At 61.9% G+C, this 55,768-nt stretch carries 51 protein-coding genes and 21 tRNA genes (1 of these 72 only partly in view); 35 read left to right on the top strand and 37 right to left on the bottom strand.

From position 1 onward, the window contains the following. The 13 genes from ACYCUK_RS01460 to ACYCUK_RS01400 form a co-directional block, all read right to left on the bottom strand. Positions 1-221, bottom strand: the 5' end (the start) of a protein-coding gene (locus ACYCUK_RS01460) for a hypothetical protein (protein WP_461593063.1). It extends 532 nt beyond the left edge of the window; only the first 221 of its 753 coding nucleotides appear in the window; its start codon is at positions 219-221; the stop codon falls past the left edge of the window. Continuing rightward, a complete protein-coding gene (locus ACYCUK_RS01455) occupies positions 218-1,528 on the bottom strand; it encodes a restriction endonuclease subunit S (RefSeq protein ID WP_461593062.1) in 1,311 nt (436 codons plus the stop codon). The genes ACYCUK_RS01460 and ACYCUK_RS01455 overlap by 4 nt, the downstream gene beginning before the upstream one ends. Next, entirely contained in the window at positions 1,525-2,580 is a 1,056-nt protein-coding gene (locus ACYCUK_RS01450) for a PDDEXK nuclease domain-containing protein (protein WP_461593178.1), read from the bottom strand. Before ACYCUK_RS01450 ends, ACYCUK_RS01455 begins: the two co-directional genes overlap by 4 nt. A gap of 172 nt (positions 2,581-2,752) precedes the next feature. Further along, positions 2,753-3,445 carry a hypothetical protein gene (locus ACYCUK_RS01445; RefSeq protein ID WP_461593061.1) on the bottom strand — a complete coding sequence of 231 codons (693 nt, stop codon included), beginning with the start codon at positions 3,443-3,445 and terminating at the stop codon, positions 2,753-2,755. 200 nt (positions 3,446-3,645) lie between these two features. Then, positions 3,646-4,641, bottom strand: coding sequence for a RhuM family protein (gene rhuM, locus ACYCUK_RS01440; RefSeq protein WP_461593060.1), 996 nt, complete (start codon positions 4,639-4,641; stop codon positions 3,646-3,648). Next, positions 4,638-6,686: a type I restriction-modification system subunit M gene (locus tag ACYCUK_RS01435; RefSeq protein ID WP_461593059.1), complete on the bottom strand. Its 2,049-nt coding sequence runs from the start codon at positions 6,684-6,686 to the stop codon at positions 4,638-4,640. Before ACYCUK_RS01435 ends, rhuM begins: the two co-directional genes overlap by 4 nt. Before the next feature lie 214 nt (positions 6,687-6,900). Then, positions 6,901-9,135, bottom strand: coding sequence for a DNA topoisomerase IV subunit A (gene parC / locus ACYCUK_RS01430; RefSeq protein WP_461593058.1), 2,235 nt, complete (start codon positions 9,133-9,135; stop codon positions 6,901-6,903). Between the two features lie 36 nt (positions 9,136-9,171). After that, positions 9,172-11,130, bottom strand: coding sequence for a DNA topoisomerase IV subunit B (locus tag ACYCUK_RS01425; protein WP_461593057.1), 1,959 nt, complete (start codon positions 11,128-11,130; stop codon positions 9,172-9,174). Position 11,131: 1 nt separating this feature from the next. Beyond that, positions 11,132-11,662, bottom strand: coding sequence for a disulfide bond formation protein B (locus ACYCUK_RS01420; protein WP_461593056.1), 531 nt, complete (start codon positions 11,660-11,662; stop codon positions 11,132-11,134). Beyond that, positions 11,640-14,024, bottom strand: coding sequence for a mechanosensitive ion channel family protein (locus tag ACYCUK_RS01415; RefSeq protein ID WP_461593055.1), 2,385 nt, complete (start codon positions 14,022-14,024; stop codon positions 11,640-11,642). The genes ACYCUK_RS01420 and ACYCUK_RS01415 overlap by 23 nt, the downstream gene beginning before the upstream one ends. Next, positions 13,955-14,713: an apurinic/apyrimidinic endonuclease family protein gene (locus tag ACYCUK_RS01410; protein WP_461593054.1), complete on the bottom strand. Its 759-nt coding sequence runs from the start codon at positions 14,711-14,713 to the stop codon at positions 13,955-13,957. Before ACYCUK_RS01410 ends, ACYCUK_RS01415 begins: the two co-directional genes overlap by 70 nt. Further along, complete coding sequence (locus tag ACYCUK_RS01405) at positions 14,710-15,225, bottom strand: hypothetical protein (protein WP_461593053.1); 516 nt, start codon at positions 15,223-15,225, stop codon at positions 14,710-14,712. Before ACYCUK_RS01405 ends, ACYCUK_RS01410 begins: the two co-directional genes overlap by 4 nt. After that, positions 15,222-15,758 (bottom strand): hypothetical protein, encoded by a 537-nt coding sequence (locus ACYCUK_RS01400; RefSeq protein WP_461593052.1) that lies wholly within the window; start codon positions 15,756-15,758, stop codon positions 15,222-15,224. The genes ACYCUK_RS01405 and ACYCUK_RS01400 overlap by 4 nt, the downstream gene beginning before the upstream one ends. Before the next feature lie 136 nt (positions 15,759-15,894). Here ACYCUK_RS01400 and ACYCUK_RS01395 point away from each other — a divergent pair, with 136 nt between their 5' ends. Together ACYCUK_RS01395 and ACYCUK_RS01390 are read left to right on the top strand one after the other, a co-directional pair. Then, the gene (locus tag ACYCUK_RS01395) at positions 15,895-16,173 is read left to right on the top strand and encodes a hypothetical protein (RefSeq protein WP_461593051.1); all 279 of its coding nucleotides are present in this window, start codon (positions 15,895-15,897) and stop codon (positions 16,171-16,173) included. Between the two features lie 233 nt (positions 16,174-16,406). Beyond that, complete coding sequence (locus ACYCUK_RS01390; RefSeq protein WP_461593050.1) at positions 16,407-16,544, top strand: hypothetical protein; 138 nt, start codon at positions 16,407-16,409, stop codon at positions 16,542-16,544. Between the two features lie 77 nt (positions 16,545-16,621). Here the strand turns inward: ACYCUK_RS01390 and ACYCUK_RS01385 are convergent, their stop codons facing one another. Together ACYCUK_RS01385 and ACYCUK_RS01380 are read right to left on the bottom strand one after the other, a co-directional pair. After that, complete coding sequence (locus ACYCUK_RS01385) at positions 16,622-17,443, bottom strand: hypothetical protein (protein ID WP_461593049.1); 822 nt, start codon at positions 17,441-17,443, stop codon at positions 16,622-16,624. Positions 17,444-17,521: 78 nt separating this feature from the next. Continuing rightward, positions 17,522-17,689 (bottom strand): hypothetical protein, encoded by a 168-nt coding sequence (locus ACYCUK_RS01380; RefSeq protein WP_461593048.1) that lies wholly within the window; start codon positions 17,687-17,689, stop codon positions 17,522-17,524. 312 nt (positions 17,690-18,001) lie between these two features. On the opposite strand from ACYCUK_RS01380, the gene ACYCUK_RS01375 reads away from it, so the two are divergent. Continuing rightward, positions 18,002-19,231, top strand: a complete 1,230-nt coding sequence (locus tag ACYCUK_RS01375) for an AAA family ATPase (protein WP_461593047.1) — start codon at positions 18,002-18,004, stop codon at positions 19,229-19,231. 110 nt (positions 19,232-19,341) lie between these two features. Here the strand turns inward: ACYCUK_RS01375 and ACYCUK_RS01370 are convergent, their stop codons facing one another. From ACYCUK_RS01370 to ACYCUK_RS01330, 9 genes are all read right to left on the bottom strand, one after another. Then, positions 19,342-20,484, bottom strand: a complete 1,143-nt coding sequence (locus ACYCUK_RS01370; RefSeq protein WP_461593046.1) for a GGDEF domain-containing protein — start codon at positions 20,482-20,484, stop codon at positions 19,342-19,344. 91 nt (positions 20,485-20,575) lie between these two features. Beyond that, positions 20,576-20,800: an RRXRR domain-containing protein gene (locus tag ACYCUK_RS01365; protein ID WP_461593045.1), complete on the bottom strand. Its 225-nt coding sequence runs from the start codon at positions 20,798-20,800 to the stop codon at positions 20,576-20,578. Positions 20,801-21,226: 426 nt separating this feature from the next. After that, positions 21,227-21,616, bottom strand: coding sequence for a hypothetical protein (locus ACYCUK_RS01360; protein ID WP_461593044.1), 390 nt, complete (start codon positions 21,614-21,616; stop codon positions 21,227-21,229). A gap of 161 nt (positions 21,617-21,777) precedes the next feature. Continuing rightward, positions 21,778-22,164 carry a hypothetical protein gene (locus ACYCUK_RS01355; RefSeq protein WP_461593043.1) on the bottom strand — a complete coding sequence of 129 codons (387 nt, stop codon included), beginning with the start codon at positions 22,162-22,164 and terminating at the stop codon, positions 21,778-21,780. Between the two features lie 71 nt (positions 22,165-22,235). Further along, a complete protein-coding gene (locus ACYCUK_RS01350; RefSeq protein ID WP_461593042.1) occupies positions 22,236-22,895 on the bottom strand; it encodes a DUF2939 domain-containing protein in 660 nt (219 codons plus the stop codon). A gap of 70 nt (positions 22,896-22,965) precedes the next feature. Further along, positions 22,966-23,685, bottom strand: a complete 720-nt coding sequence (locus tag ACYCUK_RS01345) for an EAL domain-containing protein (protein ID WP_461593041.1) — start codon at positions 23,683-23,685, stop codon at positions 22,966-22,968. A gap of 122 nt (positions 23,686-23,807) precedes the next feature. Further along, on the bottom strand, positions 23,808-23,993 hold the full coding sequence (locus ACYCUK_RS01340; RefSeq protein ID WP_461593040.1) for a hypothetical protein: 186 nt from the start codon (positions 23,991-23,993) through the stop codon (positions 23,808-23,810). Between the two features lie 10 nt (positions 23,994-24,003). Next, positions 24,004-25,938 (bottom strand): helicase C-terminal domain-containing protein, encoded by a 1,935-nt coding sequence (locus ACYCUK_RS01335; protein WP_461593039.1) that lies wholly within the window; start codon positions 25,936-25,938, stop codon positions 24,004-24,006. Between the two features lie 284 nt (positions 25,939-26,222). Then, positions 26,223-26,630 (bottom strand): hypothetical protein, encoded by a 408-nt coding sequence (locus tag ACYCUK_RS01330; protein WP_461593038.1) that lies wholly within the window; start codon positions 26,628-26,630, stop codon positions 26,223-26,225. 107 nt (positions 26,631-26,737) lie between these two features. Between ACYCUK_RS01330 and ACYCUK_RS01325 the strand changes: the two genes are divergently transcribed. From ACYCUK_RS01325 to ACYCUK_RS01305, 5 genes are all read left to right on the top strand, one after another. Beyond that, positions 26,738-27,295 (top strand): HNH endonuclease, encoded by a 558-nt coding sequence (locus ACYCUK_RS01325; RefSeq protein WP_461593037.1) that lies wholly within the window; start codon positions 26,738-26,740, stop codon positions 27,293-27,295. A 100-nt stretch (positions 27,296-27,395) separates the two neighbouring features. Further along, positions 27,396-27,773: an adenosylmethionine decarboxylase gene (gene speD / locus ACYCUK_RS01320; RefSeq protein ID WP_461593036.1), complete on the top strand. Its 378-nt coding sequence runs from the start codon at positions 27,396-27,398 to the stop codon at positions 27,771-27,773. Between the two features lie 48 nt (positions 27,774-27,821). Continuing rightward, positions 27,822-30,020 carry a hypothetical protein gene (locus tag ACYCUK_RS01315; protein WP_461593035.1) on the top strand — a complete coding sequence of 733 codons (2,199 nt, stop codon included), beginning with the start codon at positions 27,822-27,824 and terminating at the stop codon, positions 30,018-30,020. Positions 30,021-30,129: 109 nt separating this feature from the next. Continuing rightward, complete coding sequence (locus tag ACYCUK_RS01310; RefSeq protein WP_461593034.1) at positions 30,130-30,768, top strand: thioredoxin domain-containing protein; 639 nt, start codon at positions 30,130-30,132, stop codon at positions 30,766-30,768. Position 30,769: 1 nt separating this feature from the next. Further along, complete coding sequence (locus tag ACYCUK_RS01305; protein WP_461593033.1) at positions 30,770-31,147, top strand: hypothetical protein; 378 nt, start codon at positions 30,770-30,772, stop codon at positions 31,145-31,147. Positions 31,148-31,177: 30 nt separating this feature from the next. On the opposite strand, the gene ACYCUK_RS01300 is transcribed toward ACYCUK_RS01305, so the two are convergent. From ACYCUK_RS01300 to ACYCUK_RS01285, 4 genes are all read right to left on the bottom strand, one after another. After that, entirely contained in the window at positions 31,178-31,660 is a 483-nt protein-coding gene (locus tag ACYCUK_RS01300; RefSeq protein ID WP_461593032.1) for a hypothetical protein, read from the bottom strand. Further along, a complete protein-coding gene (locus ACYCUK_RS01295; RefSeq protein ID WP_461593031.1) occupies positions 31,657-32,283 on the bottom strand; it encodes a hypothetical protein in 627 nt (208 codons plus the stop codon). Before ACYCUK_RS01295 ends, ACYCUK_RS01300 begins: the two co-directional genes overlap by 4 nt. Before the next feature lie 139 nt (positions 32,284-32,422). Then, entirely contained in the window at positions 32,423-33,319 is an 897-nt protein-coding gene (locus tag ACYCUK_RS01290; RefSeq protein WP_461593030.1) for a DUF3150 domain-containing protein, read from the bottom strand. A 139-nt stretch (positions 33,320-33,458) separates the two neighbouring features. Continuing rightward, a complete protein-coding gene (locus tag ACYCUK_RS01285) occupies positions 33,459-34,406 on the bottom strand; it encodes an AAA family ATPase (protein WP_461593029.1) in 948 nt (315 codons plus the stop codon). 127 nt (positions 34,407-34,533) lie between these two features. Between ACYCUK_RS01285 and ACYCUK_RS01280 the strand changes: the two genes are divergently transcribed. Further along, positions 34,534-34,719, top strand: coding sequence for a hypothetical protein (locus tag ACYCUK_RS01280; RefSeq protein WP_461593028.1), 186 nt, complete (start codon positions 34,534-34,536; stop codon positions 34,717-34,719). A 45-nt stretch (positions 34,720-34,764) separates the two neighbouring features. Here the strand turns inward: ACYCUK_RS01280 and ACYCUK_RS01275 are convergent, their stop codons facing one another. Next, positions 34,765-35,778, bottom strand: coding sequence for an HDOD domain-containing protein (locus ACYCUK_RS01275; RefSeq protein ID WP_461593027.1), 1,014 nt, complete (start codon positions 35,776-35,778; stop codon positions 34,765-34,767). Between the two features lie 370 nt (positions 35,779-36,148). On the opposite strand from ACYCUK_RS01275, the gene ACYCUK_RS01270 reads away from it, so the two are divergent. Together ACYCUK_RS01270 and ACYCUK_RS01265 are read left to right on the top strand one after the other, a co-directional pair. Further along, positions 36,149-36,610: a hypothetical protein gene (locus ACYCUK_RS01270; RefSeq protein ID WP_461593026.1), complete on the top strand. Its 462-nt coding sequence runs from the start codon at positions 36,149-36,151 to the stop codon at positions 36,608-36,610. Between the two features lie 77 nt (positions 36,611-36,687). Further along, complete coding sequence (locus ACYCUK_RS01265) at positions 36,688-37,899, top strand: hypothetical protein (protein ID WP_461593025.1); 1,212 nt, start codon at positions 36,688-36,690, stop codon at positions 37,897-37,899. A 166-nt stretch (positions 37,900-38,065) separates the two neighbouring features. Here the strand turns inward: ACYCUK_RS01265 and ACYCUK_RS01260 are convergent, their stop codons facing one another. The 8 genes from ACYCUK_RS01260 to ACYCUK_RS01225 all read right to left on the bottom strand — a co-directional run bounded on the left by ACYCUK_RS01260 (position 38,066) and on the right by ACYCUK_RS01225 (position 49,700). After that, positions 38,066-38,401, bottom strand: a complete 336-nt coding sequence (locus ACYCUK_RS01260) for a hypothetical protein (RefSeq protein WP_461593024.1) — start codon at positions 38,399-38,401, stop codon at positions 38,066-38,068. Positions 38,402-38,469: 68 nt separating this feature from the next. Beyond that, the gene (recJ, locus tag ACYCUK_RS01255) at positions 38,470-40,161 is read right to left on the bottom strand and encodes a single-stranded-DNA-specific exonuclease RecJ (RefSeq protein ID WP_461593023.1); all 1,692 of its coding nucleotides are present in this window, start codon (positions 40,159-40,161) and stop codon (positions 38,470-38,472) included. Between the two features lie 61 nt (positions 40,162-40,222). Continuing rightward, positions 40,223-40,705: a hypothetical protein gene (locus ACYCUK_RS01250; protein WP_461593022.1), complete on the bottom strand. Its 483-nt coding sequence runs from the start codon at positions 40,703-40,705 to the stop codon at positions 40,223-40,225. Beyond that, entirely contained in the window at positions 40,671-40,979 is a 309-nt protein-coding gene (locus ACYCUK_RS01245; protein WP_461593021.1) for a hypothetical protein, read from the bottom strand. Before ACYCUK_RS01245 ends, ACYCUK_RS01250 begins: the two co-directional genes overlap by 35 nt. A gap of 312 nt (positions 40,980-41,291) precedes the next feature. Next, on the bottom strand, positions 41,292-42,467 hold the full coding sequence (locus tag ACYCUK_RS01240; protein ID WP_461593020.1) for a type II secretion system F family protein: 1,176 nt from the start codon (positions 42,465-42,467) through the stop codon (positions 41,292-41,294). Next, on the bottom strand, positions 42,467-45,043 hold the full coding sequence (locus ACYCUK_RS01235) for an ATPase, T2SS/T4P/T4SS family (RefSeq protein WP_461593019.1): 2,577 nt from the start codon (positions 45,041-45,043) through the stop codon (positions 42,467-42,469). The genes ACYCUK_RS01240 and ACYCUK_RS01235 overlap by 1 nt, the downstream gene beginning before the upstream one ends. 391 nt (positions 45,044-45,434) lie before the next feature. Further along, positions 45,435-47,678 (bottom strand): ATP-binding protein, encoded by a 2,244-nt coding sequence (locus ACYCUK_RS01230; protein ID WP_461593018.1) that lies wholly within the window; start codon positions 47,676-47,678, stop codon positions 45,435-45,437. Between the two features lie 108 nt (positions 47,679-47,786). Beyond that, the gene (locus tag ACYCUK_RS01225) at positions 47,787-49,700 is read right to left on the bottom strand and encodes a VWA domain-containing protein (RefSeq protein ID WP_461593017.1); all 1,914 of its coding nucleotides are present in this window, start codon (positions 49,698-49,700) and stop codon (positions 47,787-47,789) included. A 175-nt stretch (positions 49,701-49,875) separates the two neighbouring features. Here ACYCUK_RS01225 and ACYCUK_RS01220 point away from each other — a divergent pair, with 175 nt between their 5' ends. The 24 genes from ACYCUK_RS01220 to ACYCUK_RS01105 all read left to right on the top strand — a co-directional run bounded on the left by ACYCUK_RS01220 (position 49,876) and on the right by ACYCUK_RS01105 (position 55,760). Next, positions 49,876-50,823, top strand: a complete 948-nt coding sequence (locus ACYCUK_RS01220) for a glycine-rich domain-containing protein (protein ID WP_461593016.1) — start codon at positions 49,876-49,878, stop codon at positions 50,821-50,823. 106 nt (positions 50,824-50,929) lie between these two features. Then, positions 50,930-51,115 carry a hypothetical protein gene (locus tag ACYCUK_RS01215; RefSeq protein WP_461593015.1) on the top strand — a complete coding sequence of 62 codons (186 nt, stop codon included), beginning with the start codon at positions 50,930-50,932 and terminating at the stop codon, positions 51,113-51,115. Between the two features lie 243 nt (positions 51,116-51,358). Beyond that, a tRNA-Gly gene (locus ACYCUK_RS01210) sits at positions 51,359-51,432 on the top strand. Positions 51,433-51,504: 72 nt separating this feature from the next. After that, positions 51,505-51,580 (top strand) — tRNA-Asn (locus tag ACYCUK_RS01205). A gap of 65 nt (positions 51,581-51,645) precedes the next feature. Next, positions 51,646-51,721 (top strand) — tRNA-Ala (locus tag ACYCUK_RS01200). 156 nt (positions 51,722-51,877) lie between these two features. Continuing rightward, positions 51,878-51,962, top strand: a tRNA-Tyr gene (locus ACYCUK_RS01195). 191 nt (positions 51,963-52,153) lie between these two features. Beyond that, positions 52,154-52,228, top strand: a tRNA-Ala gene (locus tag ACYCUK_RS01190). Between the two features lie 90 nt (positions 52,229-52,318). Next, a tRNA-Tyr gene (locus ACYCUK_RS01185) sits at positions 52,319-52,404 on the top strand. A 57-nt stretch (positions 52,405-52,461) separates the two neighbouring features. Then, positions 52,462-52,537: transfer RNA gene (locus ACYCUK_RS01180), tRNA-Thr, on the top strand. Positions 52,538-52,553: 16 nt separating this feature from the next. Further along, a tRNA-Thr gene (locus ACYCUK_RS01175) sits at positions 52,554-52,629 on the top strand. A 127-nt stretch (positions 52,630-52,756) separates the two neighbouring features. Next, positions 52,757-52,827: transfer RNA gene (locus tag ACYCUK_RS01170), tRNA-His, on the top strand. A gap of 18 nt (positions 52,828-52,845) precedes the next feature. Then, positions 52,846-52,940: transfer RNA gene (locus ACYCUK_RS01165), tRNA-Ser, on the top strand. Positions 52,941-52,945: 5 nt separating this feature from the next. Next, positions 52,946-53,021 (top strand) — tRNA-Lys (locus ACYCUK_RS01160). 192 nt (positions 53,022-53,213) lie between these two features. Then, positions 53,214-53,287 (top strand) — tRNA-Gln (locus tag ACYCUK_RS01155). Positions 53,288-53,292: 5 nt separating this feature from the next. Beyond that, positions 53,293-53,388, top strand: a tRNA-Ser gene (locus ACYCUK_RS01150). 418 nt (positions 53,389-53,806) lie between these two features. Next, positions 53,807-53,896: transfer RNA gene (locus ACYCUK_RS01145), tRNA-Ser, on the top strand. Positions 53,897-54,029: 133 nt separating this feature from the next. Beyond that, a complete protein-coding gene (locus tag ACYCUK_RS01140; RefSeq protein ID WP_461593014.1) occupies positions 54,030-54,494 on the top strand; it encodes a hypothetical protein in 465 nt (154 codons plus the stop codon). A gap of 80 nt (positions 54,495-54,574) precedes the next feature. Beyond that, positions 54,575-54,649: transfer RNA gene (locus ACYCUK_RS01135), tRNA-Gly, on the top strand. 5 nt (positions 54,650-54,654) lie between these two features. Further along, positions 54,655-54,728 (top strand) — tRNA-OTHER (locus ACYCUK_RS01130). 181 nt (positions 54,729-54,909) lie between these two features. Further along, positions 54,910-54,984 (top strand) — tRNA-Cys (locus tag ACYCUK_RS01125). Between the two features lie 134 nt (positions 54,985-55,118). Continuing rightward, positions 55,119-55,195 (top strand) — tRNA-Met (locus ACYCUK_RS01120). Positions 55,196-55,203: 8 nt separating this feature from the next. Beyond that, positions 55,204-55,279, top strand: a tRNA-Ile gene (locus tag ACYCUK_RS01115). Positions 55,280-55,602: 323 nt separating this feature from the next. Beyond that, positions 55,603-55,678 (top strand) — tRNA-Gln (locus tag ACYCUK_RS01110). 5 nt (positions 55,679-55,683) lie between these two features. Beyond that, positions 55,684-55,760 (top strand) — tRNA-Asp (locus ACYCUK_RS01105). Positions 55,761-55,768: the final 8 nt, after the last annotated feature.

The following is a 55,768-nucleotide window of genomic DNA, read 5'->3' as shown; positions in this document are numbered from 1 at the left end:
GGACAAGTTCCAAAAAGCACTTTTTCGGAATTTTCAGAAAGCGGAGAGATAGTGCAGTAAGGTTTTATCTTAGACTTTTCTATCTTCCTTGTTAGATCAATGCTTTCCTTGGCGGCGGCAGCCATATGTTTTGACTGATCAACGCTTTTATACGTAAAGAATGCCAATGCTAATGTTCCAACTCCGGTGAGCGCATCGAAAAACACGGCAAAGCAATTCACGCTATCTCTCCCCGTAAGTCGATCTGTCCTGTGACGGCAGCAGTGATTAGGGAAGACCGACGCTCTTTGAGAAGGTCAATGCTGCGCTGGGTTTTCGTGGAGAGAAGGTCGATACGGGCGGTTTCGCGGTCGAGGAAGGTGGCGATGGTTTGTTGTTCAGAGAATGGCGCCAACGGACATGCTATATCTCCCAATAACTCAAGATTCAGACCGTCACGCAAGTCACCACCAGCCATGTTCCTGATGTTCTGATAGTTGGAAGTCAGCCACCAAAAGAGAAATCTTGCAGCCAGTTCTTGGTTTGGAATGATGGCAGCCATTGACTGGTTGCATGTTGTGGGGATAGCCAATTGGGCGACCATACCTTTGGTTTTGCCTTGTCCGGCGAGCGCCATCACAAGCGCCCCCGCAGGTATCCACTTGGCACTGCTATTTTCGAATGCCGCCTCAGTAATATAGGCGGATGGTTCGCTAATAAATAATTGATTGACTGCCCCTGAATTAATCCAAGGAATATTCCCTTCCGTCCAGTAATCAAGATTTAGCTTGTCCGGTGTTCCACCTGAATACCGCGTTGTAAGCCACCGAAGGTGAGCATTCCCCCAATGCTCCGGCACCTCCCCAATCCACTCCACGCCGGAATCCTTCATCTTCACCGTGGGATCCAGCCCCTTGGTAACCGCACGAGTGATCAGCGCTTGGCGCTTCTCGCGCAGGAGTTCGATGAACCGGGTCTTCTTGGCGACCAGGGCGTCGATGCGGGAGGTCTCGTGGTCGAGGAATGCGGCGATGGCGGATTGCTCCCCCATCTTAGGAATAGTAATCGCTGCTGATTTGATTGAATCCTGGTTTAGAAGAAGCGCGCCATAGATATTAGTCGAAGCGTTCTTAACGATGTATATGGGGAAAGCATAGTAGGCGAATGCTAGGTCCACATCAGGAGACGGAAGAAATGTGACGATCGCTTCATTGGTGTACATGTTCTTTCCGGCGAACGATACCTGTCCCACTGACAGCTTGAAGCTAAACAACAATGATCCTGTTGGCGATACTTTTATACGGTGCTCACTGATAGCGTTATCACTCAACCGTTTTGCTGTGTCTTCTAATGACTTTGGGCCAAGATCAGAAATGTTTGCCCACAAATTTTTTCCGATAAATGCAGTTGTTTCTCCAGTGGGAGGTGTCCACCCTGTATAAAACCGGACTAGGTGCTTTATCCCACAGTCACGCCAATGCTCCGGCACCTCCCCTAACCACTCCACCCCGGAGTCCTTGTAGACAGAATAACCCTTGTATTTGCTCATACTTTACTTCCCGCATTGCCACGCCTGCGCGCTTCCAACTCCCGTTGCGTCTTTTCCAGTTCATCGGCCAGCAACTGCTCATTGGGCAGCACGGTCTGGTATTCGGCGGCCAAGACCTTGTTGGATAACCCTTCCAGCACGTAATGAGCCTCGGCTGCGCCCTTGTCGGTACAGAGAATCAGGCCGATCGGCGGGTTTTCCCCAGGTTTCATCCAATGCTCACGCGCGTAGTTCAGATACATGTGCATCTGGCCAGCGTCGGCGTAGCTGAATTTGCCGACTTTCAGATCGATGACGATCAGGCATTTGAGTTGGCGATGGAAGAACAGCAGGTCGACGCGAAACCAGTTATCGTCCAGACGCAAGCGACGTTGACGGCCAACAAAGGCGAAGTCGTCACCAAGTTCCATCAGGAAGTCTGCAAGGTGCTGGATCAGCGCTTCGTCCAGTTCCGACTCCGAGTATTCGTCTTTGAGGTTGAGGAACTCCAGCACGAATGGGTCTTTCAGCGCCTGCTCTGCCGTCACGCTATCGCCGGATTCGGCTTGCTCTGCTTTTTGCAACATGGCCGCTTTGTTGTGTGACAAGGCGAGACGCTCGTAGAACTGGCTATGGACCTGACGATCCAACTGGCGCACCGACCAGCCGCAGCGCAGTGCCTCGGTTTCGTAGAATTGACGGGCCTTCTCGTTTTTAACGGATAGTAGGCGAACGTAGGCCGACCAGGGCAGCGGGAACCGGGCAGCAATCGTGGCGAAGTCAGAAGATTTGCCAGACGGTGTCTGGCAAATTGCCTCGGCGGGCCATGTCAAATAGAACGACCGCATCTGCTGAAGATTTTGCCGACTAAAACCGCGGCCAAAGCGCGTCGTCAGATCGCCTGCCAATCGCTCGATGAGTACCTCCCCATAGCCTGCGCGATTCTTGCCGCCCTGCTCAAACTCGACGATACGCCGACCGATTTCCCAATAGGTGGTGGTCATCAGAGCATTGACACTACGTGCCGCTGCACGGCGGGCAGACTCCAGCATCTGCACGATCTCAGAATGCATGCCGTTATAGTCGGCCACCCTTGGCTGCAGTGGATCGCTAATACCGTGATCGGCGCCATCCCCTGAGCTGCGGACCTGGTACCCGTCGCGCATCCCGTCACCGATCACTTCTTCACCTCCCCAAGCCACTCCACGCCGGAGTCCTTGTACACAGAATACTGCTTATACCTGCTCATGCCTCAGCCCATCCGAAGTCCTGAAGCAGGAAGCCGATTGCTTGAACGGCAAATTCTGAGTCCTCGACAGAAACTTCTCTGGTATGATGCTGGTTCCTTGCTGAAGACTTTCCTCGTGAATGGAGCGCATTGATAATCGTCGCCGCCGACTGGACACAGTTAATCCGGCCTTCCTCATAAGGGCCGATAAGCTTTGCCAAGTCTTTCGTATCGCTGCCAGGGTGAGGATACTTGCATCTCCAGAGTTCTACGGCAGCCTCTCGGCAAACATCAACCACGGAGGCCCCGGTGTGCCGATGAGCGATGTCTACGACGCTCTCCACCGCTTTGGCGACGGTGGCCTGGCATTCATCTGGCACATTTTCCATTACTATGTTCGGTAGAACCCCAAATGAGCTTTGCGCCTTCAAGGTGAAAAGGAGTTCGGCATCCACCATCGGTTCGGCCTGAATAATTCGCCACTTAGTTGAGATCGTGCCTTCCCCAAGGTGGACAAAAGACCCAACAAGATGTAAGGGCGATTCATTCAATTGCAGGGGTCTGTATGCTTCCGCCCTAAACATTACGCCAGGCTGTGATGCAGTGGGTCCTTGCCGCAAAGCCTGCTGGATATAAAGGGGTGCGGGATAGGGGTAGAAACTTACGTTACCTGGAAACCAGCTGCGACTGCTTTCGTCGCTGGCGGTCAAGTAAAACCTTCCGCGTCTGATCCGTACAGCGGGGTCAAACGCATCTTCTCGAAAGAGAGTTTTTACATACGGCGGTCGAGAGCTTTCCGGCATCAAAGACGTTTTCTCAAACCTGGACCCAATTATGAATGGTCGCGGATAGATCGCATGGACCTGACGTTCGTCTCCTTCAAAATAGAGGTTGTCTTGGATAGCCAGTATCACCCTGTCACCTCTGTAGCATCTATCACCAGCATATTCATAATCAAACGGATCAGTACATCCTTGTCCCTGGGGTTGGACTCCGCCACCAGCAGGGCCAGCGCAGCCAGGCCCACGTCGTTGACGACCGGACTTCCATCCGGGCGAATCAGGCGGCCATTACGCTGGAGAAATTCGAGAAACAGCAATGCCGCACTGCGCTTGTTGCCGTCCGATAGAGGATGGTTTTTGATGACGAAGTACAGCAGGTGCGCGGCCTTGGCTTCGACGGTGGGGTAAGCGGCTTCCCCGAAGGCACTCTGGTCCAGGTTTCCGAGGATGGCAACCAGGCCATCGTCCCGTTCCTGGCCGAAAAGGCCTCCCGCCTCGCCGCGAGCCAGGAGGTCGGTCTTTAGGGCGGCGATGCTCTGCCGGGCTTCCTCCGCCGTGGGAAGGATGCCTCCTGGTTGACCGGTGGGTTCGGCCAGCAAACCTTCGTCATACCGCTGCAGCCATAGAAAGGTGCGGGTGTAGCGGGTTACCACTTCCACCAGGCCCCGCCCGGAATCCGTGGATAAGGCCGCGCTGTCGGCCGTCTTGCCGATCAGCCGCAAAGCCGCCTTCAACTCACGGGCGTTGGCCTCGAACCGCTGCTGATTCAAGGTGTAACCTTGCAGGAGGTGTTGCTTGAGGAGTCGGGTTGCCCATTGGCGGAACTGGACGCCTTTCTTGGAGTTGACGCGATAGCCGACGGATATGACGGCGTCGAGGTTATAGTGTCTGACCCTGCGGGTGATACGACGATCACCTTCCTGCTGAACTACCGAGGATTCCTCGGTAGTTGCTATTTCATCCAGTTCGCTTTCAGCGAAGATTCGCTTGAGGTGCAGGCCGATGTTGTCGGTGGAGGTGTCGAACAGCTCGCCCATCTGGCGCTGGGTAAGCCAGATGCTCTCCTTTTCCAACTTGACTTCGATAGCGCCCTGGTCTGTCTGGTAGATGGCGACCTCCGTCATTCCGTCACCTCCGCCAGCAGCGCTGCGATCTCAGCCTCCACCTGTTTCAGCTCGGCGTCGATCTCCTCCAGCGGCCGGGGCGGCTGGTAGACGTAAAAATACCGGTTGAAGTTGATCTCGGTGCCGACAATCCCTACCTTGCCGTCCTTTTCATCCCGGACGCTTTCGTTGATCCATGCCTCCGGCCAATGGGGCTTCACCTCCCGCTCGAAGTAGGCCCGCACGTCCTCCCCGTACGGCACCTTCTCGGTGTCCCGGAGTTCCGAATCGGACATGGGCTTACCGTCGGCATCCCTGGCGATTGCGGCCCCTTCATCCCGTTCGCCCATATGCTTGTGGACGAGCTTGATGACGGCATCTGTAGGCTTGATGGCCTTCGCAGGAGCAGAGGATGCAGCCTGAGTGCTGCATCCCTGAACACGCTCCGACCCCTTGGTGAACGCCAGGCGCAGGTCCACATTGAAGCTGACCGCGTTCATCCACGGCTGATGGCCAACCAGATTTTCCAGCGCGGAAACCAGAGCCTCAGCCATCTCCGGCTTGAGTCGTCCGAATCCCGGGTCCTCCCGCAAGGCATCAACCTTTTCGGCCGAAACATCGAAGCGCAGGCGCAGGGGCCGCTCGATGGTCACCTTGCGGAAGAAAAAGTCAGTGTTGTCGAAAATCTTGGAGCGCAGCCCAGTCTGGAAGTGATCATAAATCTGGGTCACTTCCTCAATCTGCTCCTGGGAGAGCTCATTACGCTTCTTGCCTAAGCTCTTCTGCAGCCGGGTGAACAGATCGACGGCGTTGATGAGCTGGACTTTGCCCTTGCGGTGCGGCTCCTTACGGTTGGTCAGAAACCACAGGTAGGTGTTGATGCCAGTGTTGTAGAACATATCCGGCGGCAGGGCGACGATGGCCTCCAAGTAGTCGTTCTCCAGGATCCAGCGGCGGATCTCGGACTCTCCGCTCCCGGCGTCCCCCGTGAACAGCGGCGAGCCGTTGTGGACCACGCCGATGCGACTGCCTCCCGTGATAGTCCCATCCGTAGTCTTGGTAAGAGGCTGCATCTTCGACAGCAAATGCAGGGTGAACAGCATCTGGCCATCGGAGATGCGCGGCAGTCCCGGCCCGAAGCGTCCACCGTAGCCCTTCTTGCGGTGCTCGGCCTCCACCGCGTCCTTGGCGGGCTTCCACTCGATGCCATAGGGTGGATTGGAGAGCAGATAGTCGAAGCGTTTTCCGGCATGGAGATCGGTCTTGAGACTGTCCCCCAAGGCGATGTTGGCCGGGTCCTGGCCGCGGATGAGCATGTCGGCCTTGCAGATGGCGTAGGTTTCGTCTTCCAGCTCCTGGCCAAAGAGACTGAGCTTGGCCCGGGGGTTCATGCCCGTGATGTGTTCTTCGGCCACCGACAACATGCCGCCGGTGCCGGCCGCTGGATCGTAGATGGACCGGACGACACCGGGGCGGGACAGGATTTCGTCGTCGGGGTCCAGGAGGATGTTGACCATCAACTGGATGGCGTCGCGCGGGGTGTACTGCTCGCCGGCCGGGGACAGATCGTTGAAGCGGCGCAGCAGTTCCTCGAAGGCCTGGCCCATGTCGATGTTGGAGACGACATCCGGGTGCAGATCGGTTTCGGCAAAGCGCTGCAGCACTAGGAACAAACGCTCCTTCTCCTGGAGCTTGTCGATCACCTGCCGAAAGGTAAATTTCTCGAAGATCTCCCGGACGTTGGGCGAGAAGCCGTTGACGTAGTGTTCCAGATTGTCGCGCAGGCGGTCCGGGTCGGCCTGGAGGCCCGTCAAGGTGAAGCGGGAGAGGTTGTAGAAGCCCGTGGCGGATGCGCGGGTGAGGAAGGTCTCCTGCATCTCCTGGGTGTAGCCTTTGTCCTGGATGGCGGCCCACTGGTCAAGGACCGCCTGCTTGGTGGGCTCCAGGACGCAATCGAGGCGCCGGAGCACGGTGAAGGGCAGGATCACCTTGCGGTACTCGTTTTCCTTGTAGGCTCCGCGGAGGAGTTCGGCGTTTTTCCAGATGAGGTCGGCGAGCTTGGCCATCGGTGATGGATTGTCCCTGTCAAAAAATGAACTGGATCGCCGGCCAAAGTCATCAACCAGACATTCCAGTCACAATATAAACACAGGGCCCACTCGGGGCAATCGCCACATTGGGATCTTTTTTAATACGAGTACGATTGCGCTTCGCGGGAGTACGCCTTGGGCTGGCCGCGAACAGCCCGGTGTATGCCCATTGGCGGAAAATTGGGGCCGGCTACCTACCGGAGGCCTTGCGCCCTGCCCCGCCCCGCTTACCACGGCAGGCCTCCAGCCGCCCCTTGGCGAATCCCGGCACCGGCGCCTCCAGCACGCGGACCAGGCTCTTCAGCGTGGCCTTGTCCTCCAGGTGCATGAGCTTGACGCCCTTCCCTTTCGGCAGACTCTTGATTTCTTCCACGGAAAACACCAGGCCCTTGCCATCGCTGGAGAGAGCGGCGACTTCTCCGAGCGGTTCGGTGTCCGGTAGCCGTACCGGGGCCAGCGGAGATTCTCCCGCCTCGAGCGACAGGAAGGCCTTGCCCGCTTTGTTGCGGCCGAGCCTCTGCCGGAGATCGGTCCGGAAGCCGTAGCCTCCGGTGCCGGCGATCAGCCATTGGGAGGCGTCGGGGCCGGCCAGTACCTGGGCGAGATGACCGCCGGGCTGGAAGTCCACCTGACTGGTGATGGGGATCCCGTCTCCCTTTCCTCCGGGAATCAGGCGTACCGGAACGCTGTAAGCCCGGCCCATCTGATCGAGCGCCACCAGATGGTCCGGGGTGCGGAGTTCGAAGCAGGCCAGCAGGGCGTCACCGTCCTTGAAGACCAGGGCGCCGGTGTCGATCCCGTGACCGGAGCGAGTGCGGAGCCACCCCTTGCGCGAGACGATGACGGTGACCGGTTCGTCGAGAACGGGTTTGGCCTCGGCGGGGGCAACCCGGACTTCGGTCTGGAGCAAGGTGCGCCGGTCATCGCCAAACGCCTCGGTATCCGTTGTGATTTCGGCGGCCACTGCTTTGCGCAGGGCTTTCTCCTGGGTCAGCAGCACCCGCAGTTTCTGGGCCTCGCGTTGGCGCTGGGCCAGTTCCTTCTCAATCTCGATGCCGGCCAGCCGGGCCAGCTGCCGCAGGCGGATTTCGAGGATGTCCTCGGCCTGGATCTCGCTGAGGTCGAACTGAGCCATCAGGTCTGCCTTGGGATCGTCGGCGTTGCGGATGACGTGAATGACGGCGTCGATGTCCAGCAGCACCCGCATCCGGCCTTCGAGAATGTGGATGCGGGCCTCGGCCTTGTCCAGACGGAACTGGCTACGGCGGCGAACGGTCTGGATCCGGAAATCGACCCATTGCCGCAGCAGATCGGTCAATGGCAGGCAGGGTGCCCGGCCCGACGGGTCGATGACGGTCAGGTTGATGGCCGCGTTGGTTTCCAGCGACGTATGGCCCAGCAACAGACGCATGAGGTCCTCGACCGACTGGTTTTTGGACCGCGGCTCGATCACCAGCCGGACCTTGTGCGATTTTCCGGATTCGTCCCGCACCCGATCGATCTGGCCAACGAAAGCCGCCTTCAGGGTGGCCTGTTCCGGGGTCAAGGCCTTTTTTCCGGTTTTGATCTGGGGATTCGAGGCGGTCTCGATCTCGGCCAGCACCTGGGCGGTAGACACGCCGGGCGGCAATTCCTGGATGAGGACCCGCCATTCGCCCCGGGAGAGCTTCTCCACTTCCCAGCGGGCGCGGACGCGCAAACTGCCGCGCCCCGTTCGATACGCCTGGCGGATGGTTTCCGCCTCGGAAATGATCTGTCCGCCGCCCGGGTAGTCAGGCCCTGGAATTCCACCCAGGATGTCGTCGTCGGACAGGCGGGCGTCCAGGGCCAGGCGGGCCGCAGTCTGGCCTACCTCCCGCAGATTGTGGGATGGAATTTCGGTGGCCAGTCCCACGGCGATGCCGGAGGCCCCATTGAGGAGCAGGAAGGGCAACCGGGCGGGCAATAGTTCCGGTTCGCGCAAGGTGCCGTCATAGTTCGGCTTGTAGCCTACGGTGCCTTCCTCCACTTCATCGAGCAGCAGTGCCGCGATAGGTGTTAGTTTCGCTTCGGTATAGCGCATGGCGGCGGCCCCGTCCCCGTCCCGCGATCCGAAGTTCCCCTGGCCGTCGATCAGGGGGTAACGCAGGGAGAAGTCCTGTGCCATCCGGACCATGGCTTCGTAGCTGGAGGAGTCCCCGTGGGGGTGAAACTTGCCGAGGACTTCGCCCACGACACGGGCGGACTTCACATGCTTCTGGGCTTTTTGCAAGCCCATCTCGCGCATGGCATAGAGGATGCGCCTCTGTACCGGTTTCTGGCCGTCGGTCAGGGCCGGGATGGCCCGTCCGGTGACCACGCTCATGGCGTATGCCAGGTAGGCGGAAGAAGCGTACGTGCCGAAAATCGGCTCCTTCTCGCGGGTATCCTGCGCGGTATCCGTCATTAGAAAGGTCTCCCCAGGAAAGTAAGATGGGCGGTATCAGACATCCAGATCGGCCATCCAGCCGTCCTGTTCCAGCCACGCCCGGCGACCGCCGGCCTCGCCCTTTCCCATCAGCAGGGTAAAGCGGTCGCGCAACCCGGGCAATTCGGCGGGTTGCACCCGCATGGGCAGCAGCGTTCGGGTGTCCGGACACATGCCCGTCTCCCAGAGCTGTTCCGGGTTCATCTCCCCGAGGCCCTTGAAGCGCTGGACGGTGACCCCGGAATCCCTGGCGCCTTCCTTCCTGAGGCGGACGATGGCGGCATCCCGTTCGGCTTCGGCCTCGCAGTACACCTTGCGCGCCTTGCCCTTGACGGTGGCGTCCACCCGGTACAGGGGCGGCTTGGCGACGTACACATGGCCGTGCAGCAGCAAGGCGGGGAAGTGCCGGAGGAACAGTGTCATCAGGAGCACCTGAATGTGGCTGCCGTCGACGTCGGCATCGGAGAAGATGATGATCTTGCCATAGCGCAATCCGGCCAGAACCCGATCGGCAGCGGCTTCCGGATCGTGGGCGTCGATACCCAGGGCCACGGCCATGTTGTGTACCTCGGTATTCTTGAAAATCTGGTCCCGGTCCACTTCCCAGGTATTGAGCACTTTGCCGCGCAACGGCAGGATCGCCTGAAATTCCTTATCCCGCGCTTCCTTCGCCGAGCCCCCGGCGGAATCCCCTTCCACCAGAAACAGCTCGTTGCGCGAGAGATCCTCGCTTTCACAATCCGTCAGTTTCCCGGGCAGCGTCGCCAAGCCCGAGCCCTTTTTCCGCTCGATCTTCTGGGCCGACCGCAACCGTTTTTGCGCGGACTGCACGGCCAGATCGGCGATGGCCTTGCCGGCCTCCACATGGCTGTTGAGCCATAGTTCCAGGGGGTCCCGGATGGTTTGCAGCAGCAGGCGATGGGCTTCGCGGCTGGTCAGCCGGTCCTTGGTCTGCCCCTGGAACTGGGGGTCCAGGATCCGGGCCGACAGCACCAGGGCCAGTTTTCCGGTGATGTCCTCCTGCACCAGCTTGAGCTTGGCGGGCATCAGGCCATGATGTTCCATGAAGGCGCGGACGGCTTCGAATACACCGGCCCGAAATCCGGATTCGTGCGTGCCTCCATCCGGCGTTGGGATCAGGTTGACAAAGGTCTCGGGCTTGGGCGCGTTGTCCGGAACCCAGGCCAGCGCCCAGGCGGCCCCTTCCCCCGGCTCGAAGGCGCCGCCGGTCTCCGTGACATGGTTTTCGGCGGAGAAAATCGGCGTGACCGGCGCATTTTCGGCCAGCAGTTCCTCCAGGTACTCCGCGAGCCCCCGCTCATACGTCCAGTTCTCCTCCCGGTCCGGCGTTCGCAGGGTGGAGGTCAACCCCGGCAGCAGCAGCGCCTTGGACCGGAGGATCTGGACCAGTTCCCGGACGGGGACCGTCGGACTGTCGAAATACTTTGGGTTGGGCCGCACGCGCACCTGGGTGCTGTGCGTCCGGGGGCCGCAATCCCCGACGCGCTGCAGGGGGCGGACGACCTCCCCTTCCGCGAACGCGATCTGCCAGACGCCGCCGTCCCGCCTGACTTCGACTTCCACCTGATGGGAGAGCGCATTGGTGACCGCGACGCCGACGCCATGGAGCCCGCCGGAAAACCGGTACGCCGAGCGCAGGTCGGTCTTGTCGAATTTGCCGCCCGCGTGCAGGGTGGTGAACGCCAGCTCCACCGCCGGCCGGGTCTCTCCGGGCGGGATGCCGACCGGAATGCCGCGACCGTCGTCCTTGACCTCGATCCAGCCGTCGGCGGAGAGCGTCACCCGGATGCGCTGGGCATGCCCGGCCAGGGCTTCGTCCGCCGCATTGTCGATGACCTCCTGGATGATATGCGTCGGGCAGGTCGTGCGGGTATACATCCCGGGTCGCACCCGGACGGGCTCCAGGCCCTTGAGTACGGAAAAATTCTCGGCGGTATATTCCTGAGCAGCCAAATCAGTCTTCTCCAATGACCGGGGGTTCGTCCGTTCGTTCGGGTGAAAGGGCCGCCAACAGCAGTCCATAGCCGGCGGCCAGCATAGCAAAGTACACGGCGGACCATAAAGACAGGGGTTGCCCCAGCAAGGTCCAGGGAATCAGCGCGCAGTCCCCCTGCGGGGTGAACAGGGAGGCCACGCAATGCGGCAGGCGGGCCAGCCAGGCGTGGTTCTGCGGGGAAACGCTGCAAACATCGGTCAGCACCGGATGCAGCTGCAGCCGCCACTGGGACCAGGCGATCCCGGCCCCGTAGACGGCCGCCGACAGCCCGCTCAGCAGGAGCAGTCGTTGGAGCCACGGCGCGGCCCGAACGGCCGGCAGCGTGAGGCCGACCACCAGCAACGCCAATCGCTGTTCCACGCAAAGTTTGCAGGGCTCGATTCCCTGGGAGAATTGGAGCCACAGCAGAAACCCCCATACCGGGATCGTGGTCAGGGCCGGGATACCCGCCCGCCAGCCGGAGGTTTTACGGTTGTTCCAAGCGTGCATGGGCGAGCGTCTCCAAGGGGCCGGGGGAGGCCGTCAGCGTCAGGTCCACGGTCTGCCGCGGATAGGGGAAATCGATGCCGGCTTCGCGGAATTCTTGCAGGATCCGACGGTGTATGCGGCTGGATACCGTATAGCGACGAGTCACATCGTGCAGATGTACCCGCAATACGAAATCCAGGGTGTACGCCCCGAACCGCAGCAACAGGACCTGGGGCGCGAAACCTTCGGCATGGAGCAGGTCCGGGTCCTCCGCCGTAATGGCCAGCAGCAGTTCCTCGACCTGGCCCGGGTCGGCTTGATACGAAACCCCCAGGAACAGCTCCAGCCGGGCCTGGGTATCGCTATGCATCCAGTTGGTGACGGGCGTGGCCAGCATTTCCGAATTGGGCACGAAAATCTCCGATCCGTCCTGGGCGCGCAGAACGGTGGCCCGGAAGCTGACGCGGTGGACATAGCCTTCGCGGCCGTTGACCGCGATCCAGTCTCCCGGTTTTACCGGCCGTTCGAAGAGCAGGACCAATCCGGCGATGAAGTTGGCCACGACATTCTGGAGCCCGAATCCGATGCCGACCGACAGGGCGCCGGCCACCAGGGCGACGTTATGGAAGCCGAGGCCGGCCACGGCGATGGCCAGCAACAGAGCGAGCGCCACGCCGAGGTAGCGAAGCAACGCCAGCAACGTATGCCGGGAACCGGCGGCCAGGAAGCGGGCGAATCCAGGAGATCGGTCCAACGCCTGGTTGGCCACCCGGTTCAGCCCGATGAGGAGCATGGCGCTCAATAAGGCTGCGCCCCAGCGCAAAGGGGCGATGGAGATGGAACCAATCGTGAATCCGTGGACGAGCGCGGATTGCAAGGCCTGCTTGGCGGCGGCGGGCAACGGCACCAGGAAAACGATGGCCGTGAGGCTCGCCAGCCAGGTGAGCACCCAGGTGGGCGCCATGACCCAGCCGGCCACCGACGGGCTGGGCCGCTGTTCCAGCCAGGAAAGCTCGGCCCGCGTCAGCAGGTCGCCCAGGAGCAGGCCACCGGCCGTCACCAGCAGAATGGGCCAGATCAGCAGGGCCAGCCGGGGATACGCCAGCCAGGGGAGCCCCGCCAGCCCGCCCAGGGCGACCGTGGCCAAGGCGCTTGCCCCCCGGTGCCAACCGGTTTTAGGCCGGCGAAGGATAACCGACCAGATGCTGATCAGCAGGCCGACTGCGGCCAAGGTTTCGCTCAGGCTGACCAACCCCAGCGTGATCGGCGCCAAAAACGCCAGTCGCGGCAGCAGATACCATCCGACGATCCCGGCCAGCCCCAGACCGATTCCTGCCCGGAAAAGCCAGGATTCCTCCGGAAAGCGGAGCTGGACGACGGCGTAGGCCAGGGCGGCCAGGAATAGTGACAGGCTCAAGGGGCCCCACTCCGTATGGGCCAGACTTTGGGCCTGTATCGTGACGGCCCAGGCGGCGAGACTGGACAGCCCCCAGAGATTCCGGCGCAGCACCCGGATCATCCGGCTGCCCCATTGGTGGGCGGGGCGGGGCGGCAGCTCCCGGCGGAGCGCCCAGGCGAGCAGGATCCCTACCAGCAGGGCGCCGAGCCATCCGCGCAGGCGCGGTGGCGTCAACTGGAGGACGTCCTGCGCGATGCGATTCCAGCCCGTCCGCCAGCCGCCGGCCGGGGCCTGCCACAAGGCTCGCAGCCAATGGGGATCGGGAGTCGTCCAGGTCGGCGGCGAAACCGGTTTGGGCAAGGGGTGGGCCATGATCCAGCGTTGCGCCCGATGTTCGGTTTGCCGGGCCTGGAGCAAGGCGACCTCGCAGACGCCTTTCTCGGTAGCCAGCGCCCGCGCCCGTGCTTCCAGGTGCCCCCGTTCCGTTTGCAACAGCGCCGGTTCGTGCGGCGCCACCGGTCCCAGCAGTTTCGTATCGGCGGCCAGTTCCTGCTGTTGCGCCGCCTTTTTCCGGAGGCAGCCTTGCGCCCGGTGGGCCACCATGCGCGCTTGCTGCAGCACGCCCGACAACCGCGAATCCGACCAGTGGGCCATTTCCGCGGCGCGGGGCAGTCCGGATACCGCCTGAGTCAGGGACTCCACGGGTTGCGCCCAGGCGATCCCGCAATCCAGCCCTTCCACGGCGAGGATTCCCAGCAGGATCAGGATGCGCAAAAGGGGCGGCAGCGTACGGAACGGCATCGAACGGGAAACTCCGAAGAAGTTGAAATTATAGCATAGCGGTGGAAATGGTTCCACTCTGACGCGAAAAAAGCGACCGGAACCGGTCGCTTGAAAGTACGGAACAGGCCCGGTTACCGAAGTTGGTTTCCTTCGGTGAACCATACCGCGGTGCCGTTGGCCGAGGTCAGGAACGGCGCCCACTCGGGCGGGTCCCGCAATGCCTGATGGTGGTCCTGCCGGCCATCGTTGCCGGACAGGTGGATCTCGATGCACTTGGGATGGGCCAGCAGTTCCCGCACCAGGGCGGGTTCCCAGCCTCCGGATTGATGCGCCACGATGTTCAGATGGCTGAGGTCTACGACGAAAGAAACACCGGCCTCCAGCAACAGGGCGTATTCCGCCCAGGTCGAGAGCAGGAAGGCATCCTCCGGCGTGGTGTAGTGGCCTTCCACGCCGACTGGGCAACCAAACCACTGCTCCAGCCGACGAATATTGTCCCATAGCCGCGGTAGCGATGCCTGGTCCCGGCGACCCGCATGCAGGGTGTACGCGGGGGCGTTCAACCATCGGCTTAACGCCGCCCAGCGCTGGAAATCGCCTTGGGCTTCCGGTTTATGGGCCTGCGCCGCGTTCCAGGTGATCCGCCTGGAACCAATCCGGACGTTGGCATGCAACCGGAATTGGGTTCCCGGCGACTCTTGCTGCAATTGGGCCAAAGTCGCCTCATCCAGCGCCCCGCTGTTCTGGGGGCACAACTGGACATGCTCCGCCTGGATCGGCCCCCAGGCCGGCTCCTGCGCGGTCCGCAGCCGGGCCAGGGCTTCGGAAAACGAAAGTCCCGGCCAGCAGGCGGTACTGCCCTGGACCCGTGCTACGGCGCGCCCGTTCATTGATGGATCCGGGCGAACAGATCGGCAAGGCTTTCCCGGGTGGGCGGGAACGGCAAGGCCACGATGTCGGCCCTTGCGACGCACCAGGAAATCCGCGCGGGATCGCCTTTCAGGTAGAGGCTGGACATCAAGGCCCCAAGATCATTATCCTGCCAGATTTCGCGCAACTGATCAGCGAGGTCGACCGCGTCGAGGTTTGCGCCCGCCAGCGGACACTCGGGAACCGGCATGTCCCCGTCCCAGCCTAAGTCCATGTCGCCATAGTAGACATCCTGTGGATCGGCCGTCACCGCCACCGCCACGTTCCAGCCAAGGCCGTCCCGGACGGCGGTGATGCAAAGTATCTGGAATCCGGGGTTTGCGATCATCAGGCCAGAGAGCCAGAGCGCCGTGGTCATCCGAAGAAGGGTTTTCCGTTGGCCGGCAAGCTCGCTGATCCTGGCGGAAATCTCCTTTTTCTGTGCGCACAAATCCTGATCCAGGTCCTGGGTGGATCCGATGGAGCTTGTCATACGTCCTCCTGACGAGAAGCGATCCGAGAGAACAACTGTTCCAGCCATTCGAGCGTGATCGATTCCGGAGCGTCCAGAACGTCCGCTCGCCTGATCTCCCAGACGATGTCGTGGCAGCCCGGATGCAGTTCCGCCATGGAGTAGGCGACGCTGGAGTCCTCGAGACGCTGGTGAAGCGCGTCGGCGATCTCCTCTTCGGATCCGGGATCGTCCAGCGTCAGAGCGGCTTCTGGTATGGGGGTGTTTCCGTCCCAGCGCAGGGTGTCATGGTGCACGTCCTGTGGACTTTCCAGTTTCACGCGGTAGCTGGCGTCCCAGCAGGTGAAGTAACCCCCTTCGTCGTCATACTCGGAGCGGGAGTCTGCGGATATCCGCAAGGATTTCCACCCCGGGTTGACGGCCATCAAGCCGAACAGCCAAAAGGCGCTCAACTGCCGGTCGATGCGCCGTTGCTCGTCCGTCAGGGTTTCTACGGTCTGCACGATCTCTGCGCGGCGAGCCTCCCTTTGGGCATACAGCATCTCGATATTCATGCAAAACTCCTCTGGTTGGGGGATGGGCCTGCCAGAGTATAGCCAGGGGCTACCTGATCGGCCTTCGTCGCTATACCTGAGATCCGGAGTGGTTTCGGAAGTCGGAAACAGGCCTAGATAATGGAAGGAGCGTGTCATGACGGAAAAGAAAATGAGTCCGCCTTGGGTGCGGCGTTTGGTAGTGGCGGCCGGCCCGCCGGTCCAGTTCCTGGGCAAGGGGCTGCTGGGATTGGCGTTAACCAGCCTGGGTGTGGATGCCAGCAAGAGAACGTGGCTGGTTCCCTTCGCCACGCTGTTCGAGATGGTGACGGTCGGTGTGTTGCTGTGGACGGTAGCGGAGCTGGTCAAGGACATCGGGCCAAAGCCACCAGTCCGTCGCCTGGCGGGTGGCAAGACGAAAAGGAGAAAGAGATGAGACGGAGGTGGTTACCATGCTAGCCCTGCTGGCACAAGGCATTAACCTTGTGGCCAAATGGCTGATCCCCGGGGGTGTATTCGTGGCGCTCCTGCTGTTATGGGGCGTCCGGTATTCGAAACACCACAGATAACCTGCGTGTTCAGGGGAGGCCGCAAGGCCTCCCTTCTTGTTGGTGTTTGCCGGGTCTCCTGCTATACTGGAAACAGGTTGCGACCGAAGGAGAGTTCACAATGCAAACCTTGATTCTGATGTGGCCTGAACTCATGCAGTGGGCCCTGATCGCTGGGAGCGCCGTCGGCATCGTCTATGGAGCGGCGGTACTGTACGCCAGGCGTGCTTCCAAGAAAACCCCCTTCCCTGAGATCTGAACCGATCTGGCGCGATCCGATCCAAAGCGAAACCGCCGATATCGGCGGTTTCCGCGTTGCCGGCAGGAACTCGCGGCTTAGAACTGGTAGGCGATTCCGACGTCGGCGCTGATCTGGGTGGTTCGGCTGGTCGGCTCCTGATACCCCATCGGATTCACTTCCGAGGCCGCAAATCCGAAGCGCTCGACGGCGAGCTTGGTGTACACATGCAACGGCCCGTCTATCCGATAGTCCGCGCCGACGGAAGCACCCAGGACGGGACGGTTGCCCAGACTGAAGTTCATGCCGGGGATTCCGCCTTCCGCGTGGAAGCGCATGCTGCTATCCAGGGTTTCCGAAGCATTGACGTCGGCGGTGAGTACCAGTCGGGGCATCACCTGGACATCCCCTTTCACGCCGAATCCGGCCGCATCGAAGCGGTAGTCCTCGTGGGCGCCCATGACCGCTCCAACCCCCGCCACTTCCCGATCCCAGTTATGATGCTCAAATTGCAGGTAGGGGGTAACCAGGAAATTGTCGTTCAGCAAAAAGCCCTTTCCGACGCGAACCTTGATGTTCTGGATATGGTAGTAGCTGGAGCTGTTGAGCGGCACCTGATTTCCGGAGCCGTTCTGGTATCCCCCGTGATAGCTGGCCGAGCCGAGGTCGTAGCGGTAGCTGACGGCGGCATACACATGAGATATCCCGAATACGTCGTGCATGACCGATACCTTGATGCCCGCCCCGGGGATCACTCCGGATTCCGAGTCCGGGACCGTTCCGTTCGATATCTCCTGGTATTTCTGAAGGAGTCCGTTGATGGAGATCCCCACTTCGTTGTTGACGCCGATGACGTCCGCCTGGGCCGTCATGGGAAATAGGCTCGCCGTGACCAGCAACGCCAGAAAAGATTTGCGCATGGGTTGTTCCTCGTCTGTAAGTCGTGAAAGTGAATTACAGTATAGCGAAAGACCATGTTGCTGCCAATTCGCCGGGGATCAGCCCTTCGGGGTGCGCCGGTCGGCTGCCCAGGCTCCGATCAGGACCCCATTGCCGAGCGACAGCCACAAGACCCATGGCAGGTGCCGTTCGCCAACCAGGGGCAAAAGCAGTGCCGGCCACAGCAACAGCAGCACGGCGATCAAGGTTTTGGTCCAAAAGCGCATTCAGTCTGCTCCTATAGACCTGTACAAACCTGCCGGTGAGCGGGCTGCGAGTCTATCTCGGCATCCGGCGGGATGCCGTTCGAATTCACATTTTAGCATGATCGCTCGCCGGTGGGAACGCGTGTGCCCGGCCAGGCACCGCGTCCAGCCTGTTCTCCACGTTCTTAGACATGTATAGTATATCAAAAGACAAATCCACTTTCGATGTGAATCGATTAGTGCCAGTGAAGTTACCCACAAAATCTGTGGATAACTTCCCGGCAACGGGTGGCCCTATATTCTCATACAAGGACCTATGACAAGGAGCCAAAAATGAGCAAGAGGACCGCAAATCAGCGTACCCTGTGGTTGACGCGGGGACTTCCCGGTTCCGGGAAAACCACCTGGCTGGAACGGCAAGGGCTTACCGGGCACACCCTGTCCATGGACGGGCTTCGCCTGATGCTGGGCGGCCTGGTCCTGGACGAGGATGGGCAGGCGCAGGCCAATGCCGGTCTCTCCTCCGAGGCCCAGACGGTTCTGGCCACCCTGCTGGAGGCCCGGATGAAACGCGGGGACTTCACGGTCGTGGACCGTTGTCACGCGGCGATCAACGAGCTGCAGCCGTATGTGGACCTGGCACGGCGATACCGGTACCAGGTGGCCGTGGTGGACTTCACGGACGTGACTCCGGAGCTGGCCTTGGCGAGGAATCAGGCCCGCTCCGCGCCCTACCGGGTACCGGGAGCGGCCATCGACCGGATGCGCGTTCAAATGGAGGCGCACGCCCGGCACTGGCCCAAGCCGATACGGCGTCTGATGCCGGAGCAGGCGGAGCGTTACCTGGATGCAGGCCCGGAGGACTGGTCGTACTGGAAGCGCGTGCATCACATCGGAGATTTGCAGGGGTGTTACCAGGTTCTGCTGGACTACCTGAGCGATGAAGGATTTCACGATGACGAGATGTACCTGTTCACGGGGGATTACGTCGATCGTGGACGGGAGCACGAACGGCTCTTGCCGTTCCTGTTTTCCTTGGCGGGCCGGCCCAATGTCCGTTTCCTGGAAGGAAACCACGAGCGGCAGCTCTGGTACTGGGCGACGGGACAAGTGGACCGGTGCTCGGAGATTTTCCGGGAGAAGACCCTGCCGCACCTGAGCGACGTATCGCTGCCCGATGCCGAGTCGTTTTGCCGACAGCTGGAACTATGGGCGCACTACCGGTATCAGGGGACGGAGGTGTTTGTCAGCCATGGGGGCGTCACGGCGGTACCGGATCGTCCGGCCCTGGTCGCCACTCGCGAATATACCAATGGGAGCGGTCCCTACGGCTGCCCTGTCGACGAGGTGTTTACCAGGAATGGCCGACCGCACCAGTATCAGGTTCACGGACACCGGAATCCGGATGATCGGCCCATTCGGGCAGGAGCCCGCGGATTCTGTCTCGAAGGCAAGGTGGAGCACGGCGGGGCGTTGCGCGCCGTGATCCTGGAACCGGCAGGCTTCCGCTGCGTGGAGCAGGATAATCACACCTACCGGGAATTCCGGCAACGGTGCGCGTAAGCGAACAGCCCAGCGAAAAGAACGCCAGGCGCGCTTTTTGGACAGGCTGGGGTCTCGTGTGCGCCAGGACGCGCGTTTTTCGGACGGCAAGGATTCGCTCCTTGCCGTTTTTATGCGGATGGACCCAGTTCCCAGCGGGTGATCACGCGATTGCGTCCCGCCTGCTTGGCGGCGTACAGCGCCTGATCGGCCTGCTGGTAGGCCGTGTCGAAGGCCATCTTCGGAGGAGTCCACAGGGCGACTCCCAGGCTGGCGGTCACTCGCTCGGTGATGCCGTTGGGGAGGTGAAACGGATGTCGGGCGAGGTGCGTGCGAAGGCGTTCGGCAATCCGATAGCCTGCATCCGCCGAGGTCGTGTTCAAGACCAGCATGAATTCCTCTCCCCCGAACCGGGCCACCAGGTCGCCTTCCCGCCCCTGGCCTTGCAGCACGCGGGCGACCTCCCCCAAGACGGCATCGCCGGCGGGGTGGCCGTAGGTGTCGTTGAGGCGCTTGAAGTGATCCAGGTCCAGTGCCAGCACGATGGCCGGCGTGGTCCGGGTCCGCAGCTTTCGTTCCAGGCCCCGCCGGTTCAGCACCTGCGTCAGCGAATCCGTGTCGGCTTCTTGCTGATGGCCATGCGCCGCCTGTTCCAGGGCATCGATTCGCTCCAGCAACGTCTGCGTGCTTTGCAGAGCGTGGGCCAGCGCACGGCTCAGGATCCGGCCGCTCTGGGCCACCTGTTGGTTCTTGCTGATGGCGATCGCCATCACCTGCCGCAGCTCCTGGGGGGTCAGGTCGGTCCCGGCGTCCTGGATACCGCTCAGCATCCCGTGCAGCTCCCGGGCGTGCTCCAGCTGCTCGAATAGCCGGCCTTGCGCCAGATTCCCGTCCCGCTGAAATTCGGCCACCCCGGTCCGCAGCGCATGGCGAAGCTGGAAGATCTCAGTCAGCCACTGCAGTTTCTTGGACTGGATGGTCTCCAGGTGGATTTCCGCGTGTTCCGGGGCGCAGGCTGGATCCGCAAGGCGGTTGGTAAGCTCCCCTAGTTCGACCTGCAGCTGGGGATGTTCCATGAGCAGGCCGTTGAAGGCGGCGCAAGCCTGGGCCAGCAAGCGGGTTGGGGTCAGACTCCCATCCCCGTAGTGGAGCGAAAAGTTGAACGGAGTGGGATCCAGGCCCTTGCCGAGCAGGGTGTTGAGCGCATGGCGCGCCAATTGATGGGGGGTTTCGGCCTGGGGAACGGCGCTTGCCGGCAAGGTTTCGGGGGACATGGGAAGACTCCAGCCAGGATTTTTCTGATTATCCGGGATGGCTCCCGGGGCCGACAGGAGTATAGCGTATTCCTCCGTAAGCCCCGCCGCATCATTCAGGGCCGCGGCGTCCTTTGCCGCCGCTGGACGCTCCGCTCGGTTTTCTGGGTAGGCGACGGTGTGTTGACGATCCATCCGAATTCAGCGCTTCCGCTCGAGCGTTTAGCTGGAGCGGAAGCGCTGCCTTCCCATCCCGCAACAGTTCCCGCGTCCGTGCCGGATGGCAGGGCATGAGCGGTTGCCGGTTCCTGTCCAATACCAATACTCTGTTTTGCATGGTCGCTACCTTTTCAGTCTCCGCTCTCGCGGGTTAAGTGCGCCTCGGCAAGGTTATCGGGGCTTGTCATGGCAAGGACACCGGTCATACTCCCGAATCCCTGTTTAATCCTTGCCGACAGGGCCTGGAACTGGCTTTCAGCCCGAAAGGGCGTGCGCGGTAGAGATGCCGCTCGCATTCCAGGGTGTCATGACCCCAATAACGTAGTCCCGTACTCCTTATAGGGACTGAGCCTGGTCAACCAGGAACCTGCTTTCACAAGCTCTGCCTATAGCCTTAATGGCTTAGGGGGTGTGGTTGACTCCCTGGATGGATGGGACGCTTGGTTCCACAATGGCCTCGGCAAGTCCTAAAGCGTTAGTATATCAACAGAAACCGGATAACTCAACCAGTATCAGTTCGCTCATTCCTGTTTCCGACCGTCTATTAAGGATTTCGTGTTCTGTGGTCATTTCCTTTTCCTGGCAGTGATTCTTTCGGAACCGTAATGGACAATACATTAGCACTGGTCGCAGGCGCGGCGGCGCTGACCGGAGGCGCGGTGGGCGTCGAGATGATCATGGGGGGATTTACTCCCAGCCGTTCACTGTACTGCAGGGTCAGATTGGTACCATCCTGGGCCAGCAGGGTACCCGTCATGGCGTACTTGCCGCCCGGGAGGACCCACAACAGGGCGCTGGGCGTGGTGGGCGTCACTACCTTGGTCCCAGGGGGCGCCACCAGTACCGCAGTCAGGCCGTCCGGGCCCGCCATCTGCTTGACGGCCGCCAACGAGCCCTTCCCGAACCGCTGGAGAAAGGTCTGGACGGGGTTCACCGGGGGTTTGGCGGCACGGATCGCCGGGGCCGTCGGGGCCGGAGGCGCTTTCGGCGGCGCGGAGTGCGAAGTACAGCCCGCCAGGGCGGCGAGCCCGGCCAGAACCAGGGCCGGACGAACTAGCCGGCGGTTACGAACCATGGGCATAGGGGGAACTCCTGTCATTGGGTGCAGCAAGGGGTGGTGGGCGTGGCCGCCGAGCAGGCGGGAACGGCGCTGATGCCGACCGCCGTATCGGCGGCCTGGCAGCTCGCCTGACTGACGCCGTCCTGGGTGACATAATCGCCGTTCACCGCCCAGCCTCCGGGCGGAACGACGGTAAGGTACCCTTCCTGGGTCAAGGTGGACAAGCTTGGAGGCAGCGCCCCCGCGTTGGCGTTCTCGTAAAGCAGAATAGCGCCCGCGAGCTGGTTGCCCTGGGCCTGGTAGGCCGCGGCCTGGGCGGTGGCCTCGTTGTCGGAGAAGATCGGACCCCCGTAGTAAATACCGGCGATCACCAGACCAACGACCAGTATCGTCGCGATTAAGGCGATAATCAGAGCGAACACGGGGCACTCCCATCAGGCAATAAGGGACCGGATGCCCGGTCATCGAGTGGAGTATAGCGACGCTCTTCTTCTCAGGATTTCGCGGGGGCCTGCGGCCTTTGTGGCGTCTGCGGGGCCAGCGGCTTTCGTGGCGCCAAGGGTGGCTGCGCCTTTGAATCCGCCAGGAGCGCCGTCGCTTTCGCGATCGCCCGTTCGGTGGCCGGGGCCGGATAGGCCGAAACCGGCATGCCCGGCGGCAACATCTCCACATCGCCGACCTTCCAGGTCAGCCAGCCCTGGCGGTAGAGCACGACGCGGACCTGACCTCCGGACGGCCCTTTCAGCGCCACCAGGAACCGGTCGGGAGCCAGGAATCGATAGGTGTAGCCCGCGATCGGGATGTGTTGTCCCAGCTGAGGAAGCGTCTGCCGCAACAGGGCGCTCACCCCCGCCGGCGTGGCCATCTGGCGCGACCCGTTTTCCGCCGCGGACACCATGGCCGCGGGAGGCAGGTTCAGGTGATGGGCCGCGTTGTTCTGGGCGATGATCCGATAGAGGTTGGCGCGCAGGTTGACCCGCAAGGCAGGGTAATCCATCTGGGTGGCCAGGTACGGAATGTTCTGGTGGCTCACGGCCATTCCAAGCCGCTCCGCTTCCCTGGTCGGGGCCAGGTAATAGATCATCCCGATGCAGACGGCGCCGGTGACCAATGCCGCTCCGGATAGCCAGCCAATGCGCGCACGGGTGAACATCGTGGGCGCGGTGGACGCTGGCGATGGCCGGTCCGGTGTGCGTTTTCTTGCCATGAATCCCCCTGAAGAATTATAGTATACCTAAAGCAGATGATCGGTGGAAGCCCTGGCCGCCCAGGGAATCCGGCCTGTGCCTGCGCGGAATGCCCAGGGCATACCCCTGCCCGTACTGGATGCCAAGTTCCCGGGCCCGGGCGCCGCTTTCCCGCTCGTCTTCCAGGCCTTCCAGAATGATCTGGTGGCCGAGGTCCCGGAGTCCGGCCAGCAGTCCCAGGCAGAAGCGTTGCCGTTGTTCCGCGGCCCGGGACCGCTGCGGGCGGAACCAGGGAATCCAGCGCTTGTCCAGCTTGACGAATTCGAAGGGGGTATCCAGCAGATACAGGACGTTGGCGTGCCCGGTCCCGAAGTCGTCCAGCACCAGTCGTATGCCGAGCTGGATCAAGGTGTCCAGCCGCTTGCGCATCAAGGCCCGGTCCGTCGCCGTGTGCTGTTCGGTGATCTCCAGGAAAAAAGGCTGGATCCGTGCGAGTTGCCGAAGTGCCCGCCAGCTGCCGGCATCCTCGACCAAGGCCTTTTGCGAGAGGTTCACGCCGATCGGAGTAGTCCCCAGATGGCCCGCCCGAACGTCCGCCAGGATCAGTTGCAGCGCGGAACGCTCCAGGCGATTGCTGTTTCCGCGGTCGGCTGCTTGCCGAAACATGGCTTCCGTATCCTGGCTTGGCGACCGAAGCAAGGCTTCCGAATAGAGTACGCGGCCGCTGGGCAGGTGACGAATCGGCTGGTAATGCATTTCCAGGGGTACGGCGTTCGGCATTCGGCATCCCGTCAGATCTCGATGATTTGGGTGTATAGCACCCGACCGGAACCGGCGCGATAAAAAGCAGGGCGGCCAGCGCCCCGCGAATCATGATGCTATTTCTTCCGAGCCAACCTTCCCTTTTGGCCGGCGAACAGCTGGCTCAAGGGGAGGACGATCATCGCCCAGAGCCAAATTCCGGATATGGCTCCGATCACCAGCGAAAAAAGGATGCCGTTTCCGGCCATCACGGCGACTAGCCAGCAGCCGCCGATCAATCCTGCGAGTGCCATTTTCTTCAATTTGGTTCTCCTATAGCAGACCTGAACCTAATATAGGCATCGGCTTGAGTTTTTCTGGATCCTCCCTGATCATCTCGAACGGCGGCAGGTCTTTCAGCATGGCGCGTCCATAGTCGGTATCCCGAAGCCGTAGGTCGAGGCAGGTGATTCTCCCCCGGTCGGTATCCCGCCGTACCAGTCTCCCCGCCGCCTGCACCAGGCGGCGGGCGGCGCCCGGTAGCGCCACCTTCCGGAAGTAGCTGGCGCCGATGGCTTCCTGGCGGGCCTCCTCCAGGGGGGTGGCCGGGAACGCAAAAGGCAACCGGGTCAGGATGACGTGGGTGCAAAGGTTTCCGGGCAGGTCCAGTCCTTCCGAGAAGGTCTGCAGCCCGAACAGCACACTCCCCTGCCCGGCTTCGATTCGCTCCTTATGCCGCTGCAGGAGCGCCGGGGCCGCGCCTCGTCCCTGCACCAGGCATCGCTTGCGCAACGGTTCCGGCAACTGTTCGGCCACCCAGCGCATGAGCCGGTCGTTGGTGAACAGAACCAGGGAACCTTCGGCGGGGTCCAGTCTCCGGCTGAGTTCGCTGACCAGCATGTCCGGGTACCCGGAATCTCCCGGGCTGGCCGGCAGCGGTGGCAAATGGAATTGGCTACGATGATAAGGCAACACGGGTGGAACCACCTCGAAGCGGGTATCGCCGGGGAGCCCCGCGCTCTCGGCAAAGGCCTCGAAACCACCCAGCGCCCGCAAGGTGGCGCTCATGAGCACGACGCGCACACCCCCGGCCCAGGCCAGGGCCTGCAGAACTCCGGCCCCTTCCAGGGGGGTGGCGCAGAACCGATAGCCGTCTTCCGGATGCCGTTCCACCCATCGCGCGCAGGCCGGCAGCGCGGGATCGAGGCCGGCAAAGCGGACGAGGCCTTGATGCAGCCGCTGCACCTCGCCGGTCAGGACGCGGCCGCGATTGAGCAGCGTCAGGGTCGCTGGGTCCTTCCGGTTCTTCATCTTTCCCTGGATCTCGCCCAGCGCGGTGAGGAACGCGCCGCACGCCACGGCCGCATCGGTGGCCAAGGGCTTCCAGGGGGCGGGAACCGTTCCCTGCCGGAACCGTAACCAGTTCTCCGGGGTGATGCTGGATTGTTCGGCCAGGGATTCCAGGCGCAGGCAATATTTGGCCGTATCCCTGCGGGGGGTTACCGCCTCGGTAATCCGGTGCCCGGCCTCCTGAGCCTGATGCAGCCAGGTATTGACTTGGCCCAGCGTGCTTTCCGCTGCGGAAACCGCCGCGATCCCGGCGCCACTGTCCCGGGCGATATCCGGCAGGTGGTGGGCTTCGTCAAAGACCAGCAGATATTCGACGAACGGAAACAGGGGTTCCACCCCTTCGGCGCGCATTTTCAGGTCGGCGAGCACCAGCGAATGGTTGGCCACCACAATCCGGGCTTTTTCCAGGCGCATCCGGTCCCGGTAAAAGGGGCAGTCGCCGAACTCGGGGCAGCGTTTGCCGCTGCAGGTTTCCCGGCTGGCCTGCACCAGAGGCCAGGTCTTGCGGGGGAACCGGCCTTTCCAGCTATCCCGGTCCCCATCCCACTGGCCTTGGTCCCAGGCTTCCAGCATGGTCTCGGCCTCCCGCATGGCGTCGGCCTCGGCATCCTCGAACCCGTCCATCAGGCCCAGCTGGACCGGGGCGGCGCTTCCGGTCAGGCCGTGGCGGGTCATTTGCGGGCAGAAATACCGGCCCCGCCCCTTGGACAAGACAAAACTCCCGGCGGATACCAGACCAGCATCCACCAGCGCGGGCACATCCTTCCGGTAGATCTGCTCCTGAAGCGCCACCGTGGCGGTGGAGATGACGATGGGCAGCCCGTTTTCCGCCTGGGCCTCCAGGGCCCCGATCAGATAGGCGAACGTCTTGCCGGTGCCGGTGGCGGCCTCCGCGCACAGCACCCGGCCGCTGCGCAAGGCATCCCGAATCCGGCGGGACAAGTCCTCCTGCCCGGATCGGCGCTGGAAGCCCACGCGCTCCAGGGCGGCATAAGCCAGGGATACCCCGTCGGTACGAAAAGGGATTACCTGGGCGGTGGCAAGGCTGGGCATGAGACGCTCCCAAAATGAACGATCGGATCATTTTAGTATATCCTTAGAATATGCACCAGCCACCGAATTCCGCCAGGGAAATCGGTTCACGGGCAAAGAAAAAGGAACCGATGTTTCGGTTCCTCGTAAAACAAATGGGGGTGGCGGGCCTAGAAGCTCCAGGGGCGGGCCACCGTGGGGTCTGGCTTGAGCTGGCCTTTAGGCAGGGGGTTGGCGGTGATCGGAGGCTTGACTGGATTCGAGGCCCCAAGCACCTCCAGGGCCAGCTGGAGATCCCCGGCCAGGAGCGCTTGCAACTTGTCCACCATCCCCTGTCCAAGCTGGTGCACCGGCCCGACTCCGACTGAGTTGTATCCTTTCCGCCGCTTCTCGTTCTCCTTGGCGGTAACCGAACCCTGGACCCGCTGGATCTGGCCGCCGCGGACGGTCATCCCGATACCGCTCTTTGCCCCCCAGAACGCCAGGTATTCCTGGGAGGACAAGCGCAGGCTGGCCCAGATCTTGGTGGAGTGGCTGAAAATGTTGACTTGGACCGTTCTTACATCCGGGTCGCTCATGGAAACGCTCCTTCTCAACTGTCTACTGTTCCGAATATAGTTCCTACTGATCTTGTTTATTATACCATAAGACGCTATACTTGCCTATCAACAGCCGGGAGGCGGCCATGACGGCACAAGTGTTGCAACTGGATATTCGCGGGGAGCCCCGGGCCTGGATCGGCCTGGAGGACGCGGCCGCCTATTACGCGACCGACCGGGTCGCCTGGTCCTGGGGGGACCCGATGACCCTGCTGCATGGGGGCATCAATCGCCGGCGGGGGCAGCAAAGCCTGCTGGAGATCCATCCGGTGATCGCGGTCAAGGGCCAGCGGTTCTTTCACGACCATCCGCCGCACCTGACGAACGAGACCCTGTTCGCCCGGGACGAGCACCTGTGCCTGTATTGCGGCCAGGAGTTCCCCAAGAGCCGGTTGACGCGGGACCACATCCAACCGGTCTCCCGCGGCGGCCGCAACGCCTGGATGAACGTGGTCTCCGCCTGTACCGCCTGCAACGCCAGGAAGGATAACCGGACTCCGGAAGAGGCGAACATGCCGCTGCTGGCGGTGCCCTTCGCGCCCAATCATGCGGAGTACCTGTACTTGCGCGCGTCCGGACGAATCCTGGCCGATCAGATGGACTTCCTGAAGGCGCGTTTCAAGCATCCGCGGATGTTGACGTAGCTTCAGGCCGGACGCGCTTGCCGTCCCGAAGCCTGAACTCGCGCAGTCCCGTGTGTTCAGGCTTTTTCTTTACTCTTTGGGCCACTGCGGGAGCCGTCTCATGCGCTTTCTGGGAAAACAACTGATCGCCGAGCTGTACGGATGCGACGAACGGCTCCTGTCGGATGCCGATGCCGTTCGCGTCGCCATGCTGGAAGCGGCCAGTCGGGCGCGGTGCACGATCGTCACCCAGGCGTTCCACCACTTCTCGCCCTACGGCGTCAGCGGGGCGGTCATTGTGGCCGAATCCCACCTAACCATCCACACCTGGCCGGAATACGGCTATGCCGCAGTGGATGTCTTCACCTGCGGGGACAGCGCCGATCCTGAGTTGGCCCTGGCCTTCCTGAAAGAGGCGCTGGGAGCCGCTACGATTTCCGCCACGGAATTGCGGCGCGGGGCAGTGGCCGCGTCTCCGGGATCGACGGTTACCGGCTGAGCCTATATTGCCATAGGACCTTTTCTGATCAGGCCAAAAGGAGTGACGATGAAGATATACCAAACCGCTTTACTGGCGGAAGCGCGCAGCGACAGCCCGGCGCGGGAATGCAGCCTTCGGGCGAGCGCCCAGGCATTCCGCATTCTGTCGGACACCTTGTATTCCGACAAGATCGGAGCCGTTATCCGGGAGATCGGCTGTAACGCCAAGGATAGTCATGCAGCCGCCGGTTGTCCGGAACGCCCCATCCTCGTCAAGCTTCCGAACGTCGTCAGCCCGGAATTCTATATCCAGGACTACGGGACGGGCCTCAGCCACGAGCAATTACTCGAGTTGTACACGACTTATTTTGCTTCGACGAAAACGGACTCCAACAGTTTGGTGGGCGCGTTCGGCCTGGGGTCCAAGTCGCCCTTCGCGTATACCGACCAATTCTCGGTGGTATCCGTGCACGGGGGCGTGCAGCGCACGTATGCGGAGTACATCGGGACCAACGGCGTGCCCCGGATCCAGTTGATGGGGGAAACCCCGGCTACCGACGACTGGCCTTCGGGCCTGCGCGTGGGTTTTCCGGTTCCGGAGAAGGATTTCGCGGAATTCGAGCGTAAAGCGTTAGAGCAGCTGCGCTGGTTTTCGCCCATCCCGGAACTACAGGGAACCGCTACCCGCATGGCATCACCGGGACCGCTGCTCCGGCTCGGATCGGGTCTGTCCCTATCTGCCCGGACAGGCGGCTCACACTATCTCACGGTGCTGATGGGCGGCGTGGCCTACCCATACGAGAAGGACGACCATGCGTTCCTGGATCGACCTTTGCTGGCCCGAATCCTTGGCGCTAACGGGGGTCTCCTGGTGGAGGCGCCGATCGGTCGTTTTTCGGTTTCGGCTTCACGGGAAAGCTTGTCCCTGGATGCCCGGACGTCCCGTAATCTGCAGCGGTACCTGCGGTTGGCGGAACAGCGTATCGCCCGGTTTTATGACGATCTGTTTCAGGCCGAAGCCTGGACGGAGGACGAGTCCACCCGTCCACTGCTCCTGACGAAGTGGTTAGCCTTTGGCGAGCAACCCCAGTCGCTTCGGTCCATGTTGGGCCAGGGGGCCTTGGCCTGGTTGCGGACGGCCGGCGCCCGATACGGATGGCTTACCGACACCTGTCCACCGTTTGCGCCAGCACTGTACGCACACGGTGCCCGGGCGGTGTATCGGATGATCGCATTCGGTCGCCGCTGGGGGGCACATCTGGTGGATCGTGAGAGTTCCGAGTCGGTCGGCTGGTTTAGCTCCCCGCATCTGGTCTATCTGTCGCCGGAAGACAAGATGCCCACTCAGCGGCAGTTACGAGACTATGCCAAAAATGGGGGTTTTTCGGTGCTGGCCCTGTTCCCGGACCGAGAAACTGCCGAGCAGGCCGCCATCCTGACGGGTCAACCGGTGGCAGCGTATTCCAGCCTGGCTTGTTTTCAACCGAAGCCTCGAGCGGCGCGCGCCCCCCGGGCGGCTTCCGGCACGTCGTCACCGGCCAAGGGCAAACGGATCCTGACGTATTGGGGGCGGATGGGGTGCGGCAACGGGGAAGTCGATCTGGACGGGCAAAGCCTCTATCTCCGGCTGCGGAAAGGGGAGTCGGTGACCAAGCTCAGGAATACGGAGAAGCGGCAACATTTCGAATCAGGTCCTGGTTTTCGGATTTACGCCAACGGTGCCGATCTGAACCTGATGCAGGCTGCCGTAGGTCGCCTTTCCGGGAATCCGGACATCCGGATCCATCTGCTGCAGGGGGACACTAAGGCTCCGGCCGGTTGGCTGCCGCTGGAAGCCTGGTTCTCGAGCCGACTTCCCGCCGAACCGATACCGCTGCCGGTAGGGAGCGAACGGGACGAGAGCTATCACCTGCTGATGGCCTATCGAGGCCAAACGACGTTCCGGCAGGCCGTCCAGGGCACACAACTGGGGGTGCTACTGGCCGAAGCCAGTGCCGTCTATGACGAGGCCCAAGTCCGAATGATTGTGTCCCGTGCCGAGGATCTGCAGACACTAGCCTATTATTTGACGGGGACCTACCGGCTCCCTTCGGGGGAGGAGATCGCCGATTCGGGCGATCGGCGGAGGTTCCGCGAAAAACTCCGATCGGTCATCCCCTTGGGAAAATTCCTGGAGACCTACCACCTGAAGGATCCGGAGATCCTCCGGCAAATCGCGTTGGTAGCCTCGTTGTACCCGGCTCCCGCCTTGGCCGCGGAAGTCTAGTTTCCCGTAACTTTCATCGCCGCCCCTGCCGGGCGGCGATCTTTCGTTTCGCGCCCCGCCTTGCTATACTTTCACTATATCATAAGTCAACGCATTGCAAGGAAGGCGAATGTCCCCACATCACGAGCGCCCCGCGAGTTTGCGCCATTCCTGGTTTTCCGGAGCGGTCTTCGGACTGGCCTTGGCGGCGGCGCCCGCAGCCTGGGCGGCGGATCCACCTGCGTCCGTAGCCATGGAACCGGGCAGCTTGTTCCAGTTCCTGACGCCCCAGCTGAACACGTCCCAGCGCCAAATCCTGGCGGCATTCCCGGGGTATACCGTGGGTCCGGAGAACGGCAGACGAGTCTACATCCTGTTCCGACCGGATTGTTCCCATTGCCACGCGCTGTGGCGGCAGTTGCAAGTTCTCCGTAACACCAACCCGGAAGTGGCCGCGCTGCAGTTTCGCTGGATCCCCGTGCTGGTCACGGTTGCGGATGCGCAGCGGCTGCGGCCGTACTGGCACACGCCGCGAAACGCCCGGTCTCTGGCCGGGCTGATGTCAGGTGCGCCCGCTGCGGAGACCGTAGATGCTCCGCCTTCGATGCTCCAGCTGGAACAGCGTATGGCTCCCGCCTTGGGCTGGCTACGCCAAACCGGGGCACAGGACGTGCCGGCGGTGGTCGCCCCCCTGCCCCGTCGGACCGTCCGATTGCGCCTGGGCGATCCGGTGGATTCCGTCCTGCTGGCCTGGCTGGGGGTTTCCTGACATGACCAAGCTGAACCGATGGCTGGGTGCCGCCGGGCTTCTCATCCTGGCGGGTTGCTCCCATCCCCCGGCCACCCCGATTTCCGGAAGCCGCTCGGTCGCGGCCACCGAATCGACCGGCGCACTGCGAATGCCGCTCGTCGTGTTCCCCAGCGTGCTGGAAACCCAGCGGGCCATGGGCCAGACGGTTTCCGCCACGGAAGCCATCGCGAAAACCACGCGGCGGACGGTCCGCAAGCTGCAGTCTCCGGTAGCGGCTGCGGTATCCCCAACGCTCGCGGCGGCGCCAGGCAAGGCGGTCGGCCCCCCGGTGATCGTGACCGCCCCGGTGGTGGCCCCGCTGCCCACGGTGGTCTCCCCTGCGACCGACTCCGGATAGCGAAAGCCCTGGCGCCTTGTCCTGCGTCGGTCAGTTGGCGTACACCCAGAAGGTAACGGCCACCGTGGCGGGCCAAGTGGTGGGGGTGGCCGCGTCGCTGGTGGCGCCGCAGGCGCTCCCGTAGAAAAAAGCCTGGGGGGAGAACTGCCGGGCCGCATTGATCATGCCGGTGTACTGGGCCTGGTTCATGGTGCCGCTCAGGCAGAAGTAATTCCCGGTCGCGCTACCGCTGTAGGGGGCGCCTGCCGTGTAAGCCCAACTCGTGTTCAGCGGCGCGGCCGGCAGGAATACGTATTGGGGGGTCAAGACGCTGGACCAATTGGCGGTTGTTGGCACGGAGCCCGTGGCGGCCACGTAGGCGTTGTAACCGTTCTGTAGCGAGATGAAGCCTGCGGACACCTGGGATTGCGCCGTCGAAATGGAATCGGTATCCGCCGGCAGATAGCTGACGGTGGCCAGGGCCATGGCCGCCAGCAGGGCGATGCTCATGATCGTCAGTACCAGCGAAGTCACCAGCCGCCTCCCAAAATGTTTCCCCCGAATCCACCCCTGGATCCTCCCCGCAGGCCGCGCCAGAAGCCTTTCCCGGAGCGCCTTCCGGTCGGTCGGGGCGGGCCTGCCGGTGCGGACGCAACCCCCTGGGCAGAGGTCACCGGGGGAGAGGCCGTGGCCAAGGGCGGTTTCGCCGCCGATTTCGCCCAGTAGGTAACGGCCATGGCAGCCGGATAACCGGCCGGGGCCGCGTCGGAGGTCGCTCCGCATCCGGCGTTGTAGAAAACGGTTCCGTTCGGGAAATAGCGGTTGGCGTACTCCGCCGCCTCTGCCTCGGCGCACGAAAACGTGCCGCTCAGGCAAAACCATCCGGAAGCAGCGCCGTTCCAGATCCCCGTGCCGTACGCCCAGGACTGCCCCTGGGGCGCGGCCGGTAGAAATCCATACCGGGGGGTCAATAGCGCGGCCCAGCCGGAGGTGGCGGGCAAAACCGAGTTGGTGGCCGCGGTGTAGCCGCTGAACGCGATCTGCCATTGCTGGAACCCGCGCACCAGCATTTGTTCCGCGCGCACGACGGAGTTCGGCTGAGGCGCATTCAGCACAGGGGAGACGGGCGGTCCCCGGAGCGCCGACATCAGGATCATGGCGGGTAGCAACACGGTATCGTTCCTGGATAGGTGGATGCTCCAGTATAGGGCCGGCCTTGTACTCGGGGTTCCGGCTTACAGTCCCTACTCCGGCAAAAAATGACCTGGGAAGGACCCAGGTCAGGAAATCACTGCGTCAGAACGCCCATACGCGGGTGGCTGGTTGTATCGGAAGGGGCTCCGGGACGGCCTTGGGCCGTGCCTCCTGGGCTGATGCTTTCGGCACCAGGGGGGGTATTTCCGGTTCTGCCGGCAATCCCAGTTTGGCGACCTGACGCAGCACCCGCAGAATATCCGGCAACTCCCGCTCATACGGTCCGGAACTCGGCAACGCGTCGAGCACCTTCCGGATTTCGACCGCCGCCTTCCCTGCCCGGGCGTCCAGGAACGCCAGCGACTTGGCTTTTTGGGCCATGGTCACCAGGGGCGAGATCTGGTTTTTCCCGATTTTCGGACGGGTCATGAACTCCTGCCACATTTCCGTGGCGGCCGTCGTCAGTTCCCGGACCAGCTTGTCGCCGAGGCCTTCCATCTCCTGGACCAGCTGATTCCCGGCCAGGCCCATGTCCTGCAAGGCGTCCAGGGCCAACGGATAGGCGTGAATGCCGAATTCGAACCGGCTTCGCACCCAGGCCCGATCGGGCGCCCCCTTGCGGATCAGCGTCTCCCACTGGGGATTCGCCATCGCCCAGGCATCAACCAGGGCATCCCAATCGGACACCAGGAACGCGGCCTGTTTCCGGGCGTCGGCCAGAACTGCCTGGATCTCGGTGACGGTTTCCGAAACCTCCGCCGGATTGTGGCCAAAACCGTCCATGATCCGGATGCCTCGCTTGGCGGCGATCGCCCAAACCTGCTTCCGCCATTTGTCGAAGGGCTTCAGATGATCGGGATCAATGACTTTCTTCACACCCAGCGAGGCGATCCGGCTATCCGGAAGCTGCTCGGCACCCTTGCCCAGATCTTCGCGACGAAGCACATGCTCGCCGCCGTAGACATGGAATACTGGGGCCAATACTGTCACTTGCGTCATTGCATTGTCCTCTTGGTAAACTGCTGCATGTTAGTATAGCAAAAGAGAAAGGCGCCCGGATGGGCGCCTTCTGAAGCGCTTTGGCTAGACGTTGCGGCCGTTTGTTTCAATCCACGCCCTGCTATAAGGCCGGGCGATACTAGACGTTGCGGCCGAACACCCGGGAACAAATCCCTTCGACCGCCCTTGCCTGGTCGGGGTCCAGCCGATTCAGGAAGGCCGGTTTCAGCGCGTCCATGACCGGTTGGGCCGTACTGTCGGCAAAGGCCACCGACATTTGGGCCCAGCGGACCAGCGTGCGGGTGGAGATCGTGTGGTTCATTCCCGTTTCCTGGACCCCTTTGAAGAGGTCCCGAACCTCGTTGGCCACCCGGATCATGGCCTCCGAATAGCAGGCATCCATCGTGGGCACCGCGGCCCTGATGACCGCGACTTCCTCTTCCGGGGACATATAGTCGATGATCACCGACATGGACCGGTCCAGCCAGGCCGGATTCTGGGCCGTCACCCCTTTGTAGATCCGGGCGCGATCTCCACTTCCGGCCGAATTTCCGGTGATGGCGATCCGGAAATTCGGATGTGGTTCGATGACCTCCCCTGTTTCCACCACCAGGATGGACTTGCCATCCAGGGCGGCATTGGTGCCCATGGCCGCCGAAGGATTCAGTTGGTCCCCTTCGTCCATCAGGAAGATGCCTCCCGCCTTCATGGCCTTGGTCAGCGGCCCTTCACAGAATTCGTGGCCGCCCTTGATGTAGAGGCCGGTGAATTCCGGGTATTCGGTCCGGGCATGACAGGAGACCTTGAATACCGGGAGGCCCAGCCGCGCCGCGCCCTGCTCCACCAGGGACGATTTTCCCGCCCCGGTGGGGCCGTGCAGGAAGAGGTTTTGCTGCTCTCGGCCGAACAGCCAGTACAAGAGGATCTGCACCAGTTCCTTGCGGAACTTGTAATGCGGGTCCACCCGTGGAACGTAGGACGCGAGACCTTGTTCCTCCGCGCCGTAGGTTCGGATGGGTATCATCACCTCCGAATCCAAGCCGAAAACTTCTGCCAACGTCTTTGTCTGGGTGTTGGTGTCGTCCATGCTGTTTCCTTTTGCGTGGCCTGTGAGTTGCTGCATTTTAGTATAGCAAATGCAATTCTACAAGGCGGGAGCGGAATGGGCGCCGCCGTCGCTATACCGTACAGGTCCCTAATTGGAGTACTCAGTCATGCGCAAGGAAGAAGCCGTCATGTCCCCCAAGGAATTTTTGGCCCGGATGGACAGCATGTCCCCGGAGGAAGTGGATGAGGTTCTCGACGACCTGATCGCCCGGTATGCCATTAACCGGCCGACGGGCCTGAACGCTCGCGCGGAAGCGGAAGCGGAGAAGCCGTTGCGGATTGCCTACGGCTAACGAATTCTTTGATCCTTCGAATCGCCCGGAGATCTCCGGGCCTTTTTATGCCTGTGGATCCTTGTCCGGCGCCGTCTGCCGCAACTGGAGCAACGGGCCGCTCACCATCTGCATCTGCTGCGGAGACAAAGTCTCCAGCACGGCGTCGGCCCCGCTCAGCAGCGCCTTCTGGCCGTACCGAAGCCAGGTGGAGAAACGCCCAGGCTGCGCCTGTGCCTGCTGGTCCAGTACCGCCAAGGCGGGCAAGGCATGATCCACGCGATCCAAAAACCGGTCACCATCCTGGTCGGCAAGGCACTCGATCGTGTCCCGCGGCATCTGCCAATGCCGAGCCACCGATGCGCCCATTTCCTGCCCGGAAACCCCATACAGGAAGATTTGCGCCTCGCGGCGGGGAGCTCCGTGCCGGATCAGCCGATCCAGCAGCCCCGCCTTGTCCGCAGAGCCGAAATGCGCCAGCAGGGCATCGCCCATCACCCGGAAGTTGGCGGCCAGACTCACCCGCTCGGGATCCGCTCCCTGGTCCGCGGACCACATCCGGACCCAACGCAGCATCTGGGCGGCCCGCTCCCAGGCGGCCTGCAGCCGCGAAGCATCGTTCACCGCATCCAGCAGCAGCACGGCCTGCAGGACTCCCACGGCGCCCTTGATCCCCATCCGGAGCAGGGCTTCTTCCAACGTCCGCACCGGCCGGGCGGCATACCCGTACCGCAGGGTGTTGACTTCCCGGATCAGGGGAAGGGCCAACCCGGGCTTCTGGGCCAGGAGGCTGTTCAGCAGAGGCGCCGGGTCCTTGTCCGCCAGCCCGCTGCGCAGTACCTGCTGCTCGATGCCGGTCAGGACCGGGATCTGCTCGGCCCAGCCGGGCGCCTGCGCCAACCGCAAGAGCCGCGTGCTCTGCGTAGCGCCGGCTTCCAGCCAAATGGGGTCGGTCCAGCGGACCCGGAAAGCCCCATCCGTCCGTTGCATCAACACCCAGTTGGCTTCCAGCCAGGCGTGGGGAGTCTTGACTGCGAAAGGCCCGGCAAAGGCATAGTGGGTCGTCTTCGCGGTTGTCACCAACTGCTGCAGGCGACCTTTGGTCGCCGGGCTCGTCACTTCCCGCAGGGAAACCGTGTCCCGGCCCCAGATGGCAGTCACCCCCGCCCCGGATAGACAGGGGTCCTCCCCTTTCAGCAACAGATCGTCTGGACCATCTTTTGACACTTCGCCTCCCGGCAGGCCGAACGTGCTTGCGAATGAATGATCAGCATTGGGCATCCTAGCACGGACGGCAGCAACTCTCCAGCCCCAGGACTTCCGCCGTCTCATCCTACCACTCCCTGAAGGGCTACGCGGTTACAGGCGAAGGTTGGTTCTGGGCACCCGGCCTTGTTTGCACACTTGTGCTATAGTATACTTATAACCTTGATTCCAAGGAGGCTTCACCGTGCAACGCACCCCGCTCAGTGATGAGAAGATCGAGCATTTGCTTCAGGAGTTCCGGGTCCTGGCGGAACAGTTTGCCCAGGCCAAAGCGACTCGGGTGAAGTTCGAGGAGGCCCGTAAAATCCGCAAAGCCCGCCTGATGGTTCAGGCGGAAGCCGATGCCGGCATCGTTTCCGCGCAGAAGCAGGAACGATACGCCTACGCCCACGCGGATTATGCGGAAACCGTACGGAACCTGGTGGCCGCAGTGGAACAGGAAACCAGCCTATACTGGAAGATGGAGAGCCTGCGCCTGGAATTTGATGCCTGGCGGTCCCTGGCGGCATCGGAACGCTATGAAAAAAGCGCCTATGGCGTGCCGCCGACGGGAGCCGCCCCCCGGAAAGGGGGGGATTCCGATCGGCGCCTGCCGGCGGTATCGGTGCCCGGGTCCCGGCCTGCCGCCGGAGACGGTTTGCTGTAGCCCCACCTGATATTCATTCACCATCGCTATACTGGGTACCATGCAGCCGCATGGCCCAGGACAATGAGGAGAGTTCCATGGTACCGAGCATCAAAACCCAGGCCGGCGTGACGTTGTTCATCGGCGGCAAGCCCTATTCGGTGGCCAGCGGCGACCGATCCTACGGGGAGATCATCGACTTGATGAAACAACCCGACGCATCGGAAGAGGCATTCCTCGAGGTAATCGAACGAGCCGCTCGCGAGTTGGCCGAGAGTCTGGCAGTGATCGGTGACTCCGGTGTGGCGATCCGAGCCGATGGCTTGGTGACTCTGCACGACAAGGTCATCGACAACAGCCTCACCCGGCGCATGATCCAGATGCGCGCCGAAGGCTTCGATCTGGTCCCCATGGCCCGGTTCCTGGCCAATCTGGATCAGAATCCGTCCTATCGCGCCCGGAAGGAGCTGTATACCTTCCTGGAAGTCGGACAGCTTCCGCTGACCCCCGATGGCCATTTTCTGGCCTACAAGATCGTCAAGGCCGACTACCGGGATTATCATTCCGGGACGTATGACAACAGTATCGGGCAAGTCTGCCGGATGCCTCGCTCGGACGTGGACGATGACTGCAACCGGACCTGTTCGGCCGGGCTGCATTTCTGCAGCCTGGATTACCTCCAGCATTTCGGGGGTGCCGACGGCCATGTCATGATCCTGAAGATCAATCCCCGGGACGTGGTCAGCATTCCGGCCGACTACAACAACACCAAGGGCCGTTGCTGCGAGTATGAAGTCATCGCGGAGTACTCCGACTATCGTCGCGACCATCCCCTGCCCGCGTTCACGGGTTGCGTGGCCGATTTCGAGGATTTCGAGGATGACGATGCGGAGGAATTCCCCGTATTCACCGTATTCAGTTTTGGCAGTGATGCCCAGATCGAAGCGGATCTCGAGTCTCGAGGCGAGTCCTATGCAGATGCCGTCCGCATGGGTGAACGCCTGCTGGCGGCGGGATCGGCCATCCGGGTCCTGATTCAGGCGGAGGAATCCGATGAGGTCGTCCGGGTATTGACCGCTGCCGACCGCAATGGAGAGACCGACGCGGCGCCCGCCAGCTATTCGGTGTTCTACTTCAGCGAGGATTTCCAGCTCGAAGCCAAGCTGTACTCCTCGGGCCGCAGCTTCGACGATGCACAGAAGGATGCACAGATGCTTCTGGCCGTCGGCAAGGGCGCCATTCGCGTCCTGATCCAGGAGGACCAGACCAACAAGGTCGTTCGAGTGATGACCCCGACTGACCTCTGTTAGGCGGATTACCGATTGCGGGCTCTTTGAGCCCGCCTTTTTGTGGGTGCGCCCAAGAAAAACCGCGAGGCCAGCTCGCGGTGAAGGGGAATGGCGGTCGAGTTCTAGCCGCTGTCCGGTGAAACACTGATGCCAGGTCCTGCCCAATATAGGGCCGGTAACGCCAAACTCAAGCGGGGGCCCGCTCCGCCTTTTTGGCGCGCAACCGTTCCAGCAGCGGGGGTTTCCTGGCGGGCTTGGCTGCATCTCCGATGAGGTTATGCCGTTCCTGGAGACAGGTCTGGATGAAGAACTCCCGGTCAAGGCCGGCGCGAATCCGGCTGGAGAATTGTTGCCAGACGTACAGGAAAACCTGGGCCATCACCGCTTCATTGGCGGCGACCTCCTCCAGCGTTTCCCCCCGTTCCCGGCAGACCGTGTTCAGACGGGCCTTCAATGGTTTACGGATGGCGGCGATGGCCGGAGCGGCGGTAGCCGAGGCGCGCAAGGTACGGAATACGGGCATGAGAACTCCTGGTCGGGACGAAAAAGCGCACCCAAACCGGGTGCGCTAAAGTATAGCAAAAGTGGATGTCAACTATCCGCTGGCACCTCGGCCCAGAGCAATCGTAGTTGCAGGCGACGGCCACGGAAATCATTGATTCCCAGCGCATAGGCCACCTGCAGCCGTTGGCCTTGCCGAGCATCGACACCGCCTCCGAAGAGCACCGCCTCGACTTCCTCGCCATTGTCCAGGCCCAGCAGGAACTTGAGATGGCCGCCCTTCATTTCCGACCGGTCCAGGACATCGAAGCTGCCCATGAAGACAGGCTCCGGAAACTGCTGGCCCCAGATTCCGGCCTGTTCGACGGCTTCCGCCAGGGAAAGCGTGATCTCTCCGGGACCGAGGATTCCGTCGGTTTCCAGCCGCTCCAGCAAGGCCTCGGCCGGGATCCGTTCTTGCGCGAGCTGATCGAAACGCTGCGCGAAGGCCTCGTAATATTCATCCGGGATCGCCATCCCGGCGGCCATGGCATGGCCACCGAAACTCCGGAACCACTCTGGATGCTCCGTGGCCATGTCGGCCAAGGCGTCGCGCAGGTGGAATCCGGGGATGCTTCGACCGGACCCCTTGAGCAGATCCCCGTCTTTGGCGAATACGATCACCGGGCGGTTGAACTGCTCGCGCAGCCGGCCGGCGACGATTCCGATCACCCCCACATGGCCGTCCGGTAGCCGGGCCGTCAAGCCGCTGGCTCCGGTAGGCACCGAACCCAGGATGGCGAGCGCATCCAGGCATTGCTCCTTCTCCACGACGCGTCGTTGCTTGTTGAAGGCATCGAGCTCCTCGGCGAGCCGCAAGGCCTCGTCCGGGTCATCGGACAACAGACAGCGGATTCCGATGGTCATGCCGTCCATGCGGCCGGCCGCGTTCAGCCGGGGTCCCAGTTGAAACCCGATGTGCTGGGCCGACAAGGTCTCCAGTTCGCAGCGCGAAACCTTGGCCAGGGCCAGGAGTCCCGCTGGGGCGTGACCTTCCCGCCACCGTGACAGGCCCTGGGAAACCAGAAGCCGGTTGTTGTACTCCAGGGGAACGACATCGGCTACCGTGCCGAGCGCCACCAGGGGGGTCAGCCAGGCGGGATTCCGCAAATCCGGAATGCCGTCCTCCTGCAGTTGCCGGTATAAGGCCAGGATCAGGTAGAACGCTACCCCGACCCCCGCTGTACTTTTCCAGGGGAAAGGACAATCCGGCTGATTCGGGTTCAGGATGGCGTCGGCTTCCGGAAGTTCCGGTCCGGCCAAATGGTGATCGGTGACGATCACCCGCAATCCGGCGGCCTTGGCCGCGGCTACGCCGGCGATGCTGGAAATCCCGTTGTCCACCGTAATCAGGATATCGGCGCCTCGCTCCACCACTTTTCGGGTGATGGGCGGGGTCAGGCCGTAGCCGTCCGTGAACCGGTTGGGAACCAGGAAATCCACCTGCCGGGCGCCCAGCGAACGCAAGCCGCGTACCATCACGGCACAGGCCGTGGCCCCGTCGCAATCGTAATCGGCCACCACCAGGATCCGGGCATCGTCCCGGATCGCCTGGAGCAGCAGTCGCACGGCTTCCGTCATCCCCTTCAGGTTGGCGGGAGCCGCCTGGGCCGCCCGGTACTGCAATTGGGCTTCGTCCATAATGCCCCGTCCGGCATACACCCGGGCGAGCGCCCGGGGATGGCCCGCGCCGATCAGCCGGGTTACGGCCGAACGATCGACGGGCCTTACGTTGAGTTCCATCATGGTCTCCTTGTGCTCCTCATGGTCCTGCAAGGGTATAGCAATTCCAGGGAGAATCGCGCTAATTTCCTTTGGGTTTGGATCCCGGGAAGGTTTGTCGCAGGATGTCTTCCGGCGTTAGCCGCTGCAAGGGCGTCAGCCGTTTGACAAGCGCTTGTTCCAGCGCCTGCTGTCGCGCCGTCAGCGGCGCATTGGCCGGAATCCCCCTGGGCGACAGCGATCGGGCGTTATGGAGAATTTGTCGCTGCAGGGGGCGAAGGTTGGTTTCCGACGGCGTTTTCGGCCGGGCATAGGGGTTCGTGGCGGGCGCGGACTGCGTGAGCAGGTGACTTCGCCCCACCACCACGGGTCGGCCTGTGGGCCCGGCCATCACCGTCTTGTAGGCGAGTTCCGCCCGGGGCGTATTCGCGGGAGGCGCCGCGATGGGAGTGGCCCGCAGCCGGACCGTGGCCGAAGCGGTTCCCCCGGCGGCCGAGCCGATGACCAGGGTCAGGGCTATCGCGACCGCTTTACCAGGCGGGGTGCAGGTAGGTAAGTAAGGCATACGCCAGGACTCCATAGGTGGCAACCAGGGGGCCGGCGAAAGTGGACAAGGCGCGAGCAGGCAGGCGCAATTCATCAATATGCCGGAATTCGGAGAACAAGACGCCTCCGAAGATCAGCATAGAAACCGCCAGCGCACTAGCCGAGCGCAGGTTGTTCAGGATTCCGGGCAGCAAAGCCATCCCCAACAGGACCAGAGCCGTTCCCTTGAGCAGCAGGGGCATCTCCAGCACATACTCGGCGAACCGGGCATGTTCTTCGATGGCCTCCTCCACGAGGTTCTCCTTCTGCGGCTTCGTAGCGGGTGGTTCGGTTTTTTTCCACTTCCAATGCAAATCGCACATGCCCTTCACTCCTCGATCCATTTTCTTTGGTGGAACTTGTCTGTTGGTAAAGCATAAAACTATTCCAAGGAGGATGTCAAGCGCAATCTTAGACTCAAGCCAGGATCGCTTCCAAAAAAACCCCGCCAGGCGGGGCGGGGCGGGGCAGGATGTTCGACCGTATGGTTGGTTTTTGGCCGAACTCGTTGCCGAATTCGGAGGTCGTGCCAAAGTATAGGAACCAGACGCGCAATCCCCGCCTGATCACCCGCCGGTGATGCCGCTGCTGGCCTGGAGCATGGGCAGCATGGTTTCGCCGAACAGGATTCCGCCGGCCAGGGTCAGCAGCAGGGCCGATAGCAGCGTCAGTGCCGGAACGAAGGTTCCCAATCGCTGGCCATAGATTTCCTTGTACTGGTTGGCCAGCGCGAGCAGGGTGCGGGCGACTTGTTCCCGGTCCAGGGCGGACATCAACGCCGCCTTGTCGGTCGGGTGCAACGTGCGCATGGGGGGCGCCCAGGGCTGGCCTTTGCGGACGGCCGCTTCCGCCCGCGCCAGATCGGTATGCAGGGCGCCTTTCGGGGCCGTATCCCGCGCCAGCCTTAGGGCATCTTCGATCCGGACTCCCGACTTGACCAGCATGGCCAGCCCGTACAGGGTGATGTAGTTGCCGCGGGATAGCACCAGTTCGTTGTAGAACGGAATCCGGAGAATCAGCATATCCGCGCCATCAGGCACCAGTCGTCGGCCGACGGACGCCAGCAACGCCAGGGGTACGGCCATGGCCAGCATGGCGAGCATCAGGTAGCCGATGACGTCGCCCACGGTGAAGATCCAGCCCACCTGGATGGAATCGCCCGCCGACTGGATCAGTCCGCTATGCAGCACCTGGGGGCCCATGTAGAACGAGCTGGCGAGGATGGTGCCTGCGGCGGCGAGGAATCCGGTAATCGCCCCGAACAGCCCTTTCGCTGCGGTTTTTTTGACCTGCCGGATTTCCTGCTCGAATACCGTGGCGTCCGACAAGGCGCGCGCGGTGTCCCCGGCACGGGTGCCGGCCTTGATCAGGGCCACGATGGTGTCCGGAAAGTCCGGTCGGCCGACCTTCTGCATCGCGGCCGGAAGGTCATCGCCACCGTCGATGTAGCCGTACAGTTCCCCCGCCGTGCGCGAGATATGCCCGGTAAAGGTATCGCGAAGGAGCCGTAGCGCCTCCCCTACCCCGATCCGGGACACCAGCATGGCGCCCAGCCGTGTGAGCAGGGTATGCCGGTCGGCTTCGGACAACGGCGCCCGCCACCAGGCCTTGCGAACCCGTTTGACGGTGATGATGCTTCCCGACCGCAAGGCCTGGGCACGCGCGGCCTGTTCGGTTTCGGCCACCACCGAAAGGGACTTCGGTCCGGATGGCGTACTGACCTTGATCGCGTAATTCGCCATCAGGCTCCCTTCACCTGCGCCAGGGTATGCAGGATCTCCGGACCGAACACGCGGATGACTTCCCGTTCATCGGTGAGGCCCGACAGGACCGCCTGGGCGGCGTCCTCCCGCATGGTGGGCCAGCTGCGATGGCCGGCGAACATCTGGCCGACCTCCTCTTCCGAACCGAAATAGGCACATTCGGAAACCGGCATGCGGCTGCTGTAGCCCTTGCCGTGGCAACTGGGGCAGCCAGCTCCGTGGCATTTGGGGCACTGTACCCGGACCAGGCGTTGCACGAGCACGGAACGCAGCAGGTATTTCAGCTCGTAGTCGTGCATACCGATATCCCGAAGCCGGGCGAACGCGCCATGGACGGAATCCGTGTGCAGGGTGGCCAGCACCAGGTGCCCGGTTTCCGCCGCGCGTACGGCCATCTGCGCGGTGTCCAGATCGCGGATTTCCCCCAGGATGATGACGTCCGGGTCCGCGCGCATGAAGGCCCGCAGGCTCCTGCTGAAGTCCAGGCCGATCCCCGGGTTGACGTTGACCTGCCGGACGTAGGCCTGGCGGTACTCGACCGGATCCTCGGCCGAGAAGATGGCGCGGCCTAATCGGTCCATTTCCCTGACGGTGGCGTTGAGCGTGGTGGTTTTACCACTATTGTGAGTTACGGTAAAGTCTCCCAGAACATAGAGGTTGTCTTCGTCAACTTGAAAACCATAGTAGGGTCCTACACCAAGGCTACGCACATCAAAGCCCGTCCGTTTTGCGTCCCTGTTACCGTTCCAGGCGTTCGAATGCTTTCTGCCCAGTTTTAAGGGGGCTTCATCCAGGGCTGGACCGCTGATGCTCAGCGCCCAGTAATCGCCTTGAAAGGTGGTACCCTGAATGGACTTTTGGATCGGCCTCCTGGTGGCGAGAAGCCCCAAGCTACGCGCGACAAATGCCAAGTCCGCCACCAGTCTTTGACTCTTGGACACAAAGCCATAACCGCTGCCCCCATCGGAGAATCCGTCGGTGTCCAGGAGCCCGGCCAACAGAGACAGTCGCTGTTTTCGGCTTCCGGTTTTGTACCCCTGCGGTACAAATTTCGAGGCGGAATCGATGGGCAGCAAGCCCAGAAGCCGCAGTTTTGCTACTAGACCGTTGGACTTGTAGCTGCCATTGGGGTTGCGGCCCAACGCGGCCGTAAACCCAAACACTGGGGCTCGGTTCCAGTCGGTGCCGGTAAGCTTGAGATTCTCCGCTTCGGCCAGACAAGTCAGGTGCTCGATGATCTCAAAGTCGGGATTGCATATTCGGACTGACTTCCCGGTCAGACAGCCATCACCCAACAAGGCTCCTATCAGGTAGGGGTCTACAGGCAACTCTTTCTCGGCCCAATCCACTTCTGCGCGATAGAGCTTGTGGGTGTGTTTGAATGTTTTGGTCTGCTGCAGATAGTCTTTTACAGCGATATTTTGCACCGTTCCGGAAAATTTGGTTCCGTCGTTCGTTCTGACCAGCGAGAGCACATGTTCGTCATTTACTACGAACGATTCGCCTCCTCGATTTGGAACGATATCGTATAACGGACCGATGCCCCGATAGAGCCGAATTACTTTGCGCGGTCGGCTATCCGGTCCCATCAGTTCGTCTCCCACCCGTACGTCCTCCACGGGCTTGATGCCCCCGTCGAACATGAGGATCGGGGTCCCCTTCCCATGACAACCCGTCGGACCGCAGATCAGGCACAGTCCGTCCGGATGCGAAACGCCCCGGCGCCATTCCTTAACCCGGGTGATCCCCAGTCCGTCCAGGGACGGCCGGACGTTATCCGGATCCAGCAACCGGATAACCACGACCTCCCCGTCCACGGCCGGGATGGTGGCGACGCGCAGATCGATGTACCGGCCGCTGTATTCCAGCTGGAATCCGCCGTCCTGCGGGAGCCGGCGCTCCGCGATGTCCATGCGGGATAAATCCTTGATGCGCGACACCAGGGTTTGATATTCGTCCAGGGTGCCTTCGCGGGCGGGCTCCAGCACGCCCAGGGTGCGGTAGAATACCGAATAGGACCCGGTCTTGGGGATCAGATGCACGTCGGACGCATTCTCCAGCAGCGCTTCCCTGATCAACCGTTCCACCAGGTTGCTGTCGTCGGTCTGCAGACCCCGCAGCCGGGCCAGGTAATTGTCCAACTGTTCGGGGCGCAGGGGCACGAACTGCAGATCATGGTCCGGGAAATAGGGGGCCAGCGCGATCCGAGCCGACATCTCGGAGCCCAGGGTTCCCAGGTAGAGAACGCCGTCCGCTTCCGCGACCAGGATGGTGCGCGTGGCCTCCAGCGCGGCGACCGGTACCCGGGGGGTGTACAGTTCCTCCCCGTGAATCCGGTCCGGGGCGATGGCCAGGATGGCCTGGACCAGATCCTTGCGGGCCAGGAAGCCAGAACGCACCAGGATGGAACCGAGCCGTTCGTGACTGATCGTCTGCTCCTGCAACGCCATGCGAATCGCGGCCGGAGAGACCAGGCCGCGCTGGATGAGGTAGTCTCCGAGCAGCCCCAGCCCGGCGGACGGCGGCGCGATGGGAACGGTCGGCCGCTCAGACATGGCTCAACTCCAGCTGGGACTCCACGCTCAAAACCATCGTGCAGATTCCCTGGGACACGGTGGGGTTCTGGCGATTGGCATATTCCTGCCGGCACCAGGCCAGAGTCCGCGTCCACAAGGCAGTGCCCTGCCTGGCTTGGTCCTTCCAGAAGCCGGGCTGGGAGGCCGCACCGCCCAATCGTGAAAAGGGCGGAGGAGACGATTCTTTCGCCGCCGGCGGTTGGGGCGCATGGTTTTCCCCGTAGACGAAAATCAGCCACAGAAGCGCGCCACCGGCGACTACGTACTTCAACATCGGCAACCTCACGAAGGCGGGGATCAGACAGGTTGGAGAGTATAGCGATGGACAAAAAACCGCCCTGGCGGGAACCAGGGCGGTGGAAACGGATAATCAGTCGATGGCGGCTACCGTCCTGGCAAGATCCACCCAGCGCATGTAGTGCCGTGCCTCCAGCGGCTTCCCGCTGGTCAGGGGGGCCGTATTCAAACCGGGCGCCTGACCGACGAACGGATGCCGCGCCGTAAACGCCTCGGCCCAATGTACCCGGTGGTAGGGTGTCGGTCCTTGGGTCACCTCCCGAAGCAAACCGGTATGCAGACTCTCCAGGCAAAGTCCGGTCAGGTCCGGATCCATCCCGATTTCCGAGCAGATTGCCTGCCCGATCAGGGACGAAGCCAACTGTTTTCGCAGTTCCGGCAAATGCAGCCAGGCGACGGCGATGCTGATGGGAACGGTCGGAACGGTATTCGGTAGACCGAACCAATTACCCAGCAACGCTAGCCGGCTCCAGGCGGGATCCAGCTTGGGCGCGGGGCCCTGTTGCAGCACATCCTTCAAGTTTTGCCAACCCGCCTCCCGCAAGAGTTTGGCTGATCGCTCGCTGGAGACGGCGGGCAGCTTCTCTACGGGTTTCCGTCCCAGCCGGCCTTCCAGTACGAGGTTCAGGTAGGGCAGAAATGACGAGTTGCCGTAACCGTAGGAACGCAGGTTTTGCAGAACTGCCGTGTCCGGATAGTAGAATATCCCGGGAGCTTCCTTGTCCAGATCCAGCCGAGAACCTGCGCCCGGTTTGGAGAACGCCAGTCCGTAGTGCGCCCAGCGTGTCGAGAATCCTTGATGGATATCGATTTTCCCTGCGGGGGGATCCAACTTCAGTGTGGCCACCGCCAGGGATCGGTCCATCTTGGGTTCGCCGGTTATCTGATCCTTGACGGGCGAGATGCCGGATAACGGTATTGCCGGAATGCCCAGGCGCTTGGCGGCGGATTCCAGCTCAGAACCGTGGCGGAATACCCACACCCGGGTGCCATCCGGCTGATCCCGCAGTACCGTGCGTACCCGCGCTCGAATGCCGGCTTCCGTTAGATCCTTATCGAGAACCGCCAGTATTCCGGCCATGACGGTGGACGAGCCGTACGTCGGCTTGGCCCAAAATTCACGCCCCGAACTGGTATCGATCTGGACCTGGTAGCCGGAAGCGGTATTCACCTTCTGCCGAAAAAACCGGAGCGGGTTCCCAAGGTCCGGGAAGAGTTCCGGCAACCATTCGCCTTTCCAGACCAGCCTGGTTTTCGCCGCGTGGTCCGTATCCGGAAAGACCGACATCGCCACGTCGAGATTGCCCGACTGGTTCTGATGCCAGGCATTGAACTGCTCCAGCAGGGTCCCGGGGCCGGACAGCACGTCGTCCACCAGTTGCAGTACTTCCGCCCGTGCGGATTCCGCCAGTTTCTTGAGACCGGCGATGGACGTCTTGGTATAGGACAGTGTCTCCCGGGAAATGGCCACTTCCACCTCCCCGATCTCCGCAAAGAGATAGGCCACCTTGTCGTAGCCCAAGTTGAAAAACGGCTGGGGCTTCGCGCTCGGGCCGAGAGCCGGGGTGTCCATCTGCTTCAGGAGATCGTCCGGAACCGGGTACTGAACCCCGCCCATGACCACGTAGACCCGGTTGGTCGGCCGCTGGACGGTCGCAATCCCCAGGCGGGTGCTCCGAAACCGCAGCACGGGCGGTTGCGGTCGTTCCTCGACCCCCAGCAGTTTCGGCAAGGGGTCGAACCACTGGAAGACCTCCAGGGCCTTATCCTGGAACTGTTGCACATCGTGGGGCTGGACCATGAAACCGATCTTGACGCCGGAGGCCCAATTCTTCGTGGCCCGACGCCTATCGACCGACGCGATCCGGGGGTTCCCGCTGGGGCCTATGAAGACGCCGTATACCCGGTGCACGCCGCGCTTGACCGTCTCCACCGTGAAACTGTCGGTGTAGGCGAACGGGGACTTGGATCCCAGCCCGAAGGCGCCGACCTCGTCGTTGCTGTCGTCCTTGGTGGACGCGAAGTAGGTCGTATACAACCCCTTTACTTGAGCATGGCTCATTCCGATACCGAAATCCTGGATGTAGAATTCCGGATTGATGGCGTTGGGCAATTTCACCACGATGGGCCGACGGATGCCGGCGGCCTTGTGGCTGTCCTGGGCGTTGCATCCCAATTCCCGCAGCACGGCCGCGATCTTGTCGGAGTACAGGGTGCTGGAAAGCGCCTGGAATGCCTTGGCATTGGCCTGAATCCGAAAACCGGACTCTTCGCCCAGGCCCCGGGTGTCAACCGCTCTGTGGATGGCTAGCTTCATTCTTGTTCTCCTGGTTCGCACAATGGTCCTGGGTCAATATAGGCACGCACGAGGCCTACCCATAAAAAATCCCCGCGGTTAGGCGGGGAATAATGGAAACCGTATGGTTTAGAGGTTGGCCTCGATGAGGTTGCCGAGCACGGCCGGCAATTCCTGGGGCCGACCGATGCTGCCGGCGTGGGCCCCGAAGATCTGCCTCATGTTGTCCGAAAGCCGAGCCTCGATGGACAGGCCATACGCCTCGATGCCAAGCTGGCGGGCATAGCGGACAATGGCCGAGGACTCCTCCGCGTCAGACGGATCTCCGTCCGTCACCAGCACGAAAACCCGGCGGGTCGCTTCCGATGCCTGCAGTAGTCCGATCCCATGTAGCAAGGCGGGGCCATACCGCGTGCCGCCTCGTGGCGGAATGCCGGCGATCTGCTGCCGAGCCTGCCGCCAGTCCGAGTGGAACGTAAAGACCATCGTGTCGAAGGCGGACACCTGGAATTTCACCCCGTCGAAACCCATCAGGCTGTCACCGACGGCGATCGTCGCGATCTTGGCGTTCGTCATCCGGGATCCGGAGGACATACTGCCGGACATGTCGAAACTGACCATGAACTCGCTGTCCAGTTGCTCGACCTCCTCCCTTTTCTGGAAGAAATGATCGAGCCCCGTGCCATACAGGCCGATGCTCCGGCGCCGCGTGCGGAATCCATTGCGAACCGGGTAGTAGGATTCCATCTGCCGGCTTTGCAGAACGTCCTCAAGGCGAATCCGCAACGGACGCGTGATCCCATCCATCCGCAGTATCTCCACCATTGCCGGAGAGCCTCTCCACTGCGTGGGCTGGATCTGGCTATCGGTGGCCGTATGCCCGTCACGTGCCGAATCCGCCAGGGATTCGGCCATCCGTCGACCCCGATCGAGATCGTCTCCGATCTCGGCGGCATCCTGGGCGCCGACGTCCAGAACCGACTGGATGGCCTCGTCGCCGCGGTGGGTGCCGGAGTTACCGGCACCCGTTCCGCCCGGCAGGTCTCCGGCGCCTTCTGCCTTGCCCGGCTGGTCTCCGGATTCGCAGTCATCCTGGCCTTGCTCATCGCCGTCCGCCTCCTCGCCCGTTTCCGGTTTTTCTCCTTCCGCGGTACCCGAACCACCCCCTGGTTCCGGATCGCCTTGTTCCAGGCCTTTTCCGGATTTCTCGGCTGTGGTCTCGTTCTCGACGCCCCGACCTTTCCCCTTTTCTCTGGATGGGGAGGCTTTGCCCTTCCCTTGCCCAGCCCCCTGACCCGCTTCGGATTCGCCATCTTCCACACCATGGGGCCGGAACCCGGCCATTTCGACCTGGATCTCCATCGCCTGGGGATTGGGCAGTTTTAGCAACTCGATGATTTCACGGGTCGCGGTCATGACGTCGATGGTGTTCGCCGCCGTAGCACCGCGTTCGGCGATGGCGTAAACCTGGGCCATCAAGTCCTTCCCGAACAATTGCTCGGCCTCGGTCCACCTTTCCTGCGCGTGGGCCTGAAGCAGTTTGCGGTCCAGCAGCTTTACGAACAGCTGGCTGAGCAGCGCCGTACAGAGAACGGAAGCGGGATGGGGAGGCTCCTCCGGCCCATCCGGCTGCTTTGCCCGATCCTCGGTCAGATCCCGCACTTCAAGTTCCAGGCACGCCTCGAAATTGTACCTGCAGCCGGGATACTTCGACTCCATCAGGGCCTCGATTCGGGGGTCCTCGATCACGTTGGAAAGAATACGTTCCAGGGGGGTGCATCCGGCCAAGACAGAGAAGTCCGAGAAACGGACATGGCCCGATTCGTGATCCAGAAAGGCATTCAGCTTGGCCACGTCTTCCGGGCTGCCGTCAATCCGCAGGCCTGGCAGGCAAATGACCTTGCCGTCCGTATGCGGTACGGTCACTCGGTCGCTGATGACAACCTGCACCTTATACTTCCTGCCGATAGCCTTGGCGATTAATGTCAGGGGCCCCGCCTTGAAGGTCTTTCCGCCGATTTGCTTTTGCCGTGCTGCTGCCATGGTGTTCTCCTCGTGCAATGATCCTACGGCCCAGTATAGCGGCGGGCCGCCATGAACTCCACCATAGGTATACAATAGATATCGTTATCCGGGCAGTGGCGGAGCCCGGCCGTTCCGTGGCCCACGAAGCCCGCAGGCCTGTTGTGCCTATATTCTGGGACCAGGAGGTATCTTTATGCACAAACGAAGGCGAGCACTTGCCATCGCGGCGGTCCTCGGGCTGTTTGCCGCAGGCATGGCGGCCGCCGGCCCAACGTACGAATTCCGAACACTCATTCCGGGAGCTAAGCAACTCTCGGTGACCGAGACCTTTGCCATCCCGGGAACCTATACGGTGCCGGTCCCAAGCGGGGCCACCCGGATCGCGTTTCAGTTGGCGGGGGCTGGAGGCGGGGGCGGCTATTTTCTCTATTACGCGACGCCCGGTACCGACTTTGGCGGCAACGGCGGCCTGATCCTCGGGACGGTATCCGTGGCCGGGGTCTCCTCGGTCACGGTCGTCGTCGGCGCGGGCGGACAAGCGGGGAGCGGAAGCGTAAACGGGGGATTTGGCGGGGGTGCTTCCGCCTTGGTGCTGGGGGGCCAATTTGTGGCCGTGGCTGGAGGCGGGGGTGGCGGCGGCCTGGATAATAGTGTCAACCCCCAGCCGTGGGCGGCGGAAGGTGGCCCCGGCGGAGAGTCGAACACTTCCGGAGAAAATGTGGACGGCGCCTATTATTCCGGATGTGCCGGCGGTGCCGGGGCCACCGACACCGGTCCGGGCATCGATGACTGGACCAGCCCCGGCTATAGCGGGACCGGCGTTTCCGGTTCCGGCCCTATTTCCCTGACCAACCTGACGGACGGCGGAAACGGTTCTTCCGTCGCTTCCCCGTATGGGGTGGCGGATCCGTCAGGGGGTTCCGGCTATTATGGCGGGGGCAGCGGCTATAACTGTGGGGCGGGGCCGAGCGGCGCGGGCGGGGGTTCGGACTACGCCGCTCCGGAGGCGACCGGCGTTACGGACACGGTAGGGGGCGGAGCCACGGGAGGCCTGGGGTCGACGACCAGCGATACGTACAACGCCGCCAATACGTCCTTGCCAGGCCAGAACGGGGTGGTCACGTTACAGTGGACCAACTAGCCCCTATCGGAATCACTTCCGCGAGGCCCGTAAATTCCAGGTGTTGACATCCACAGTCACAGTTGCTATACTTTGTCGCATCGAACAAGCGAAGGCGATTTGAACCATGACGGCAACTCTGAAATCCACAGCGCATCCTGCCCCGCAGCCGAGCATCGGCCGGCAGGAAGGCGTTTGCCTGGCGGATACCGTGAGTTTGGCTTTGTGGATTTCACACGGTTTTCAACGCTATTCGAAATTCGCCCCGCAAGGGGCGTGGATTGAAACAAATACGCAGGTGATCATGCAGTAAGGGGACTCCCAGGGGTCCCGCAGTAGGGGGCCTCCACCGGGGAGTACACGACCCGACAGGCTCCGACCAGGAGGTTGCCGGGTCTTTCCTTGTGGGGAGAGAGCCGGAAACCACCTGACCTCGGCAACGGGGTCCGCTCTTTTCCAATAGAGGAAATATCCGTGCGTCCGGGCAACCGGACGCACACCAGAGCCGCGCGGGACAGAAACCGGTCGGTTGCGGTGTGCGTGAGCACACGTTTTCGCGGGATTGGCATAGTGGTTGTGTCCCTGCCTTCCAAGCAGGCTACAGGAGTTCGATTCTCCTATCTCGCTCCAAATCCACAGGCGCGCAAGCGATCCTGGGACGGCCCGTGCAGCGCCGGCGTAACACGCGAATCTGCACTCGAATGGCATGTAGCTCAACAGGTAGAGCTCCCGGCTGTTAACCGGGTGGTTGTAGGTTCGAGTCCTGCCATGCCAGCCAAATCCGCGTAGCGGGTCGGGAACGGTTGGGTCGTACGCCAACGCTGGATTCGTAACCAGCAGCATGGGCCCGTAGCTCAGATGGGAGAGCGCTAGCATGGCATGCTGGAGGTCGCCGGTTCGATCCCGGCCAGGTCCACCAAATTCCCCGCCCTGGGTTACGGGATGGTGACTTGTACGCCGCTGCTAAAGCCATTGCCGGGGTGGGCAAGGCAAGACCGGTCGAGAGACCGGGATATGCGGTCGCCATATCCGTTGCAAAGCGACAAGCCGTCCGGCTGAATACCGGGCGCATCCTGGAAGATTGGGTGAATTGGTTAAACCATCGGACTGTAACTCCGACGCCTCTGGCATTTCCGGTTCGAATCCGGAGTCTTCCACCATATTCGCCGACCTATGGCCGGTAGAATTGACGACACCATCGTTCATCCGATGGCGCGTTATCGGTACATCGCAAGGTGTATTCGGCGCTGATAAGGGGTGCCGGATGTCTGGCAGGGAACATCGTCGGTCCACGATAGACCGATTTCTGCAAGTCGTGGGTAGCGGGCAGATCCCGTGTCCGCGCAACCTTGGGCCTGTAGTTCAGCGGGAGAACACCTGCCCTGCATGCAGGTTGTCGCCGGTTCGAATCCGGCCAGGTCCACCATATTGTACCGGGTACGAGCGGGCACTATTGCCGACGACCCGAGCAGTTCGGCCAGCCAGAGCCGGGCCCGAAATCGGGCCATCTGGTCTTGCGGAGTTGGGTGAGTGGCTCAAACCGACTGGCTGTAAACCAGTTGCCTCTGGCGATCGCAGGTTCGAATCCTGCATTCCGCACCATAATTCAGCCCTTTCCAGAACGGAAAGGACTACTCCAACCGGTCGAATACCGGTTTCGCCGAAATAGCTCAGATGGTAGAGCGACTGACCCGTAATCAGTAGGCCACCGGTTCGATTCCGGTTTTCGGCTCCAATGCCAGCCGTATCCTGCCCGCCTAGCTCATCAGGTAGAGCGCCTGCCTTGTAAGCAGGGGGTGATCGGTTCGAGACCGGTGGCGGGCTCCAAGTATTGGTAGTTTGCGTACGGCAAACGGTAGCTGGCAGACGATCGTCGGGCCACGCCTGATTCGCTAGACCAAAAGGTCCGGTGGCTGCCTGAAAGGCCATCCCTGTTTTCGGAGTGCGCTCTGGTGTGGCCGTAGCTCAGTGGCAGAGCTCCAGGTTGTGGCCCTGGCGGCACGGGTTCGAATCCCGTCGGTCACCCCCGAACGCATTCCCCTTGGCGAGTTGGTAGAGTGGCCGATTACGGCTGTTTGCTAAACAGTTGATCCTGGCAACCCCGGGGTCCGCAAGTTCGAATCTTGCACTCGCCGCCATTACCGCGCTTGTAACTCAATCGGTAGAGTACCGGACTTTTAATCCGGGTGTTGTGGGTTCGACCCCCACCGGGCGCACCAAACCCCCGGCATGCTGGCGCCTTCCCCGCCGTACCAGACGGGGGACCTCAAGGCGGTCGTCCCCAAGGACAAGTATCGTTGGGCGCGTCGCCATCCGGTTCCGGCTATCGTTCGGGTTGCAGACGAAGGCGGTGATGTTTGACGTTATTACAAGGGGTGACGGGTTGCTATCTCGTTACGCGCCTCTTTTCTTGGGGAATCGTCTAATGGTAGGACAACGGTCTCTGAAGCCGTTAATCGTGGTTCGATCCCACGGTCCCCAGCCAACTTCGGAGACATGGCAGAGTCTGGTTGATTGCGCCGGCCTTGAACCCCGGAGGCTTGGGTGTCCCCAGGTCCGCGAGTTCGAATCTCGCTGTCTCCTCCATTTTCACGTTTGACAGATTATCCATAGGTATACTAAAATAGTAGCCATTGGGGAGCTTGGCTAGCCAACCCCCGAGACCGTCCACTTCCGGGATCCCATGCGGATAGAAGTGGCCCGGCTTGATCCCGGCCTATCGGGAGGCCATCTTTCGGGGTGGCGTTCCCGGCGAAGCGCCGGTGCCCCAGGGGTTCTGGGGAGCGTTGCATACCGCCTGCAATGTCAGAAGACCTCTCCTCGCCTAGCCGGGTGCATGTCTTACGGCCTAGCCGTCCTGCTGAATGGACGCAAACTGCCCCGGCGTTCGTCCGCTCCTTCCGGGTCATTCCGCAAGCGGACTCCGCCGAAATTGCGTGGGGGTTTCGGTTAGATCAATCCGGTGGCTTATACACCGGATAGCCTACGCCACATTCCTATCTTCGGAGATGTGCCAGAGAGGCCTATCGGCGCTGTTTCGAAAACAGATGGCTGGGAAACCGGCACGCAGGTTCAAATCCTGCCGTCTCCGCCAAATTTCAGCATTGCGGGCTTCGGCCTTCGATCCCGCCAGACAGGGTTACGGGTCTGGCCTATCCGCCCGAGGTGACAAGGCGGCGCTGTTGGCCGCGCACACAAGTCGCGGTGGGCTAGCCGGGGCATTGCCCTTGAGTTCCGGCATCGGTCTTGCGCCGGTGATGCAAGCGCAAGCGGCTTCCGTTGGCCGGCTCCAGACGGGTGAACAACTACCAAAAGAGGTTTCTTCCGTGAATCAGATTCTGCTTTTTGTCGCCCGTCACGAGGTTGTTTTCCTGATGTTGATGGTGGTGCTCACCTTCGGAGTTATGGTGGCGGCGCTCACCGATGCAACTTCGCTTTTCGTCTCATTTGTTTTGTTGTTACTGCTTACTTCTGGATTGTTTTATGCCTCCATGTCCGTTGACGCCCCCGCCATCTGGTTTACCGGCGTGCCCCGGGCGGAGGCCGTCTGGCTGAAACAGGACGTGGACAGGCAGCACACCGCACTGAGTATCCAACAGTTTGCCAGCATAACCGGGAAGTTCCGTTCACAAAAGGATAGGAGCTTTCTTCGCCAACAGGCGGCATTGTCTGGAGTGGTGGTTGCCCGATGAGCCGCACTCTTCGTGCCACAGGGAACCTGGGATGCGCTGCAATCCGACAGGGGACGGCTGATTAAACAACGGACATTTTCGCGGGAGTAGCTCAGTGGCAGAGCGCGACCTTGCCAAGGTCGATGTCGCGGGTTCGAATCCCGTCTCCCGCTCCAATCGCGCCGTCATAGCTCAGTGGCAGAGCAATTCCTGGTAAGGAATAGGTCGCCGGTTTGATTCCGGCTGACGGCTCCAACGTATGCGGAAAAGCTCAGTGCGGCGCTAACGTGCGTAGACGTCGTTTGGGCCCCGCTTTCCGCCCCAAATTCGAGTTCATCGGATCGTCGGAGGCCTGCAGCGACGTTAAATAAAAAAGGCCGGGGACCTGAAACGGTTGGGCCGAAACACCAACGCGGGACCGTAACCCGCAAATTTTGTCCGGCTGGCCGAATGGTCAGGCGACTGCCTGCAAAGCAGTTTTATGTCGGTTCGATTCCGGCGCCGGACTCCAATTTCGCAGCGGCGTCATTCGAGCTTCGTTGAACTGACGGCTTCCATTTCCTGGCCGCCCGTAGGCATTCCAGCGGATCCAGCCCCCGTACGGCGCTGGTAGGCATTGCCCGGACTGGAATCCCTGTCATCCTTAGACACGTAGCGCAACCGGCCAGCGCGTTGGTTTCATAAGCCGAAGGTTGCGGGTTCGATCCCCGCCGTGTCTACCATTTTCCCCGGGCCTGTAGCTCAATCGGCAGAGCGGGCGACTCATAATCGACAGGTTTCCGGTTCGAATCCGGGCTGGCCCACCATTTCCGCGCCCATGCCAGGAGGCCGATGGCCATGTTGGAGGCAGATGAGTTTTTTCAGCGAAGTCCGTTCACGTCTGAGCAACGCGCCGCCCTGCCCTGCTGTTTTCCCTGCGGAGATACCGGCCTGGGACTCAGTGAGAGTGGCCCTTTTTCATACGAGCCCTGCCCGTTCTGCAGGCCGGAAATCTACGCCGGATGGGCTGCCGATCGCATCCGGCAAGGCTTGAAATCCGCCCCGCGCAATGGTCTGTCGCCGTTGGCGCAAGCCTGGTCTGCCGCCAACCGGCCCCTGCCGGCACACCTGCGGCACCTGTAACCATTTTTGAGGAGACGGCTAATGGCCGGCCACCTGGTTTTGGCCCAGGCATAAAGCAGGTTCGATTCCTGCCTCCTCAGCCATTTTTGGCCTGTTAGCTTAGTGGCTCAAAGCGCCTGCCTGTCACGCAGGAGATCGCCGGTTCGAATCCGGTACGGGTCGCCATTTTCGTG

This window comes from Thiomonas sp. (genome assembly GCF_054608695.1).
The sequence above is the reverse complement of the archived record's forward strand: the minus strand, read 5'-3'. Positions and strand labels throughout refer to the sequence as shown.

Coding starts and splice junctions, on each gene's coding strand:
- ACYCUK_RS01345 (WP_461593041.1), bottom strand. CDS start 23,685: ATGCATTACCAGCCGATTCGTCACCTGCCCAGCGGCCGCGTACTCTAT.
- ACYCUK_RS01305 (WP_461593033.1), top strand. CDS start 30,770: ATGACCAAGCTGAACCGATGGCTGGGTGCCGCCGGGCTTCTCATCCTG.
- ACYCUK_RS01315 (WP_461593035.1), top strand. CDS start 27,822: ATGAAGATATACCAAACCGCTTTACTGGCGGAAGCGCGCAGCGACAGC.
- ACYCUK_RS01455 (WP_461593062.1), bottom strand. CDS start 1,528: ATGAGCAAATACAAGGGTTATTCTGTCTACAAGGACTCCGGGGTGGAG.
- ACYCUK_RS01395 (WP_461593051.1), top strand. CDS start 15,895: ATGACGGAAAAGAAAATGAGTCCGCCTTGGGTGCGGCGTTTGGTAGTG.
- ACYCUK_RS01295 (WP_461593031.1), bottom strand. CDS start 32,283: ATGATCCTGATGTCGGCGCTCCGGGGACCGCCCGTCTCCCCTGTGCTG.
- ACYCUK_RS01220 (WP_461593016.1), top strand. CDS start 49,876: ATGCACAAACGAAGGCGAGCACTTGCCATCGCGGCGGTCCTCGGGCTG.
- ACYCUK_RS01375 (WP_461593047.1), top strand. CDS start 18,002: ATGAGCAAGAGGACCGCAAATCAGCGTACCCTGTGGTTGACGCGGGGA.
- ACYCUK_RS01450 (WP_461593178.1), bottom strand. CDS start 2,580: ATGCATTCTGAGATCGTGCAGATGCTGGAGTCTGCCCGCCGTGCAGCG.
- ACYCUK_RS01435 (WP_461593059.1), bottom strand. CDS start 6,686: ATGGCCAAGCTCGCCGACCTCATCTGGAAAAACGCCGAACTCCTCCGC.
- ACYCUK_RS01400 (WP_461593052.1), bottom strand. CDS start 15,758: ATGAATATCGAGATGCTGTATGCCCAAAGGGAGGCTCGCCGCGCAGAG.
- rhuM (WP_461593060.1), bottom strand. CDS start 4,641: ATGACGGAGGTCGCCATCTACCAGACAGACCAGGGCGCTATCGAAGTC.
- ACYCUK_RS01370 (WP_461593046.1), bottom strand. CDS start 20,484: ATGTCCCCCGAAACCTTGCCGGCAAGCGCCGTTCCCCAGGCCGAAACC.
- ACYCUK_RS01215 (WP_461593015.1), top strand. CDS start 50,930: ATGACGGCAACTCTGAAATCCACAGCGCATCCTGCCCCGCAGCCGAGC.
- ACYCUK_RS01235 (WP_461593019.1), bottom strand. CDS start 45,043: ATGTCTGAGCGGCCGACCGTTCCCATCGCGCCGCCGTCCGCCGGGCTG.
- recJ (WP_461593023.1), bottom strand. CDS start 40,161: ATGGAACTCAACGTAAGGCCCGTCGATCGTTCGGCCGTAACCCGGCTG.
- ACYCUK_RS01265 (WP_461593025.1), top strand. CDS start 36,688: ATGGTACCGAGCATCAAAACCCAGGCCGGCGTGACGTTGTTCATCGGC.
- ACYCUK_RS01285 (WP_461593029.1), bottom strand. CDS start 34,406: ATGGACGACACCAACACCCAGACAAAGACGTTGGCAGAAGTTTTCGGC.
- ACYCUK_RS01390 (WP_461593050.1), top strand. CDS start 16,407: ATGCAAACCTTGATTCTGATGTGGCCTGAACTCATGCAGTGGGCCCTG.
- ACYCUK_RS01310 (WP_461593034.1), top strand. CDS start 30,130: ATGTCCCCACATCACGAGCGCCCCGCGAGTTTGCGCCATTCCTGGTTT.
- ACYCUK_RS01260 (WP_461593024.1), bottom strand. CDS start 38,401: ATGCCCGTATTCCGTACCTTGCGCGCCTCGGCTACCGCCGCTCCGGCC.
- ACYCUK_RS01330 (WP_461593038.1), bottom strand. CDS start 26,630: ATGAGCGACCCGGATGTAAGAACGGTCCAAGTCAACATTTTCAGCCAC.
- ACYCUK_RS01365 (WP_461593045.1), bottom strand. CDS start 20,800: ATGCAAAACAGAGTATTGGTATTGGACAGGAACCGGCAACCGCTCATG.
- ACYCUK_RS01405 (WP_461593053.1), bottom strand. CDS start 15,225: ATGACAAGCTCCATCGGATCCACCCAGGACCTGGATCAGGATTTGTGC.
- ACYCUK_RS01280 (WP_461593028.1), top strand. CDS start 34,534: ATGCGCAAGGAAGAAGCCGTCATGTCCCCCAAGGAATTTTTGGCCCGG.
- ACYCUK_RS01410 (WP_461593054.1), bottom strand. CDS start 14,713: ATGAACGGGCGCGCCGTAGCACGGGTCCAGGGCAGTACCGCCTGCTGG.
- speD (WP_461593036.1), top strand. CDS start 27,396: ATGCGCTTTCTGGGAAAACAACTGATCGCCGAGCTGTACGGATGCGAC.
- ACYCUK_RS01225 (WP_461593017.1), bottom strand. CDS start 49,700: ATGGCAGCAGCACGGCAAAAGCAAATCGGCGGAAAGACCTTCAAGGCG.
- ACYCUK_RS01325 (WP_461593037.1), top strand. CDS start 26,738: ATGACGGCACAAGTGTTGCAACTGGATATTCGCGGGGAGCCCCGGGCC.
- ACYCUK_RS01240 (WP_461593020.1), bottom strand. CDS start 42,467: ATGGCGAATTACGCGATCAAGGTCAGTACGCCATCCGGACCGAAGTCC.
- ACYCUK_RS01380 (WP_461593048.1), bottom strand. CDS start 17,689: ATGCGCTTTTGGACCAAAACCTTGATCGCCGTGCTGCTGTTGCTGTGG.
- ACYCUK_RS01385 (WP_461593049.1), bottom strand. CDS start 17,443: ATGCGCAAATCTTTTCTGGCGTTGCTGGTCACGGCGAGCCTATTTCCC.
- ACYCUK_RS01290 (WP_461593030.1), bottom strand. CDS start 33,319: ATGACGCAAGTGACAGTATTGGCCCCAGTATTCCATGTCTACGGCGGC.
- ACYCUK_RS01230 (WP_461593018.1), bottom strand. CDS start 47,678: ATGAAGCTAGCCATCCACAGAGCGGTTGACACCCGGGGCCTGGGCGAA.
- ACYCUK_RS01350 (WP_461593042.1), bottom strand. CDS start 22,895: ATGTTCACCCGTGCGCGCATTGGCTGGCTATCCGGAGCGGCATTGGTC.
- ACYCUK_RS01250 (WP_461593022.1), bottom strand. CDS start 40,705: ATGCCTTACTTACCTACCTGCACCCCGCCTGGTAAAGCGGTCGCGATA.
- parC (WP_461593058.1), bottom strand. CDS start 9,135: ATGACGGATACCGCGCAGGATACCCGCGAGAAGGAGCCGATTTTCGGC.
- ACYCUK_RS01420 (WP_461593056.1), bottom strand. CDS start 11,662: ATGCACGCTTGGAACAACCGTAAAACCTCCGGCTGGCGGGCGGGTATC.